This window comes from Streptomyces sp. JK94, from assembly GCF_053613315.1.
On record NZ_JBSICH010000014.1, the window covers coordinates 169,365 to 225,200 of the forward strand.

The following is a 55,836-nucleotide window of genomic DNA, read 5'->3' on the forward strand; positions in this document are numbered from 1 at the left end:
GACGTCCGGGGCGACACGCCCGGGTTTTAGGCGTCGGGCTGTAGGCCTCCGGGTGTCGGCGTCGGGCTGTTGGCGGGTGGGCTCCAGACCGTGGGACACCAGACGGTGGGACTCCAGGCCGTAGGGCTCTGGGCGGCCGGGCGGTCAACGGCCGACGGCCGGGTCGGTGGTGTTCGGGCCGTGCCGTGGAGGGCACGGGGTGGCGGGTCCTGCGGCCGGGGAGGACGCGGGATGGGGGCGGGCCCGGCGGCCGGGGGCGGGGCCGGCCGGCGCGCGGGATCGGGCGGGGCGGCGGGCCCGGCGCGCGGGCCCGCGGACCGCGTGTGCCCGGCGGACCACGGCCGACCGCGTGCTTCCCGCACCTCGCACGGCAGGCGGCCCGGCTGCAGGTGGGCCGCGGGCGCCTGGGCGGCCCTACGCCGAGGGCCGGCCCGTCGTGACCGCGTAGAAGGCGACCGCTGCCGCCGCACCGACGTTCAGGGAGTCGACGCCGTGGGACATGGGGATGCGGACCCACGCGTCGGACGCCGCCAGGGCCCGCCGGGAGAGTCCGTCGCCCTCGGCCCCCAGCATGAGCGCCACCCGGTCCATCCGGTGCGGGGCGACCTCGTCGAGGGCCTCGGCCCGCTCGTCGGGGGTGAGGGCGAGGAGCGCGAAGCCCGCCTCGCGCACCGCTTCCAGGCCGGCCGGCCAGGTGTCCAGGCGGGCGTAGGGGACCGAGAAGACCGCGCCCATGGAGACCTTCACGCTGCGCCGGTACAGGGGGTCGGCGCAGTCCGGCGAGAGCAGGACCGCGTCCAGGCCGAGAGCGGCGGCGGAACGGAAGATCGCGCCGATGTTGGTGTGGTCGTTGACCGACTCCATGACGACGACGCGGCGCGCGGCCGTCAGGAGGTCGGCCGCCGCCGGCAGCGGCTCGCGTCGCATCGAGGCGAGCGCGCCGCGGTGCACGTGGTAGCCGGTGACCTGCTCGGCGAGGGCCGGGTCGACGACGTACACCGGGGCGGGTGCCTCGTCGATGACGTCGCGCAGGGCGTCGACCCACTTGGCGGAGAGCAGCATCGACCGCATCGCGTAGCCCGCTTCGGCGGCCCGCCGGATGACCTTCTCGCCCTCGGCGATGAACAGGCCCTCGGCGGGTTCGCGGCGGCGGCGCAGTTCGACGTCGGTCAGACCGGTGTAGTCGTGCAGACGCGGGTCGTCGGGCGCGTCGATCGTGATGAGTTCGCCCATGTCACGCCACCCCGTGGGGGCCGACGCCGACGACCTCGCCGACCACGATGACGGCGGGCGGCTTGACGTTTTGCGCGACGACCGTCTCGGCGACCGTCGCGAGGGTCGCGTCGACCCGGCGCTGCGCGGCCGTCGTGCCCTCCTGGACGAGGGCGACCGGCGTCTGGGGGGACTTGCCGTGCGCGACGAGCGTCTCGGCGATCCGGCCGATCTTGTCGACGCCCATCAGGATCACGAGCGTGCCGGTGAGCTTGGCGAGGGATGCCCAGTCCACCAGGGAGCGCTCGTCGTCGGGGGCGACATGGCCGCTGACCACGGTGAACTCGTGGGCGACGCCCCGGTGGGTGACCGGGATACCGGCCGCGCCGGGGACCGAGACCGAGCTGGAGATGCCGGGGACGACGGTGCAGGGGATGCCCGCTTCGGCCAGCGCCTGCGCCTCCTCCATGCCCCGCCCGAAGACGAACGGGTCGCCGCCCTTCAGCCGTACGACCGCCTTGCCCTGCTGGGCGTGCTCGATCAGCGCGTTGTTGATGGCCTCCTGGGCCATGAAGCGGCCGTAGGGGATCTTCGCGGCGTCGATGACCTCGACGTGCGGCGGCAGCTCGGCGAGCAGGTCGCGCGGGCCGAGCCGGTCGGCGATGACGACGTCGGCCTCGGCGAGCAGACGGCGGCCGCGGACGGTGATCAGGTCCGGGTCGCCCGGGCCGCCGCCGACCAGGGCGACGCCGGCGGTGCGGGTGCGGTGGTGCGGGGCGACGAGGGTGCCGTCGCGCAGCCCCTCGACGACCGCGTCGCGGATGGCGGCGGTGTGGCGGGGGTCGCGGCCGCGCGCGTTCATGGTGAGCACGGCGACGGTGACGCCCTCGCTGTGGCCGGTCGCCGGGGTCCAGGCCGTGGCCCGGTCGGCGTCGTCGGAGCGGACGCACCAGACGCGGCGCCGCTCGGCCTCGGCGGAGGCTGCGGCGTTGGCCTCGGTGTCGCTGGTGGCGATCAGGGCATACCAGGCGTCCGCCAGGTCGCCTGCCGCGTACGGGCGCCGCTCCCAGGCGATCTCACCCGCGTCCGCCATGGCCTCGACCGAGGGGGTCGCCGCGGGAGAGACGAGACGGATGTCCGCGCCCGCCGCGATGAGGGCGGGCAGCCGGCGCTGGGCGACCTGGCCGCCGCCGAGGACGACCACGCGACGGCCGGTGAGGCGGAGGCCTACGGGGTAGGCGGGGTGTTCGGCCATGAGGGTGGGCTCCTCGTCCTGGCGGTGCGGTGGGCGCTGCGGCGATGGAGCGGCCCTGACGTGGGGATACGTGCGGATTCTAGGAGACGCCCGGGGGCGGCACGAGGTCGGTCCGGCGTACGGCGGGGGGAGGGGCGGCGGCCGGTGGCCGGCCGTGCCCTTCCTCCCCGCCGCGGGGCTACTTCTCGGTGACGCCCGCCGAGTCGAACGTCGCCACCTCGTGCATCGCCCGCGCGGTGCTCTGCACCATCGGCAGGGCGAGCAGCGCGCCGGTGCCCTCGCCGAGGCGGAGGTCGAGGTCGACCAGCGGGCGCAGGCCCAGCTTGTTCAGCGCGGCGACATGGCCGGGCTCGGCGCTGCGGTGGCCCGCGATGCAGGCCGCGAGGACCTCGGGGGCGATGGCGCGGGCCACCAGGGCGGCGGCGCCGGCGCTGACGCCGTCCAGGAGCACCGGGGTGCGCAGGGAGGCGCCGCCGAGCAGCAGGCCGACCATGGCCGCGTGCTCGAAGCCGCCCACCGCGGCGAGGACGCCGACGGGATCGGCCGGGTCGGGCCGGTGCAGCTCCAGGGCGCGGCGGACGACCTCGGTCTTGCGGGCCAGCGTCTCGTCGTTGATGCCGGTGCCGCGGCCGGTGACGTCGGCCGGGTCCGCTCCGGTGAAGACGGAGATGAGCGCGGCGGACGCGGTGGTGTTGGCGATGCCCATCTCGCCGGTGAGCAGCGCCTTGTTGCCTGCCGCCACCAGGTCGCGGGCGGTCTCGATGCCGACCTCGATGGCCTTCTTGGCCTCCTCGCGGGTCATCGCGGGACCGGTGGTCATGTCGGAGGTGCCCGCGCGGACCTTGCGGGGCAGCAGGCCGGGGGTGGCCGGCAGATCGGTGGCGACGCCCACGTCCACGACGCACACCTCGGCACCGACCTGGGTGGCGAAGGCGTTGCAGACCGCTCCCCCGCCCAGGAAGTTGGCCACCATCTGGGCGGTGACCTCCTGCGGCCAGGGGGTGACGCCCTGGGCGTGCACCCCGTGGTCGCCGGCGAAGACGGCGACGGCCGCGGGCTCCGGGATCGGCGGCGGGCACTGGCGGGACAGGCCGGACAGCTGGGCGGAGATGATCTCCAGCATGCCGAGGGCGCCGGCCGGCTTGGTCATCCGCTTCTGCCGCTCCCAGGCCTCGCCGAGGGCCTTGGCGTCCAGCGGGCGGATCTGCGCGACGGTCTCGGCGAGCAGGTCGTGCGGTGCCTCGCCGGGCAGGGCGCGGCGGCCGTACGTCTCCTCGTGGACCACCCACGACAGCGGGCGGCGCTTGGACCAGCCGGCCTGCATCAGCTCGGGCTCGTCCGGGAACTCGTCGACGTACCCGACGCACAGGTAGGCGACGACGTCCAGGTGCTCCGGCAGGCCGAGGGCGCGGACCATCTCGCGCTCGTCGAAGAAGCTGACCCAGCCGACGCCGAGGCCCTCGGCGCGGGCGGCGAGCCAGAGGTTCTCGACGGCGAGCGCGGAGGAGTACGGCGCCATCTGGGGCTGGGTGTGCCGGCCCAGGGTGTGGCGGCCACCGCGGGTCGGGTCGGCGGTCACGACGATGTTGACCGGGGTGTCGAGGATGGCCTCGATCTTCAGTTCCTTGAACTGCTTGGCCCGGCCCTTGGGCAGCGACTTGGCGTACGCGTCGCGCTGACGCGTCGCCAGTTCGTGCATCGCGCGACGGGTGTCGGCGGAGCGGATGACGACGAAGTCCCAGGGCTGCGAGTGGCCGACGGAGGGCGCGGTGTGCGCGGCCTCCAGGACGCGGAGCAGCACCTCGTGCGGGATGGGGTCGCTGCGGAAGCCGTTGCGGATGTCGCGGCGTTCGCGCATGACCCTGAGGACGGCCTCACGCTCGGCGTCGTCGTAGGCGGGGGCCGGCGGGCCGGCGGACTGTGGTACTTCCGCCTCGGCGACCGTGCTCACGTCGTGCGGGTCCTTCTGGTCGTCGCGGGCGTCCTGGTGCGTCTGCCCGGCCTGTTCCGGGTGGTCCGCGCCGTCCTCCGGCTCGGCGGCACGGGTGTCGAGGTCGTCGGCGTTCTGGGCGGCTTCGGGGCCGGCGTCGCGCGGGGCGGGGACCGCGGCCTCCTGTCCCGGGGCCCGGGCCTCCGGCGGGAGGACGAAGGCCTCGGGCGCCGTGGGCGCGAGACCCGGGGAGGGGTGCGCCTGACCGCCGTCGACGGGCACGAAACGGCCCACGGTCTGGCCGGGGGGGCCGACCGGCGCGGTCGCGGGCGCCTCGGGGTGCCCGGCGGGCGCGGCTGCGGGCTCGTCGGCGTACTCGGCGGGCGCTGCTGCGGGCTGCTGAGCGTGGGGCTCGGGCTCGGCGGCAGCCACCGGCGCCGTCTCCTTCTCCGCGGGCTCGGGCACGCTCCGGAGGGCGACCGCTTCTCGGGGCACGTCGGCTTCCAGCAGGGACTGCGGGCCCTGAGCGGGCTGCGGGTCGCCCGGGCCGGGCTGGGCGGTCGGCTGGGCTTCGGCGGCGGGCACGGGGGGCTGCTGGGCTTCGGTGACGGGCTGGGCGTCCGGCGTGACTTCGGAAGCGGGCTGGGCGTCCGGCGTGACTTCGGAGACGGGCTGGGTGTCCGGCGTGACTTCGGAGACGGGCTCGGCGTCCGGCTGCGGTGCGGCGTCCGGCGCTGCGGGCTGGGCGTGCGGCTGCGGGTGAGTCACGGCGGGCTGGGTGTCCGGTTGCGGCTGCACGGAAGCCTCGGGCTGCTGGGGCGTCTCCTGTACCGGGTCCGGCTGCCCGGGCACGGTCGGCTCTTCCGTGGCCTGCTGCCCCTCCTGGGACGGTCCGGCCTCCGCGGGGCTCGGCACGTTCACCTCGGCCACCTGGCCGGCCTCGTGGGTCTCGGCCTCCGCAGCCACCGGTACCTGTGCTTCCGGAGCCACGGGTACCTCGGCGAGCGGGGCGTCCTGGGGCTCGGGGGCATCGGCCGGCTCGGGGGCGTCGGCCGTCGGCCGGGCCGCCGGGGCGGGCTCGAAGGCGGGTGCCTCGGAGGCCTCGGCCACCGGGGACTCCTCCGGCGCCGGCTGCTCGGCGACGGGCAGGGCGGGCCGGTCGGCCTCGACGTGCGAGGCCGGCTGGGCGGGCAGGACGCTCTGGTCGGGCTCGGAGCCGGTCGTCTCCGCGGCAGGCTCGCCCGCCTCGGCCAGGGCGGGCGCCACGTCCTGGGCGGGCGCCACGTCCTGGGCGGGCGCCACGTCCTGGGCGGGCGCCACGTCCTGGGCGGGCGCCGCATCCGCGGCGGGAACCTCATCCGCGGCGGGAACCGCGTCCGGCTGGACGGCCTGCTCCGCCTCGCCCTCCGGGGCGAGGGCCCCGGAGGCGGTCCGGTCGGCCTCGGCCGCCGTCGCCGCGTCGGCCGCCACCTCGGCCGCCGCCTCCTGGGCGTCGGCCCCCGCGACCGGCGTCCGCGGGCCGTACGACGCCTCGTCACCCGGTGCGGCGTCGCCACCGCCGGCATGGCCGGGTACGGCGTCGGCCCCGGCGTCGCCGGAGGAGCCCCCGGCCGGCGCGGCGGCCTCGCCCGGGGCGCCCGACGCGTCCGGCTCCGCGGCCGCCCCGCCCGTCGCCGCCACGGCCTCCGTGGCCACGCGGGTCACGAGTGCCTGGGCGGCGCCCACCGGCTCGTGCTCCTCCTCCGATACCGGAACAACCGTTTCCGCATGCACCGCCCCGGCACCCCCCGGAGCCTCCGGCGCGGGCGGAGCCGTCTGTGTGCCCCAGGGCGCCGCCCCCTGCGGAGGCATCGCGGCGGCCTGGGCGGCGTCGAGGTACTCGGGGCCGGCGGCCGGCGGGCCGGAGTGCCGCACCGGTACGTCGGCGGGCCCGCGGTCGGCGAGGGAGCGGACCGGGCTCGCGGAGGTGTCGGGGATCGGCGGACCGAGGTGCAGGGGCCTGCGCGGTGGGGCCGGGGCGGTCGCGGACTGCTGTGCCGGGTCGGGCAGGCGGACGCCACGGAGGTCGACCGAACCGCTGTCGCGGCCGGACATCTCGTGCGGGCCCGGCTGGTGCACGGTCTCGACGACCGGCTCCGGCGCGGGCGGCGCGACCTCGTTGCCCCAGGCGCTCTGCGCTCCCGGCAGCAACAACAGGTCCTCGTCCTCGGCGGTGGTCTCGGAGAGGTAGGTGTACGCGCCGGGAGCGGGGACGCCCGGCTGCTCCACCATGCCTGCGTTCTCCGGCAGCCCCTCGCCCGGGATCTGGCCGGTGTCGGTCATGCGTAACCCCTCGCCCATCGGTTAGTGCTTCTGCGACCAGCTCGCCCGGGACGGCGCACCGACCGCCCCGCAGTGGAGAACGAGCGTGCGTGCCCAGCGGCACGAACGACCCGCCGGAAAAGACGACAAAGCCACTGAGTGGCATTGTCGCGGTCGTTCCCCCGTCACGACAGCTTGATCCGCGACGGCCCGCTGTGGACTGCGCCACGTTGCGCGTCCCCCGGTTGTGCCGTACCACACCCGGCCCGGAACGGGCGGGTTTCTGGGGACATTGACCGACGAAGTGCCGGGTGTCCCAGTGCGGTACAACAATCCGCCAGCCTACCCCGCGAGGTATGACAACCCGATCACGGGGCGCGGTCCGGCAGCCCGGTCCGTCGCCCCCGGCCACCGCCGCTCAGCGGGGCGATTCGCGCCGCTGGATCTCACCGGTGAGCAGGAACGCCACGCTCCGCTCGGTCTCCGTCCAGGCCCGGGTGTCGAGGCCGACGGACTGCAGGAGGGCGCACTCGACCCGGTAGCCGTGCTCCGTCAGGTCCCTGCCGACGAGTTCGGCCGCGTCGCGGGTCGCGGCGTGCGCGACGATGCGCTGCGGTCGTCGGTCGGCGACCGCGGAGACCACGGCCACTCCCCCGCCGCCGACGCGGACGACGTCCGGTTCGGGGAGGTTCTCCAGGACGTGCGGGGCGATGCCGTGCACGACCTGGAGCTGGACGCCGAAGTGACGTGCCGTGGCCTCGGTCCGGGCACAGGCCTCCGGGTCGCGGTCGACGGCGATGACGGCGGCGCCGGCGCGGGTGGCCTCCGTGGCGAAGGCGCCGGCGCCGCACCCGATGTCCCACACGAGGTCGCCGAGGCGTGGTCCGAGACGGGCGAGTTGGGCGGTGCGGAGCAGGTCGCCCTCGCCCTCGCCGAGTTCACCGCCGTACGTCCCGGCGGGCAGCGACCAGCCGCGCGGCCCGGTGGCGGGGTCGCGTCCGGCGAGCCAGCCGGCGCCGTCGGCCGCGGCGCCCGGGCCGAGGGCTCCGCCGGCGACGATGACGACGTTCGGGTCGCGCCAGGTGTGGTCGGCGGCCTTCTCGGAGGTGACGACGGTGACCTGTTCGCGTGCGGTGCCGAGTTCCTCGCAGATGACGAAGGTGCGGTGGATGCCCTCCATCAGCAGGCCGAGTTCGGCCGGTCCCGCGCCCGGGGAGGTGAGGACGGCGACCTTGGTGTGAGCCCGGCACACGTTCACCGCGCGCCGGAGGGTGCGGGGGTGGGCGACGACCACGTGGGCGTCGTCCCAGGGCATGCCGGCACGGGCGAAGGCGGCGGCCACGGAGGAGACCGCCGGGACGACTTCGACCTCGAGGCCGAACTCGGGGGCGCGCAGGGTCCGTACGACACCGAAGAAGCCCGGGTCCCCGTCGGCGAGGACGACCGCCGTGCCCCGGTGGGCGGCGATGCGGCGGGCGGCGAGGGCGACGCTGCCGAGGCGGACGCGTTCGGCGGCGGGCGGTACCTCGGGAAGTGTCAGGTGGTGGGGTGCGCCGGCCACCAGTGTGGCGGCACCCAGTGCGGAGCGTGCCGCGGCGGTCAGCGGCGAACCGTCCCAGCCGATCACCGTGACCCGGTCGGCCATCGTCGTCAGTCTCCAGGGTTTTCGCAGGTCGTGTCGTGGAACCGTTCGCGGGCGCGCCCCGCGAGGTTACCCGGTGCGGCCCCGGGGCGGGGTCGTGCCGGGGCCGTGGGTTCCTGTGGATCAGTTCCAGTCGGTGAAGGTGGTGAAACCGTCGTTGTCGGTCAGTTGCCCGGCCGCGCCCTCGATGTCCTCCGGCAGCAGACTCCACACGATGAAATCCGTGCGCACGTCCGTCCAGACGCCCGCGTCGGTACGGGCCCGGGCTATGCAGGCGTTGCGCAGCACGCCCTCGCTGACGCAGCCGACCTTCTGGGCGACCTGCTGGGAGGCGGTGTTGCCGGCCGCGGTGCGCAGCTCGACGCGTTCGAACTTCTGGTCGCCGAAGAGCCACTGGGCGGTGGCGAGCGCCGCCTCCGAGGCGTAGCCCTCGCCCCGGGCCCAGGGGGCGACGATGTACGACAGTTCGGTGGCCCGTACGTGCCAGTCCGTGCGGGTCAGCCGGACGGTGCCGACCAGGCGCTGGGTGAGGAACTCGGTGACGGCGAGGTCGAGTCCCCGGCCGGCCGCGCGGCCGGCCGGGACGTGCTCGCCGATCCAGGTGCGGGCGGTCTGCTCGGTGTAGGGCTGGGGCACGTGGGTCCAGGCGGCGACCTGCTCGTCGTTCATCATGGCCGTGAGGGCGGGGACGTCGTCCTCGTCGAGGGGGCGCAGCACCAACCGCTCCGTGCTGATGGAGATGTTGGGGAAGGTGCTCGTCATGCGCCGCTCCGTAACCTGTGAACCGTCGGGGCCTACTCGAACTGCCCAGCATGCAGCATGTAAGCACTCAACCACACCACGGGGTCCGCTCCGGTGGAGCGGACCCCGTGCGTGCCGTGGGCGGGTCAGAAAGAGGGGAGCACGGACCCGGCGTAGTTGTCCTCGATGAACGTCCGGACCTCGGGCGAGGTGAGGAGTTTCGCGAGCTTCTTCACCCGCGGGTCGTCCTCCTGGCCCTCCTTGACGACGAGGAGGTTGACGTTCGGGTTGTCCTCGGCGGACTCCAGGACGAGGGCGTCCTCCGCCGGCTTGAGGTCGGCCTCCAGGGCGTAGTTGCCGTTGATGACCGCCGCGTCGACGTCGCTCAGGGAGCGCGGGGTCTGGGCCGCCTCCAGCTCCTTGAACTCGAGGTTCTTCGGGTTCTCGGTGATGTCGGCGACGGTGGCCGAGTTGCCCGCGCCCTCCTTGAGGGTGACCAGGCCCTCCGAGGCGAGCAGCTGGAGGGCGCGGGCCTCGGTGACGGTGTCGTTGGGGAGGGCGATGGTCGCGCCGTTCTTCAGGTCACCGGCCTTGTCGGCCTTCTCGGAGTAGAGACCGAGCGGTTCCAGGTGCACCGAGGCGAGGGACTTGAGGTGGGTGCCGTTCTTCTTGTTGAAGTCCGCGAGGTAGGGCTCTGTCTGGAAGTAGTTGGCGCCCACCGAGCCGTCCTCCGTCGCCGTGTTCGGCGTGACGTAGTCGGTGAACTCCTTGACCTCCAGGTCGAGGCCCTCCTTCTCCGCCAGGTTGTCCTTGACGTAGGTGAGGATCTCGGCGTGCGGCACGGGCGTCGCGGCGACGACCAGCGGGCCGGAAGTGTCGGAGGCGGAGTCCTTGTCCGAGCCGCAGGCGGTGAGGCCGAGGGTGAGGGCTCCGGCGGCGAGGACGGCGGTGGTGATCTTGGCGGTGTTACGCACGAAAAGTGCCTTTCCTGAGGTGGTGCGGCCCCGTCACGGGTGGAACGGGGAGTCCTGGAATCGGAAGGGGGCGGGCCGGCGGGTTACGCGGCCTTGCTCACGTCGGCCGCCGCGGGCTCCTTGGCCTTGAACAGCCGGAGCCTGGGCGCGGCACCCCCGCGTCCGCCGCGGCGGTGCAGGGCACGGGCCGCGGCGTCGCCGGCGAACTGGATGAGCGAGATGGCGACGGCGAGGAGCCCGACGGTGATCCACATCAGGCCGGTCTCGAAGCGCTGGTAGCCGTAGCGGACGGCGAGGTCGCCGAGGCCTCCGCCGCCGACGGTGCCGGCCATGGCGGAGTAGCCGATGAGGGCGATGACCGTGGTCGTGGTGCTCGCGATCAGCGACGGGAGCGCCTCGGGGACCAGGACCTTGCGGACGACGGTCCAGGTGTCGCCGCCCATGGCCTGGACGGCTTCGACGAGACCGCCGTCGACCTCGCGCACGGCCGTCTCGACCAGGCGCGCGAAGAAGGGGATGCCGCCGATGGCCAGCGGCACGATCGCGGCCTCGCTGCCGATGGTCGTGCCGGTGATCCAGCGGGTGAAGTTCATCAGGGCGACCATGAGGATGATGAACGGCAGCGAGCGGCCGATGTTCACGATCTGGCCGATGACCTTGTTCACCACGGTGTTCTGCAGCAGGCCGCCCTTGTCGGTCAGCACCAGCAGGATGCCCAGCGGGAGTCCGCCGACGACGGCGATCAGGGTCGACCAGCCGACCATGACCAGGGTCTCCCGACAGGCCTGTTCCAGCAGGGGCTGCATCTCGGACCAGGTCACTTGGCACCTTCCTTCACCAGCAGCGGCTGGTCCTCGTTCACCGTGTCGCCGTTCACCACGTCGATCTGGAGTCCCTGTTCGCGCAGGAAGCCGACGGGTACGACGTTGTCCTCGTAGCGGCCGGGCAGTTCGATGCGCATCCGGCCGACCTGGAGGCCGCCGACGGTGTCGATGGCGGCGCCGAGGATCGATATGTCGATGTTGTAGGTACGGGAGAGCTGGGAGATGACGGGCTGGGTGGCCGCCTCGCCGTGGAAGGTGACGTCGAGGACGGTGCGGTCGTCCCCGGAGGCCTCGCCGCCGACCGGGAAGAGCGCGGCGGCCAGTTCGGAACCCGGGGTGGCGAGCAGGCCGCCGACGGTGCCGGACTCGACGACGCGCCCCTTGTCCATGAGGGCGGCCGAGTCGCAGATGCTCTTGACGACGTCCATCTCGTGGGTGATGAGCAGGACGGTCAGGCCGAGCTGCCGGTTGAGGTCGCGCAGCAGCTGGAGGATGGAGCGGGTGGTCTCCGGGTCGAGGGCGCTGGTCGCCTCGTCGGAGAGCAGGACCTTGGGGTCGCCGGCCAGGGCGCGGGCGATGCCGACGCGCTGCTTCTGACCGCCGGAGAGCTGGGCCGGGTAGGCCCTGGCCTGGTCGGCGAGTCCGACGAGGTCGAGCAGCCCCAGCGCCTTGCGGGAACGTTCCTTCCCGGACATGCCGAGGATCTCCAGCGGAAGTTCGACGTTGTCCTGCACGGTCCGCGTGGAGAGGAGGTTGAAGTGCTGGAAGACCATGCCGATCCGGCTGCGGGCCTGCCGCAGCTCCCTGCCCGCGCGGGGGCCGCGGCCGGCGAGCGCGGTGAGGTCCTGGCCGGCGACGGTGACCGTGCCGGCGGTGGGGCGCTCCAGGAGGTTGACGCAGCGGATGAGCGAGGACTTGCCGGCGCCGGACTGGCCGATGACGCCGTACACCTCTCCCTCGCGGACGTGCAGGTCGACGCCGTCCAGGGCGGTGACCTCCCGGCCGCGGGAGCGATAGACCTTCGTGAGGCCCTGGGTGGTGATCACGTGGGTTTCCGTCACTGTCGAGTGCGCGGCGCGGTGGTGGGCGCCGGGCACGGGGCGTTGTTCTTCGGGGTTCCGGGGTCCTTCGGAACGCGGCACGGTTCTCGCGGTGGCGATGCGCGATGGCGGTGGAACCGGGGAGAAACGTGTGCGCGGGGCGTGGCTCGGCCGCGTTGCGCGGGGCGCGGTGGCGGACGTGAGCGGGCACTCGCTTCGGGGCGCGAGGCTCAGGTGGTGCAGGGGCCCTCTAGGAGGCGCACATTCGGCACATACAACGAGCACCGGGCGTCATCGTCGCCTCGGTCGCAGGGGTGCGGTCGCTCGTCGTGCTCATACGATGAGTAAAGCAGACGTACGGTCCTGACCGGACACCGCTGTCCGGATACTGGACAGCGGTGGACGGTGACCGGACGTGCGGCAGTGCATCAGCTCCGTACCGGGATCTCGTTCCCCGTCCCGGTGACCAGTACCGACAGGGCCCGCAGGGCCGGCGGGCCGGGAGCCACCAGATCCGCGCCGAGTGCGCCGGCCCGGTGGGTTGTGGCCAACGCCACGGCGGTCATGCCGGCGGCGCGGCCGGCCGCCCGTGCGGCTCGACCCGTCCGAACGCCTCCGCCGTGATCGCCTACTCGGCGGCCCACCGCGTCCAGCCACGGCGCACGGACGCGAGCGAGGAGACGAGGGTGCCGTCGTGGTCGCACAGGAGGGCCCGGGCGTGGACGTGCATGCCCTCGACCCTACGGGCGACACCGGGGTGAGGCCCCACCTCCGCCCGGCGTCGGGGCGGGGCCGGGGGCGGCGGGGCTTTTGGGGCGTAATAGGGTCGCTGCCATGCTTGACGTCCTGACACTGGTGACCGGCGTCGCCGCGCTGCTGCTCGCCGCCTGGTGCGGCTGGGCCGCCCACCGTGACCAGCCGACGAAGGACTGGCACTTCATCGGCATGGCCGTGGTCACCGTGCTGGCGCTGGTCCAGCTGGTGGTCGGGATCGTGCGGCTGGCGCGGGGCGAGGAACCGGAGCAGGGCACGACGATCTTCGTGGCGTATCTGCTGGGTGCCTTCGCGTGTGTTCCGGCGGCGGGGTTCATGTCGCTGGCCGAGCGCACCCGCTGGGGCTCGGTGACGGTCGCCGCCGGCGGTGTCGTCCTCGCCGTCCTCCAGGTGCGGCTGTACGACATCTGGGGAGGCTGAGATGGCGGCGACGGAGCAGCGGCAGGACGGGAAGCGGCTGATCGCCGGGCCCGGCATCCTGCTGGTGTGGCTGTACGGGGTGATGGTCGTCAGCGCCGTGTCGCGGTCCGCGTACCAGATCTCGACCGAGTTCGACCGGGCGCCGCTGGCCTACACGCTGTCGGCGATCGCGGGTGTCGTCTACGGCTTCATCACGTACACCCTGGTGCGCGGCGGCGAGACGGCCCGCCGGGCGGCGCTGGTGTGCTGCGCCGCCGAACTCGTGGGGGTGCTCGCCGTCGGCACCTGGACACTGGTGGAGCCGTCCGCCTTCCCCGACACGACGGTGTGGTCGGACTTCGGGATGGGATACCTGTTCATCCCGGTGCTCCTGCCGCTCTCGGCCCTGTACTGGCTGCGCCGGGCCCGCACCGCCCAGGACCGGTGACGGCCGGCGGCTCAGGCCGTCGTCACGTACGTCCCGGCCGGCTTCTCCAGGACGATCATGGGTACGCCGTCCGCGCCCTGCGCGGTCCCGACCGCCTCGTAGCCGACCCGCCGGTACAGCCGCAGGACGGTCTCGCTGCGGTGCCCGGTGTGCAGGCGGAAGCGCTTGGCGCCCCGCTCCCCGGCGAGCGCCGACTCGGCGGCCCGCAGCAGCCGGGCGCCGATGCCGTGCCCCTGGAGCCGGGGGTGGACGCAGAGCTTGCCGATGGCCGCCGCCCCGTCCTCCGTCACCCGGCCGCGCACCGAGCCGACGACCTCGTCGCCGAGCCGCGCCACGAAGACGCAGTCGGCGGCGACCTCCTCGCGCACGGAGTCGAGGCTCTGGACGAGCGGGTCGATGCGGTAGTTGCCGTACAGCGCCGCCTCGCTCTGGAAGCAGAGGTACTGCAGCCGGAAGATCTGCTCGGCATCCTGCTCGGACGCCGCCGAGATGGTCACGCTCATGCCCATGTGCGCATGCCTCCCGCTCACCTGATCAGCTGTGGTCCCCCACTCCTATCCCCGTCCTCAGTGAGCCGCAACCTCCGGCGCCAGCAATCGACGCAGACATCCAAGACATCGGGAACGTTCCGGGCCAAGACTGCCCTGTGAGATACCCAACTCCCCCGCGATCTCCCGGTAGGTGAGGTCCTTCGGCGACAGCAGTGCCTCCAGCAGCCGGGGGCAGCGGCCGGGCAGCCTGCGCACGGCCTCGCGCAGGGCACGGTGGCGCGCCGCGGTGAGCGCGAGCTGCTCCGGCTCGTCCTCGGCGGCACCGGCCGGTTCGCTGTCGTACGGCCGCTCGTTGCGGTTCGCGCGACGGGTGCGGCGGGCCTCGGTGCGGACGGCGCTGCGCAGCCAGCGGTGCGGGTCGTGGGGCGGTCCGTCGGCCTCCAGGCGCTCCAGCAGGCGCAGCCAGACCGCCTGTTCGAGGTCGCATGGCTCGGCTCCGGAGGCATGCGCCTCGGCGGAGGCCTCGGCGGTGAGCAGGGGCCGCAGGGAGGTGACCAGGTCGTGCGTCATGTGCGGATCGACGCGGCCGCCCGGGCGGCGGGTTGCCCGGGCGGCCGAAGCTCACCCCATCCGGGGTGTCGCGCTCAGCTGTTGACGAAGTCCTCGCGGGCCAGCACAGCCGTGTCCGGGTGGTCGGTGAAGACGCCGTCGATGCCGGTCGCGAAGTAGGTCCGGAGCGCGGCGAAGACGTCGCCGTAGGCGTCGGGGTCGGTACCCCTGCGGAACTCCGCGGGCAGGAAGGGGTTCTCGTTGCGCAGCGTGTACGGGTGCAGGATCAGGCCCGCGCGGTGCGCGTCGCGGACGAGCGTGGTCGGCTCGGTGAGCCGGCCGGCGGAGTCCCTCGGGATGATCAGGTCCAGGGTCGGGCCGATGCCCTGCGCGTAGGAGGCGATCTCCTTGAGACCCTTAGGCGTGACGAGGTCGGCGGTCGTGCGCGGGTCGCCGGTCTCGACGAAGTCCCAGGGGCGGCTGTTCGCGCCGGACAGCAGGACGGCGAGAGGGTTGCCGACGAGCCGGTTCATCCGCTGGATGCTGGTGGGCTCGAAGGACTGGATGATGACGGGCGAGTTCTTCCCGTCCTTGCCGTGCCTGCGCAGCAGCCGTGCGAGGCGCTCCTCCGTGCCGAGGCCCAGCTTGCGGAAGTAGGTGGGGTGCTTGAGCTCGGGGTAGATCCAGACCTGCTTGCCGCGCCTGCGGGTCTGCTCGTCCTGCCAGCGCAGCACCTCTTCGAAGGTGGGGATCTCCCAGCGGCCGTCGTAGAGGGTGTTGTGCGGGCGGTTGGCCGGGATGCGTTCGCTCGCGCGGAGCGTCTTGAGTTCGGCGAGCGTGAAGTCCTCGGTGAACCAGCCGGTGGTGGAGACGCCGTCGAGCAGTTTGGTGCGCTTGCGGTCGGCGAACTCGGGGTGGTCGGCGACGTCCGTGGTGCCGCCGATCTCCGGCTCGTGCCGGCAGACGAGGTGACCGTCCCTGGTCGGGACCAGGTCGCCGGCCTCGACGATGTCGGCGCCCAGGTCGAGGGCCAGTTCGTAGGCGCCGAAGGTGTGCTCGGGGCGGTAGCCGCTGGCTCCGCGATGGCCGATGACCGTCGGGACGGGCAGGCCCTTCACGCCTCCCCGTCCGCCGCCGTGCCGGGCGTCGGCGGCTGACGCCGTGCCGGACAGACCGAGTACGGCTCCGCCCGCGCCGAGCACCGCCGCTCCGAGGAGCGCCCGCCGTCCGGTGCCGCCCGCCTGCTCGTCCGACTCCTGCGTTCCCATCAGGGCCCTCCTGCCGTTGACCGTCGGTGCGGGCCGATCGTAGGGGCGCGTACATGACCAGTGGGAGACCGCGCGCGGAACATGCGGGTGCGTGGGCATGTCGTGTGTGCGGGAGGGGCCGGCGGGATGCGATGCCTGACGTTTCGTCGGCTTTGAGGCGACGGGGCGGAGGGGGACCGGTGAGGCGCGATGTCTGACGTGTCGTCGGCTTCGGGGCGGGAAGGGACCGGCGAGGCGCAATACCTGACATGTCGTCGGCTTTGGGGCGACGGGGCGGGGTACCCGGCCGGTGGTCGCGGTCGTCCCGGCGGCGCCGGACGCGTCCCGCGGCCGCGGAGGAGGGGGCCGACGGCTCGGTTCCGGCGGCGCGCCTCGCGCCATGTGCGCGTGGCGTGTGTTTCGATCCGGGCCGTGTGGTCCCCCGGACCAACGACGCCGGTCCCTGCGGACCAGGACGGTGACGGCGACGGCCATGACGACGCGGAGCACGACGCGAGTGACGAGGACCGGCACGCGGTTGCCTCCCCCGGGAACGCGACCTGCCTCACATCCGCGGGCCGGCGCCGCGCCCCCGCGACACCGCCGCACCGCAGGTGAACGCACGTCAACAACGGGTAAGACCCGCATGACCCGACGTGCGCGACCCCCTCGGCCGCGAGTAATGTCCTCACCTGCACAGACTCATACCGCATTCCCGACACCGGAGGACCCGTTGTCCCGCTTCGCGCTCATCAAGGCAGTGCTCGGGCCGATCATGCGCCTGATGTTCCGCCCCCAGGTGGAGGGCGTGGAGAACATCCCGGGCGACGGCCCGGTGATCCTGGCCGGCAACCACCTCACCTTCATCGACTCGGTGATCATGCCCCTGAAGTGCGACCGGCAGGTCTTCTTCATCGGCAAGGACGAGTACGTCACCGGCAAGGGCCTCAAGGGCCGGCTGATGGCCTGGTTCTTCACCGGCGTCGGCATGATCCCGGTCGACCGGGACGGCGGCCGGGGCGGGGTCGCGGCGCTGATGACCGGCCGCCGCGTCCTGGACGAGGGCAAGGTCTTCGCCATCTACCCGGAGGGCACCCGCTCCCCCGACGGCCGCCTCTACCGGGGCCGTACCGGTATCGCCCGGCTCACCCTGATGACCGGCGCCCCCGTCGTGCCGTTCGCCGTGATCGGCACCGACAAGCTCCAGCCCGGCGGTGCGGGCCTGCCCCGGCCGGGCAAGGTCACGGTGCGCTTCGGCGAGGCGATGGAGTTCTCCCGCTACGAGGGCATGGACCGCGACCGCTACGTCCTGCGGGCCGTGACCGACTCCGTGATGACCGAGGTCATGCGGCTGTCCGGCCAGGAGTACGTGGACATGTACGCGAGCAAGGCCAAGGCGGCGTAGGGCCGCACGGGACGAGGACCGCGGACGGCACCGGCTTGTGCATGGCTCGGCGGCCCGTCACGTCGTATGACCTGGGGCTTTGCGTGGCGGAAGTGGGGCGTCCGGGGAGGGCGTGCGCGTGACCGGTTGCCCCCAGAGGCGGGCCAGGTGCGTGTGGAGGACGTCGAGTGCTTCGTGCGGGGCGAGGTGGCCGATGAGGACGTGCGCGGTGAGGCCGTCCGCGAGGGCGAGGAGGGTGCGGGCCTCGAGTCGCGGATCGAGGCGCACGGCGCCGTCGGCGTCCTCGCCGGCTTCCGAGATGAGGCGGGTGAACGTCTCCTGCAGGGGGGCGTGGTTCGCCGTCAGCGTCCTGGCGAGCGCCTTGCTCACAGCCGCCTGAGCGACGAAGGCGAGCCAGACCCTGGCCTCGGCGCGGTGCTCTTCCCGGAGCAGTGACATCTCGGTGACCGCGTGGCCCAGAGCGGTGCCGGCCGACTGGGCCGGGCTCCTGAGGAGGCGGGCCTGCACGCGCTCGCTGATCCGCTCGCTGATGTGCCCGAGAGCGAACACGAGCATCTCTTCCTTGGTGCGGAAGCACCGCTGAACTGCGCCCATCGACACCTGCGCGCGGGCGGCGACATCGCGAAGGGTCACCCCCTCCAGTCCGCGTTCGTCGGCGAGACGGCACACGGCCTCGGCGATGAGACGCCGTCGGCTCACGTGATCCACCTGCCTGGGCATGTCCGATCACCTCTCGATCTCTCGGCGCTCCGCTTCGCGGCGCAGTTTATTCGATGCGCACGTATCGATTCCCCGGTACGGTTCCGATGCAAACGCATTGGTACGTGGACGAGGAAGGTAAAGCCGTGCAGGACGTCCTGTGGAACATGCCGGCCGCCGCGCAGGCGGAGGCTGTGCGCAGCGCAGAGGTTTCGGCCGTCGAACTGGTCGACAGTCACCTGGACCGCATCGCCGAGGTCAACCCGCAGGTGAACGCGGTCACGCAGCTCCTGGCGGAGGGGGCACGCGCGGCCGCCGCACAGACGGACCGTCGGCGGGCCGCAGGTGAGACGCTGGGGCCCCTCGCGGGGGTGCCCTTCACGGTGAAGGAGAGCACCGCCGTCGAAGGCGTGCCGACTACGTTCGGCACGGAACGCTTCCGTGATCTGGTGGCGTCGGCCGACGCACCCCCGGTGGCACGGCTGCGCGCAGCCGGAGCCATCCCCATCGGACACAGCAACATCCCCACCCTGATCCTGGCGGGGATGCACACGCGCAGCGAGCTGTTCGGCGACACGGTCAACCCGTGGGACAGCAGCCGGACTCCGGGCGGCTCCAGCGGAGGCGACGCGGTGGCCGTTGCCACGGGCATGGCAGCCCTCGGACTCGGCAACGACTCCGGCGGGTCGGTGCGCATCCCGGCCCAGTTCTGCGGTGTGGCCGGGCTGAAGCCGTCCACGGGCCGGTTCCCCGCCGACCACCGCGTACTCGGCCCGGACGACCCGGGCCCGGCGTCCCAGATGCTGGTCACCGACGGTCCGCTGGCTCGGAGCGTGGGCGACCTGCGCCTGGCTTTCGAGGCGCTGGCTGGGACCGATCCGCGAGACCCGCGGACCGTGCCGGTGCCCGCCTACGGCGAACCGCTTCCGGGACCGGTGAAGGTAGCGGTCGTGGCGGACCCTGGCGGGCACGGTGTCCACCCTGCGATTCGCGGAGCCATCGCGTCCGCGGCCGACGCGCTCCGCGACGCTGGATACGACGTGCGCGAGGAGCAGGACGTACCGCGGATGGACGAGGCACTTGAGGTGTACGGCCGGATCACTGTGACCGAGTTCGCCCCGACCTGGCCGGTGGTGCGCGGACTGCTCGGCAAGGGCGGGGACCGCTATATCGGGATGGCGATGGAGCAGACCCCGCCCGTGAGCGCGGAGGAGTTCATGAAGTTGATGGGCACCTGGATGAACATCCGCCGTTCATGGGCCGAATTCCTCAACGAGTACCCGCTGTTGCTCGGCCCGGTTTTCACCGAACCACCGGTCGAGCCGGGGCTGGAGTCGCGTGACAGGTCAGGTAGGGACCGTGTCGGGTCGGGAATGCGCCTGTGCTCCGTGACCAGCTTCGTGGGCGTGCCCGGTGTGGCCCTACCGACCGGGATGGTCGACGGGCTCCCCTGCGGGGTACAGATCGTCGGGCGCGCGTTCCGGGAGGACCTGTGCCTGGATGCGGCCCAGGCGATCGAGGACCGGCTCGGAGTGCTCACACCGGTCGACCCGCGAGGGGGCGGCCGGGCTCATTGAGCCCTCGTAGCAGCCGGGTCGCCCAGCTGTGCCGCAGCACGTGCGGGGAGAAGTGCCGGTCCGTCCGTTCGCGCCGCCGGGCCGCCAGGTCTTCGATCGCGCTGCGGGTCACGGGCGCCCCCAGCGGCGGCCGGAACAGGTTCACCGACACGTGGTCGCACCCCCAGCATCCCGTACTGATCCGCAGCCCCGTCTCCGGGAGCGACACGATCAGGACAGGAATGCGGCTCCGGCCCGCAGTGCCGGGTGCGCACGAGCATCCGCGGGTACCGGCCACCGGCCGCGGCCGGCCAACTCCCCCGGCAGGGGCGGCGCGCGGGGCGGTCGCCGTCGATCCGTCCCCTCCGGACCCCTCCCCGCAGGGGGTGCGTACGGCCGCCGCGGCTTCCCGGCCGATGCCTTCCGGGCCGGCGCGTCGGTTCCTACGGGTGCTCCGCCCCGCCCTCCAGACGCTGGCCGCGCAGCAGGAGCCAGGAGACCGCCGCGGCGGCCAGGAGGACGGCCGCGCCGACGCCCGCCGCGAGGCTCAGGCCGTCGACGAAGGCCTGGCGGGCGGCGTTCAGCAGGGCCTCGGCCGAGGGTGCGGGGAGGCCGGCGGCGGCCTCCACCGCGCCGCCCAGCGACTCGTGGGCCGCGGCCGGGGTGCCGGCCGGGCCGGTGAAGTCGCGGTAGACGCCGGTCACGATGGAGCCGAGCACCGCGATGCCGAGTGCGGCGCCGAGTTCGTAGGCCGTCTCGGAGACCGCGGAGGCGGAGCCCGCCTGTTCCTGGGGCACGCTGGAGAGGATCACGTCGGCGGTGACGGTGAACGAGAGTCCCGCGCCGACGCCGACCACCAGCAGGACCGCGCCCAGCAGAGGGTAGCCGGTGTGCTGGCCGACGACGGTCAGCGCGGCGAGCGCGAGACCGACGGCGGCGAGACCGCCGCAGACCACGGCGCGCACCGAGAAGCGCCGGGCCGCGCGGCCGGCGAGCAGTCCCGCGGCCACCGCCCCGACGGCGGCGGGCAGTTCGGCCAGGCCCGCCTCGAACGGCCGCCTGCCCTGTACGAGTTGCAGGTACTGGGAGAGGAAGAACACCAGCCCGGACAGGCCGAGGATGGTCAGCAGGTCGGCCAGCACCGCACCGCTGAAACCGCGGCTGCGGAACAGCCGCATGTCGAGCAGCGGGACCGGCATGGTCAGCTGCCGGCGTACGAAGCCGTGGAGCGCGGCGGCGCCCAGCAGGCCCGCGGCGAGCGTGGCCCACGCGAACCCGTGCGCGGCGGCCTCCTTCACGGCGTACACGACACCGACCATGCCGACCAGGGAGAGGACGACGCTGAGCAGGTCCCACGGGCCCGGGGCCGGGTTGCGGGACTCGGGCAGCAGTCTGACGCCGACGACGACCAGGACGGCCATCACGGGCAGGTTGATCAGGAAGACCGAGCCCCACCAGAAGTGCTCCAGCAGGAAGCCGCCGACGACCGGGCCGACCGCCGCGCCGGCCGAGGCGGCGGCGCCCCAGATGCCGACGGCGAGGCTGCGTTCGCGCGGGTCGTGGAAGAGGTTGCGGATCAGGGCGAGGGTGGCGGGCATCAGGGTGGCGCCCGCGACACCGAGCAGGGCCCGGGCGACGATCATCAGCTCGGGCGTCGACGCGTAGGCGTTCAGCACGGACACCGCGCCGAACGCCGTGGCGCCGATGAGCAGGATGCGCTTGCGTCCGACGCGGTCGCCGAGGCTGCCCATGCTGACGAGGAGACCGGCGATGACGAAGGAGTAGACGTCACCGATCCAGAGCAACTGGGTGCCGGACGGGGCGAGGTCCTCACTGATGTAGGGGGTCGCGAGGCCGAGGACGGTCGCGTCGACGGCCACCAGCAGTACGGCCAGCACGAGGACGGACAGCGCGAGCCAGCGGGCGGGGCGCTTCACCGCCTCGGTGGTCTGCGCCGACTGCGGGGTGCGGATCATCGTTCACTCTCTCCGAAGTGCGCCGCCGAGCAGCAGCTCGACGATCATGTGGGTGAAGTCGTTGCGGGCCACGCGGCCCTCGGCGACGGCCCAGGCGGCGGCGCCCAGCAGGCCGTAGAGGGCCTCGGTGAGCCAGACCGGGGCCAGGTCGATGCGGAACTCGCCGTTGTCCTGGCCGCGGCGGAACACCGCCGCCATCCGGGAGTCGATGCGGGCCCAGCCCTCGTGCTGCTCCTCGCCCTCGAACAGCTGGTTCTCGGTGTAGAGGAAGGCGAGCAGTCCGGCTGCGGGCTCGATCTCGCGCACGAGCCGGCGCACCGCGTCGGCCGCGGGGCCGTCGTCCAGCCGGGCGGCGTCCAGGGCCGCCTCGCACTCGGCGATGCCGAGCGCCTCCAGCGCCCGGACGAGGGCGTCGCGCCCCGCGAAATGCCGGTGCAGCGTGGCCCGGCTGATCCCGGCGGCTCGGGCGACCTCGTCCATGGTCGCGGTGGCTTTTCTGGTCAGCAGGGCGGCGGCGCTGCGCAATACCCGATCTCGGTCAACGGCCATGAGACAACGATAACCCACATGAGACAACTTCGTCTCACATTGAGCATGCGTGACTCCCGTGACGGCCCCGTCCCGGTGTCCGTCACCGTCCCGCCGCGGTGTCCGTCACCGTCCCGCCGCGGTGTCCGTCACGGTCCCGCCGCGGTGTCCGTCACGGTCCCGCCGCGGTGGCTCGGTCCGGCGCGCCGGCCGGCCGTGGCTGTGCGCCTCAGTGCCAGGGCAGCCGCGCGCGCCGCTCCCAGTAGGCGTCAGGCGCCTCGACCAGTGCGTCCAGGCGCGCCACCTGGTCGTCGTCGAGGTCGACCACGGCGGCGTGCAGGTTCGAGCCGAGCTGGTTCACGGTCGCGGCGCCGGAGAGGACGACACCGGCCCAGGGCTGCCGCAGGACCAGCGCGAGGGCGACCGCGTCGCAGCCCAGGCCCGTCTCCTGCGCCACGGCCTTCAGCGCGTCGGGCGCGTGGGGTTCCGCGAGGCGGCCGTTGGCCATGCCCTCCTTGACGATCACGGTGAGCCCGGCCTCGTGGGCTTCGGCCAGCGCGGGCCCGGCGGAGGTCTCCAGCCCGTTGTACGTCGACTGCACGGTACGGAAGAGGGGCTCGCCGTCGACGGTGACGGCGAGCGCGGCGCGGATGACCTCGGCCTGGGCGGGGCCGCTGGTGGAGAATCCGACGGTGACGCCCCGGGCGGCGGCCTCGGCCAGCCTCGCGTGCAGGTCCTTGTCGGTGAGCGCGGGACTCCGGGGGGTCAGCGAGTGGATCTGGTAGAGGTCGAGCCGGTCGCCGAGCAGGGCGTCGGTCTCCGCGCGCTGGCGTTCGTAGGTCGCGACGCCGTGGTCCTTGACCTCGTGCCGCTCGGCCTCGGCCGACCAGCCGGCGGTGTAGGTGTAGCCCCACTTGCTACCGACGACCACGTCGTCGGTGCCGGGACGGTCCCGGAGCCAGTCGGCGAGGAACTCCTCCGAGCGCCCGTAGGAGCGGGCCACGTCGACGTACCGGACGCCCTGCGCGTAGGCCGCGTCGAGGAGGTCGTGGGTACGCTCGCGCAGCGCCTCGACGCTGCGGTCGGGCGGCAGGTCCCGGGCCCGTCCGAGAGTGAGGTAGCCGGGGCGACCGACGGCGGCGAGCCCCAGGCCGATGTGGCAGGTGGGGGTCGTCGCGGCGGTGAGGCGGGCGAAGGGCATCGCGGGCTCCGTTCGGTCGGCTGCCGGCAGCTGACGACCAACGTAACCGCGATACCCTCCGGACACACGGGCGGGCTAGCGCTTCGCGTCCGCCCACGCGTGCTGCGCCGCCACGTCCGCCTTCACCTCGGCGAGCTGGACGGCGACCGCGCTGGGCGCCGTACCGCCGCGGCCGTCGCGGGAGGCGAGGGCACCGGGGACGTCGAGGACCGAGCGGACCTCGGGGGTGAGATGGGCGGAGATCTTCGCGAACTGCTCGTCGGTCAGTTCGTCCAGTTCCTTGCCCTCGGCCTCGGCGGCCTTCACGCACTCACCGGCCACCTCGTGCGCGACGCGGAACGGCACGCCCCGCCGGACCAGCCACTCGGCGATGTCCGTGGCGAGCGAGAACCCGGCCGGGGCCAGCTCCTCCATCCGCTCGCGGTGCACGGTGAGGGTGGCCATCATGCCGGTGAAGGCGGGGAGCAGGATCTCCAGCTGGTCGATGGAGTCGAAGACCGGCTCCTTGTCCTCCTGGAGGTCGCGGTTGTAGGCGAGCGGGAGGGCCTTGAGCGTGGCCATCAGGCCGGTGAGGTTGCCGATGAGGCGGCCGGACTTGCCGCGGGCCAGCTCGGCGATGTCCGGGTTCTTCTTCTGCGGCATGATCGAGGAGCCGGTGGAGAAGGCGTCGTGCAGGGTCACGAAGGAGAACTCCTTCGTGTTCCAGATGATGATCTCCTCGGCGATCCGGGAGACGTTCACGCCGATCATCGCGGTGATGAAGGCGAACTCGGCGACGAAGTCGCGGGAGGCCGTGCCGTCGATGGAGTTGCCGACGCTGCCGTGCTCGAACCCGAGGTCCGCGGCGACCGCCTCGGGGTCCAGGCCGAGGCTGCTGCCCGCGAGCGCTCCGGAGCCGTACGGCGACACGGCCGTGCGCTCGTCCCACTGCCGCAGCCGCTCCGCGTCCCGGCCGAGGGCCTGGACGTGGGCGAGGACGTGGTGGGCGAAGAGCACCGGCTGGGCGTGCTGGAGGTGGGTGCGGCCGGGCATCGCCACGTCGGGGTGGGCCTCGGCGAGGCCGACCAGCGCGTCCTGGAGGCCGGCGATCAGACCGCCGACGATCCGGGCGTGGTCGCGCAGGTACATGCGGAAGAGGGTGGCCACCTGGTCGTTGCGGGACCGGCCGGCGCGCAGCTTGCCGCCGAGGTCGGGGCCGAGACGCTCCAGCAGGCCGCGCTCCAGGGCGGTGTGCACGTCCTCGTCGGCGAGGGTGCCGACGAAGGAGCCGTCGGCGACATCCGCTTCGAGCCGGTCGAGCCCCGCGATCATCCGGGTCAGCTCGTCCTCGGTGAGCAGCCCCGCCGAGTGCAGCACGCGCGCGTGGGCCCGCGAGCCGGCGATGTCGTAGGGCGCGAGCCGCCAGTCGAAGTGGACGGACGCGGACAGCTTCGCGAGGGCCTCGGCGGGTCCGTCGGCGAAACGGCCGCCCCAGAGCCGGACGTCACCGCTGTTGCTGCTCACTTGGGTCGCTCCTCAAGGCCGTCGATGTGCCACCGCCTCCGCACGGTACCTCCGGTGGCATGCATGAGTATGCAGAGTTATGCATGAATCGTCAATCCGGCGGGCGGGGCCGGACGCGTGTCCGACATACTTCGGACGTGCGGGCGTCCCGCACCCATACTCGTCAGTCATGGGAAAGACTTATGAGCGCATAGACGGCAGACTCCGCGCCTTCATCGAGGCCCAGCCCCTTTTCTTCACCGCCACCGCTCCCCTGGCCGGCGACGGCACGGTCAACCTCTCCCCCAAGGGCCTCACGGGCAGCTTCGCGGTGCTCGACGAACTCACCGTGGCCTACCTCGACTTCGCCGGCTCCACCGCGGAGACCATCGCCCACCTGCGGGAGAACGGGCGGATCACCCTGATGTGGTGCGCCTTCCAGGGCCCGCCGAACATCGTCCGGGTGCACGGCCGCGGCGAGCCGGTCTTCCGTGACGACCCCCGCTTCCCGGATCTCCTCGGCCGCTTCCCCGGCATCGACCCCACCGCGCACGGGCTGCGTGCGATCGTCGTCGTGACCGCCGAACTCGTCCGCGACAGCTGCGGGTACGCCGTCCCCTTCATGGCGTACGAGTCGGACCGGGACCTGCACGGCAAGCGGTTCGCCCGTGAGGACGACGCCTCGCTCAGCGCGTACTTCACCGGGAAGGAGCACATCGCCACGAGCCTGGACGGTCTTCCCGGGCTGCCGTTGCCGCTGCCCCCCTCTACCGTCTGAGCCATGCGCCCCGGTGTCGTCGCCGCCCTCCTGTCCGCCTCCCTCCTCGTGCTCGGTGCCGCGCCCGCCGGCGGGCCTCCTCCCGGGCCGCTGCCGGCCCGGATGGCGGACACCGGCGGCGGCACCCAGCTGATCACCGCGGTCGCGCCGCGGACCGGCTCGACCGAGGGCCGGGTCACCTGGTGGGACCGCCGGGGCGGCCGGCACGGCCGGTGGGTGGCGGCGGGTTCCGCCCCCGCCCGCTTCGGAGCCAACGGCCTGGCCGACGGTGTGACGCGCGTCCAGGGCACGAACACCACCCCGACCGGCCTGTACGACCTGCCGTACGCCTTCGGCATCCGGGCCGCGCCGCGCGGGACGGCGTACCGGTACCGCGAGGTGCGCCAGGACTCCTGGTGGTGCCAGGACAACGAATCCCGCGCCTACAACCGCTGGACCGAACCGCGTCCCGCCGACTGCCGCGCCACCGAGGCCGAGCATCTGATCACCTACCCGGCACAGTACGCGCATGCCCTGGTCGTCGGCTTCAACTACCACCGCCCGGTGCGCGGGCGCGGGGCGGGCATCTTCCTGCACGTCGACGGGCGCGGGGCGACGGCCGGCTGCGTGTCGGTGCCGGCCGAGGCGATGCGGCGCATCCTGCGGTGGGCCGATCCCGCCGCCGCACCGCACCTCGCGATCGGCACCGCGGACGGGGCGACGGCGATCACGCGCTACTGAGCGGCGGCAGCAGTACCGGCATGGCCTGAACGCTGCGGTGGCGCGGCGCGTATGGGTGGGCCAAGGGCCGAGTCCCACGGAGGAACCGTGACCACCACGCTCGCCGGCGGCCGTGCCGCCCGCCGTCAGACGATGCGGCGCATCCGTCCGCGCCGCTCCCCCGCCGTCCCCCTGCTGCTCGCCGTGTGGGCGGGCGCGGCGGGCGTGTTGTGGCTGTGGTGGCGCAACACGCCCGCCATCTCCGACGACACCGGCATGATCCTGAACGCCGGCCGGATCACCGGACTGCTCGCCGGATACCTGATGGCGCTGGTGGTGCTCCAGACGGCCCGGGTGCCGGCCCTGGAGCGACGGGTGGGCTCCGACCGGGTCGCCCGCTGGCACGCCATGACCGGCCGCTACACGCTCTGCCTGGTCCTCGCCCACGTCTTCCTGATCATGTGGGGGTACGCCGCCCAGGCCGGCCTGGGCCTGGGCGGCATCGTCCAGCAGACGGTCGACTCCGTGAGCGTGCTCCCGGACCTGGGCAAGGCGGCCGTCGGCACCGGCCTGCTGGTCCTCATCGGGCTGCTGTCCGCCGGCCCGGTCCGCCGCCGCGTCCCGTACGACGCGTGGTACCACGTGCACCTGCTGACCTACGTGGCCGTGTTCCTGGTCTTCTGGCACCAGCTGGCCACCGGCAACGACTTCGCCGTCGAACCGGTCGCGAAGACCGTCTGGTACGCGCTGTACGGGACGGTGACCGCGCTCGTGCTCTGGTACCGCGTCCTGACCCCCCTGCGTCTCAACCTGCGGCACCGGATGCGGGTCGAGGCGGTCATCGAGGAGACGCCCGGCATCGTGTCGGTGCTGATCGGCGGGCGCCGGCTGCACCGGATGGGCGCGGAGGCCGGGCAGTTCTTCCGCTGGCGGTTCCGGGCGCCGGGGATGCGGTTCAGCTCGCACCCGTACTCGCTGTCGGCGGCGCCACGCCCGGACATGCTGCGGATCACCGTCAAGGCGATCGGCGACCACAGTGCCCGGCTGCGGGAGCTGAAGCCCGGGACCCGGGTGTGGGCTGAGGGCCCGTACGGCGCCCTGACCGCCCAGCGCCGCAGCCGCGGCAAGGTGCTGCTGGTGGCGGGCGGGGTGGGGATCACGCCGATGCGGGCGCTCTTCGAGACGCTGCCCGGCGCGTCCGGTGACATCACCCTGCTCTACCGGGCCAACAGCACCCGGGACCTGGCGCTCTGGGACGAGCTGGCCGGGATCGCCGAGGAGCGCGGGGCCCGGCTGATGTACGCGGTCAACAGTCCGGACGGGGAGCGCCCGGACATCTCCGCGCAGACGCTGAGCCGCAAGATCCCGGATGTCGACCGCCACGACGTCTTCCTGTGCGGGCCGCCCGGCTTCGCCCAGTCGGTGTACGAGGCACTGCGCGGCGCGGGGGTCCCCGCCCGCCGCATCCACCACGAGTCGTTCGAGATGTGAGCGACGGACATCAGGAGTCCAGGACAGATGAGGAAAAGCCACCCCGTTCGGCGTGCCGTGCTCGCCGGTGCCGCGACCGCGTCCGGGATCGTGCTGCTGCTGGCGTTGAAACCGGCGTCCGACCCGGGCTCCGCCTCGGCGGTGGGCGGCGCGGCCCCGCCGGCGGCCGTCCAGTCGCCGCAGGGCGGCCGGGGAGCGGGCACGGTCACGGGTGACGCCGCCCGTACCCAGTACGGGCCCGTGCAGGTCCGGCTCACGGTGGAGGGCGGGAGGATCACCGCCGCGGAGGCCGTACAGGCGCCGAAGGGCGGTCGGAGCGACCAGGTCACCGCCGACGCCGTCCCCCAGCTCAACCGAGCCGCGATCGCCGCCGGCACCGCCGACATCGACGCCGTGTCCGGCGCCACCTACACCAGCGCCGGATACAAGCAGTCCCTCCAGTCGGCACTGGACCGGGCCGGTGACTGACACCGTGACCGGGTCCGCACGGACTCCCGCCGCGGTGCGTCACGTGGAGGAGACGATGGGGACCGTCTTCTCCTTCGACGTCCGCGGCGGGGAACCCGCGGCCGTACGGGCGGCGGTGGACGAGGCGGTCGCGGGGCTGCGCCGGGTCGACGAGGTGTTCAGCACCTACCGGGCCGCGAGCCAGGTCTCGCGGCTGGCGCGCGGTGAGCTGAGCGTGGGGGCGTGCGCGCCCGAGGTCGCCGAGGTGCTGGGGCTGGCGACGGAGGCCGAGCGGGTGAGCGACGGCTGGTTCAGCACGACGTACCAGGGCCGTCTCGACCCCACCGGGATCGTCAAGGGCTGGGCCGTGGAGCGTGCCGCGCGGCGGATCGCGGCGGCCGGTGCGAGTGGCGTCAGCGTCAACGGGGGCGGGGACGTGCAGGTACTCGGGACGCCGGGGGCGGGACGGCCCTGGCGGATCGGCGTGTCGGACCCGCTGCGTCCGGGTGGGCTGGCGGCCGTCGTCTCCGCCGCGGGGGCGGCCGGGCTGGCCGTGGCGACGTCCGGCTCGGCGGAGCGGGGCGCGCACGTCGTCGACCCGCGCACCGGGCGCTCCGCGGTGACCGACCTGGTGGCGGTGACGGTGGTCGCGCCCCGGCTGACCTGGGCGGACTGCTGGGCCACGGCCGCCTTCGCAAGAGGTTCGCGGGAAGGGCTGCGGTGGCTGGAGTCCCTCGACGGGGTCGAGGCCCTGCTGATCACGGCGGGGGACGAGGTCCGGTGCACCCGGGGGCTGGCGGGGTGGCTGGGGTGAGAGTCCCCGGGAGGAGGACGACCGGGACACGGCCCCAGGACTGCGACCAGGATGAGGCCCCAGAAGGACGACCGGTGAGACATTCCAGAAGGACGACCGGAGGGACACCTCAGAGGGGCGACCGGAGGGACCCCCAGGAGGGCTGCCGGGGAGAGGCCCCCAGGAGGACGATCAGGCCGGGCGGAGAGGGGCGTGACGGCAACGCCCTCGGGGGCGCGGGGAACTGCGCGACCAGCCACGGACGGCCCGCACCGCACGTCCAACAGCCACCCCCACGGCACTGAGACACCACCGCACGTCCAACAGCCACCCCCACGGCGCCGGGACACCACCGCGTCACCCACCCGCCCCGGCGGGAGGCCACCGCGTCACCCACCCCCACCGCACCACCGGCCCGCGCGGCACCCCGGCCCAGCCGCGCAGCGCTCAGTGACCGTTCTGAGCCAGCCGCAGCAGATGGTCCGCCAGCGCCTGTCCGCCCGTGGGCTCCCTGCTGATCAGCATCAGCGTGTCGTCCCCCGCGATCGTGCCCAGGATGTCGTGCAGCTCCGCCTGGTCGATCGCGGAGGCGAGGAACTGCGCCGCCCCCGGAGGGGTCCGCAGGACCACGAGGTTCGCCGACGCCTCCGCGGAGATCAGCAGCTCCGCGGAGAGCCGCCGCATCCGCTCCTCCTTCGCCGACTCCCCGAGCGGGGCCCGCGGGGTGCGGAAACCGCCCTCGCTGGGCACCGCGTAGATGAGGTCGCCGTCGGTGTTGCGGATCTTCACCGCGTTCAGCTCGTCCAGGTCCCGGGAGAGCGTCGCCTGCGTGACGGTCAGCCCGTCGTCGGCGAGCAGTTTCGCGAGCTGGCTCTGCGAGCGCACCGCCTGCCGGTTGAGGATGTCCACGATCCGGCGGTGGCGTGCGGTGCGGGTCTGCGGTACGGCGGCCCCACCGTTCTGCTCGTGCTCCTGCGCGTGGCTCATCGTCGTCTCATTCTCCGGATCGTCCGTCCCCGTCGGCCGCCCGGGCGGCCTGGTCAAGGATGCCGGGCAGCGCCCCGAGGAACGCGTCCACCATGTCGTCGCCGAGGTTCAGCGGCGGCATCAGCCGTACGACATCGGGTGCGGGCGCGTTCACCAGGATTCCGGCGTCCTGAGCCGCCTGCTGCACCTGGGCCGCGAGCGGTTCGGTGAGCACGATACCCAGGAGGAGCCCGGCGCCCCGGACGTGGCCGATCAAGGGGTGGCCCAGAGCCTCGACGCCGCCGCGGATCGTCTCGCCCTGCCGCTTGACGTTGTCCAGCAGACCCTCGTCGGCGATGGTGTCGACGACGGCGAGTCCGGCGGCGCAGGCGACCGGGTTGCCGCCGAAGGTGGTGCCGTGCTGGCCGGGCCGGAGGAGGTCGGCGGCACGGCCGAAGGCGACCGTGGCGCCCAGCGGCAGTCCGCCGCCGAGGCCCTTGGCGAGCGTGACGACGTCCGGCAGGACGCCCTCGTGCGCCTGGTACTCGAACCAGTGCCCGGTCCGGCCGATCCCGGTCTGCACCTCGTCCAGGACGAGCAGCGCGCCGGTGGCGGCGGTGATGGCCCGGGCCGCCTTCAGGTAGCCGGGAGGCGGGACGACGACGCCGTTCTCGCCCTGGATCGGCTCGATGACGACGAGGGCGGTCTCCTCGGTGACCGCGGCCGCCAGCGCCTGCGGGTCGCCGTACGGCACGTGCGTGACGTCACCGGGCAGCGGCAGGAACGGCTCCCGTTTGCCGGGCTGGCCGGTCAGCGCCAGGGCGCCCATGGTGCGGCCGTGGAAACCGCCGTGGGTGGCGACCATGTGCGGCCGGCCGGTCAGCCGGCCGATCTTGAAGGCGCCCTCGTTGGCCTCGGCACCGGAGTTGCAGAAGTAGACCTTGCCGTCGCGGCCGAAGCGCTGGAGCAGCCGTTCGGCGAGCAGGACGGGCGGCTCGGCGATGAAGAGGTTGGAGACGTGGCCGAGGGAGGCGATCTGCCGGCTGACCGCCTCGACCACCGCGGGGTGCGCGTGGCCGAGCGCGTTGACCGCGATGCCGCCGACGAAGTCCAGGTACTCCTTGCCGTCGGCGTCCCAGAGCCGGGCGCCCTCGCCGCGGACCAGGGGCAGGCGCGGCGTGCCGTAGTTGTTCATGAGCGCGGACTGCCACCGCCCGGTCAGTTCCTCGTTGCTCACGACTCCCCCTGTTCGTCCGGCACGACCATCGTGCCGATGCCCTCGTCGGTGAAGATCTCCAGCAGGATCGAGTGCTGGACCCGGCCGTCGATGACGCGGGCGGTGGTGACGCCGCCCCGCACGGCGTGCAGGCAGCCCTCCATCTTCGGCACCATGCCCGAGGACAGGTCCGGGAGCAGTCTCTCCAGCTGGGAGGCGGTGAGGCGGCTGATCACCTCGTCCGAGTTCGGCCAGTCCTCGTAGAGGCCCTCGACGTCGGTGAGGACCATGAGAGTCTCGGCGCCGAGCGCCGCAGCGAGTGCCGCAGCCGCCGTATCAGCATTGACGTTGTAGACATGTCCGTCGTCCTGGGAGCGGGCGATCGACGAGACGACCGGGATGCGGCCGTCGGCGAGCAGCGCCTCGATGGCGCCGGTGTCGATCTCGGTGATCTCACCGACCCGCCCGATGTCGACGGACTCGCCGTCGATCCGGGGCCGGTGCCTGGTGGCGGTGATGGTGTGCGCGTCCTCGCCGGTGAGGCCGACGGCGAACGGCCCGTACTGGTTGAGCAGCCCGACCAGCTCGCGCTGCACCTGCCCGGCCAGCACCATCCGTACGACGTCCATGGCGTCCTCGGTGGTGACGCGCAGGCCGGCCTTGAACTCGCTGACGATGCCGTGCTTGTCGAGGGCGGCGCTGATCTGCGGGCCGCCACCGTGCACGACGACGGGCTTGAGGCCGGCGTGGCGCAGGAAGACGACGTCCTGGGCGAAGGCGGCCTTCAGGTCCTCGTCGATCATGGCGTTGCCGCCGAACTTGATGACGACGATCCTGCCGTGGTGCCGGGTCAGCCAGGGCAGCGCCTCGATGAGGATCTGGGCCTTGGGGAGCGCGGTGTGCTTCCTCGTCGTACTCATGAGCTGTAGGCGCTGTTCTCGTGGACGTAGTCGGCGGTGAGGTCGTTGGTCCAGATGGTGGCGGTGGCGTCGCCGGCGGCGAGGTCGGCCACGATGTGGACCTCGCGGTAGCGCATGTCGACCAGTTCGCGGTCCTCGCCGACCCCGCCGTTCCTGCAGACCCAGACGCCGTTGATGGCGACGTTCAGGCGGTCGGGCTCGAAGGCGGCGGAGGTGGTGCCGATGGCGGAGAGCACTCGGCCCCAGTTGGGGTCCTCGCCGTGGACGGCGCACTTGAGGAGGTTGTTGCGGGCGATGGTGCGGCCGACCTGGACGGCGTCGTCCTCGCTCGCGGCGTTCACGACCTCGACCTTGATGTCCTTGCTGGCGCCCTCGGCGTCCCGGATGAGCTGCTGCCCGAGGTCGTCGCAGACGGTGCGGACGGCCTCGGCGAACTCGGCGTACTCCGGGGCGACGCCGGCGGCACCGGAGGCGAGCAGCAGCACGGTGTCGTTGGTGGACATGCAGCCGTCGGAGTCGACCCGGTCGAAGGTGACCCGGGTGGCGTCGCGCAGGGCGCGGTCGAGCACGCCGGCATCCAGGTCGGCGTCGGTGGTGAGCACGACGAGCATGGTGGCGAGGCCGGGGGCGAGCATGCCGGCGCCCTTGGCCATGCCGCCGACGGTCCAGCCGTCCCTGGTCACGACGGACGTCTTGTGCACGGTGTCGGTGGTCTTGATGGCGATGGCGGCCTTCTCACCGCCGTGCTCGGAGAGCCGGTCGGCGGCGGTCTCCACGCCCGGGAGCAGCTTGTCCATGGGCAGCGGTACGCCGATCAGTCCCGTGGAGCAGACGGCGACCTCGCCGGCGCCCGTACCGAGCACCTCGGCGGCCTTCTCGGCGGTGGCGTGGGTGTCCTGGAAGCCCTTGGGGCCGGTGCACGCGTTGGCGCCGCCGGAGTTGAGGACCACGGCGGACACCCGCCCGCCCTTCAGCACCTGCTCGGACCAGAGCACCGGTGCGGCCTTGACGCGGTTGGACGTGAAGACGCCCGCGGCGGTACGGCGGGGGCCGGTGTTGACCACGAGGGCCAGGTCGGGATTGCCGCTCTCCTTGATCCCGGCGGCCACACCGGCCGCCGTGAACCCCTTGGCTGCCGTCACACTCACGGCGCGACTCCGATCGTCGTCAGTCCGGTGGTCTCGTCGAGACCGAGGGCGATGTTCATGCTCTGGACGGCACCGCCGGCGGTGCCCTTGGCCAGGTTGTCGATGGCGCTGATGGCGATGATGCGGCCTGCGGCGGCGTCGTACGCGACCTGGATCTGAACGGCGTTGGAACCGTAGACGGACGCGGTGGCGGGCCACCGGCCCTCGGGCAGCAGGTGCACGAAGGGCTCGTCGGCGAGGGCCTTCTCGTAGGCGGCGCGGAGGGACTCGGCCGTCACCCCCGGGCGGGCCTTGGCGGTGCAGGTGGCGAGAATGCCCCGGGGCATCGGCGCGAGGGTCGGGGTGAAGGAGACGGAGACCGGCTCGCCGGCGACCGCGCCGAGGTTCTGGATCATCTCGGGGGTGTGGCGGTGACCGCCGCCGACGCCGTACGGCGACATGGAGCCCATGACCTCGCTGCCCAGCAGGTGCGGCTTGGCCGCCTTGCCGGCGCCGGAGGTGCCGGAGGCGGCGACGACGACGGCCTCGGGCTCGGCCAGCGCGGCGGCGTACGCGGGGAAGAGCGCCAGCGACACGGCCGTCGGGTAGCAGCCGGGCACCGCGACGCGCTTGGACCCCTCCAGCGCGGCGCGGGCGCCCGGCAGTTCGGGCAGGCCGTAGGGCCAGGTGCCGGCGTGCGGGGAACCGTAGAAGCTCTCCCAGTCGGCGGCGTCCTTCAGCCGGAAGTCGGCGCCCATGTCCACGACCAGCACGTCCGGTCCGAGCCGCTCGGCGACGGCGGCGGACTGCCCGTGCGGCAGCGCGAGGAACACGACGTCGTGTCCGGCGAGGACCTCGGGCGTCGTCGCCTCCAGGACCCGGTCGGCCAGCGGCAGCAGGTGCGGCTGCAGCGCGCCGAGCCTGTGCCCCGCGTTGGAGCTCCCGGTCAGGGCGCCGATCTCGACCCCGGGGTGCGCGAGGAGCAGGCGCAGCAGCTCACCGCCCGCATACCCGCTCGCTCCGGCCACCGCCGCACGTACCGCCATGACGTCCTCCATCCTTGATGGCATGACTATACGTTTCTACGCACGTTTATGCAATCCACTTCCGGGGCCGCGGTGACGCCCCCTGCGGTCGGGGTGCGTGACATGGATACTCCGCGGCTCTCACCAGGTTGTTCGAGATGTCGGACATTGGTCAGCACTTCGAACGGCAAGATAGGGAGGGGGTGGAGGCGCGTCAATGGGTCGCGCGGCGACCAGGGGACCGGAGGCGGAAAGCGGTTGGTAATGGGCGAGTTGTGGCCGGTGCCGGACGTGTTGGCGTACCTCGCGGGCCGGTGGCGCACCGAGCGGTCGGTGCGGGATCTGGCGAGCGGGGCGGAGGGCCGCTTCGAGGGAGCCACGGTGTTCGACGCGCTCCCGGGAGGAGGGCTGCTGAGCCGGGAGTCCGGCGCCTTCACCTGGCAGGGCGTGACCCGCCCCGCCGAGCGGACACTGCGCTACGAGCCGGGAGCCGCTCCGGGCACCGCCGACGTGCGCTTCGCGGACGGCCGGCCCTTCCATGTCCTGGACCTGGGCACGGGACACCATGTGGCGGACCATCCGTGCGCCGCCGACCTCTACCGGGGCGAGTTCACCGTCCGGGACCGGGACCGCTGGCGGACCGTGTGGCGGGTCGGCGGCCCGGCCAAGGACCTGCTGCTCACGACGGACCACGTCCGCGAGACGCCGGGTTCCTAGGCCCCGGTGGCGCGGCTGCGGGGAGGGGGCGCGGGAGGGCCGGCGGCGCGACTGCCGGGCGCGGGAGGCCCGGTGGCACGACCGCAGGGCGCGGGTGCCGGTGGCACGACCGCGCCGGGTGCGTTCCCCGAGGGAGCGGGAGAGCAGGTGCACGGCAGGTCGCCCGCGGCGCGCGGCGCCTCGTCCCGGCTGGCGCCGGGCCGGTGTCCGGACCCGGTCAGCCCCACACCTCGGCGCAGGCCGTGCGCAGCCGCCGTACCCCTTCCGCGATCTCCCCGGTGCCCGCGACCGCCGCGAAGCTCAGCCGGAGATGGGCGGCGGGGGGCTCGGCGCTGAAGTACGGGCGGCCCGGGGTCACCGCGACGCCCGCGCGCAGGGCCGCCGCGGTGAGGGCGGCCTCGTCCGTGCCCTCGGGCAGCCGCGGCCACAGGTGGTAGCCCCCGGAGGGAACGTGGGGCAGGGCCAGCTCGGGCAGGTGCAGGCGCAGCGCGGACGTCATCGTGTCCCGGCGGGCCCTCAGCTCCGCCGAGATGGCCCGCAGATGGCGCGGCCAGGCAGGGCAGCCTACGAGTTCCAGCGCCGCCTCCTGGAGCGGGCGGGGCACGAAGAAGGTGTCGACGACCTGGATGGCCCGCAGCCGCTCCAGCACCGGCCCGCGCGCGGCCAGGGCGGACACCCGGAAGCTGGGCGAGGTCGCCTTGGTCAGCGAGCAGACGTGGACGACGACGCCGTCCGGGTCGTCGGCGGCGAGCGGGGCGGGGAGCGGGCCCGCGTCCTCGTGCACCAGCCGCCGTACGAAGTCGTCCTCGACGACGAAGGCGCCTGCCGCGCGGGCGATGCGCAGGACCTCGCCGCGCCGGTCGGGGCCGAGTACGGCGCCGGTCGGGTTCTGGAACAGGGGCTGGCAGACGAAGACGCGGGCGCCCGTTGCCCGGAACGCGTCGGCCAGCAGGGCCGGCCGCACACCGTCCGCGTCCACGGGAACCGGCACCGGGCGCAGGCCGGCCGCCCGCGCGATGGCCAGCATGCCGGGGTAGGTCGGGGACTCGACGAGGACGGGGGCACCGGGCGGGGCGAGTGCGCGCAGGGCGGTGGTCAGCGCGGACTGACCGCCCGCCGTGACCAGCACCTCCGCCGCGGTGATGGCCCCGCCGATGCTGCGCGCGAACCACTCCCGCAGCTCCGGCAGCCCCTCCATCGGCGGCCTGCCCCACGCGCCGGGTCGTCGCCCCGCCCGGGACAGCGCCGCCGCCATCGCCCGCTCCGGCTGGAGCGACGGGTGCAGATAGCCGCCGTTGAACTCCACCACGCCGGGGGGCGGCGCGGCCAGCGAGACCAGGACTCCGGAGGCGTCCACCGAGCGCGGTACGAGGTCGGCGGCGCCGTCGGCGCTGAGCGCGACCTCCTGCCAGGAGGTGTCCCCGGCGGGTACGGCCGAGGGGCGCGGGCGGGCCCGGAACGCGCCGGCGCCGGGACGAGTGACCACCAGCCCCTCGGCGGCCAGTTGCGCCAGCGCCCGGGAGACGGTCACCGGGCTCACCCGGAACCGGTCGACCAGGGCCCGGCTGGACGGGAGCTTTCCACCGGGTGAGTAGCGGTCGAGCTCCCGCCGGAGCTGGTTCGCCAGTTCGGAGACGCTGCTACGCTCTTGCATGAGAGCACAGAGTAGCGCTACCACACCGTCCCGGATAGCAGTCGGCGACGCGGGCACGGCAGCCGGCGGCACGTCCCTCGGCACCCTTCAGGCCGCCCTCGGCGTGGTGGCCTTCTCCCTCACCTTCCCCGCCACCGCCTGGGGCCTGGAGGGCTTCGGCCCCTGGTCGCTGATCGCCGTGCGCAGCCTCCTCGCCGCGGTGATCGCCGGCGGCTGCCTGCTGGCGCTGCGGGTGCCGCTGCCCGAGCGGCGGCACTGGTCCGGGCTCGCGGTGGTGGCCGCGGGGGTCGTCCTCGGCTTCCCCCTGCTGACCACGCTCGCCCTGCAGACCTCGACCACCGCGCACGCCGCCGTCGTGGTCGGCCTGCTTCCGCTGACCACCGCGCTGCTGTCCGCCCTGCGCGTGGGCAGCCGCCCCTCGCGCGGCTTCTGGATCGCCGCGCTGGCCGGTGCGGCGGCCGTGGCCGCCTTCACCGTGCAGCAGAGCGGTGGCGCCCTGACCACGGCGGACGCCTATCTGTTCGCGGCACTGCTGGTGTGCGCGGCCGGATACACGGAGGGCGGCCGGCTGGCCCGGGTGATGCCGGGGTGGCAGGTCATCGGCTGGGCGCTGGTGCTGTGCGTGCCGCTGACCGCGCCCATGGCGGCCGTGGCCCTGTCGTTCGAGCCGGTGCACCTGACGGCGCACAGCGTGACCGGACTGCTGTGGGTGGCGGTGGGCTCGCAGTTCCTCGGCCTGGTCGTCTGGTACCGGGGCATGGCGGCCATCGGCATCCCGAAGGCCAGTCAGTTGCAGCTGGCCCAGCCGCTGCTCACACTGGTGTGGTCGGTACTTCTCCTGGGCGAGCACCTGACGGTGGCCGCTCCGCTGACGGCCGCGGCGGTACTGGTGTGCATCGCGGCCACCCAGCGGGCCCGGGGCTGAGCGGCACACAGGTGAGGAGGCCTCGCAGATGCACGCAACCAAGGGCGACCAGCTCATCCAGCACGGCCGGGTGGTCGGTGAGCACGACAAGGTCGCGGAGATCGTCGAAGTCATGGGCGACGAGGGCGCTCCCCCGTACCGGGTCCGGTTCGAGGACGGGCACGAGGCGGTGTGCTCACCCGGCCCCGACTCCGAGATCCGGCACAGGGAGACTCAGCTCTAGGACGGGCCGGCCGGCCGGGTCCGGGAGAGACCGGCCGGCACCGGCCCGTGTCCGCGCCGGTGCGAGGCACCGGCCGGCTTCCCGTAATGGTCGGCACTCACCCGGGCCATCGCCCCGATCCGGTCCTCGGCCACTTCCTTCGCAGAGAAGAAGACGTGCCCGCGCACCTCGGGATACCGGCCCGCCAGCGTGAGGTGCCGGGAGAGTTCGGCCGGGTCCTGCCAGGCCGCGGGCTGCGCCGGGTCGCCGGCCTTGTACAGCGCCTCGCCCACGTACAACTGCGTCCGGCTGTCCTTGGCCACCTCCGCCCACCAGGGGATCAGCTTCGCGTAGTCGGCGGCCTCCAGGCCGACGTTCCAGTACAGCTGCGGAACGATGTAGTCGATCCACCCCTCGCGCACCCACTTGCGGGTGTCCGCGTGCAGGTCGTCGTACGTCTGCACACCCGCCCTGGTGTCCGAACCCTGCGCGTCGGTGGCCGCGTTGCGCCACACCCCGAACGGGCTGATCCCGAAGCGGGCGGACGGCCGGACCGTTCTGACACGGGCGGCCGTCTCGCGCACCAGCAGGTCGATGTTGTCCCGGCGCCAGGCGGCCAGGGTGGAGAAGCCGCCACCGAAGGTGCTGTAGGTGCCGCCGTCGTCGAAGCTCTGGCCCGCCACCGGGTAGGGGTAGAAGTAGTCGTCGAAGTGGACGCCGTCCACTTCGTACTTCTGCACCGCGTCCATCATCGCGTCCTGGACGAAGGCCCGGACCTCGGGCAGCCCCGGGTTGTAGTAGAGCTTCCCCCCGTACGGCACCACCCAGCCGGGGTTCCTGCGCACGGGGTGGGTGGGGACCAGGCGGCCCGGGTCGTCGTGGGTGGCGACGCGGTACGGGTTGAACCAGGCGTGCAGCTCCAGGCCGCGGGCGTGCGCCTCCCGCACGGCAGTGCCCAGCGGGTCCCAGCCCGGGTCACGGCCCTGACTCCCGGACAGGTACTCCGACCACGGCTCGTGCGCCGACGGCCACAGCGCGTCGGCCGTCGGCCGCACCTGGAAGATCACCGTGTTGAGACCGTGCCGGACCGCCGCGTCGAGCAGCCCGACCAGCTCGGCGCGCTGCTCTCCCGCGCGCAGCCCCGCGCGGGAGGGCCAGTCGCGGTTGGCCACCGTGGCCAGCCACATGCCCCGCATCCCGGTGACGGCACCGCGTGCGGACGGCTCCGCGGCCGGGCCCGGCGCCGGGAGCGGGGCGGCCGACGGGTCCGGTGCCGCCGACGCGCGGGGCGCCATCGTGAACGCCGACAACGCCGCCACCGCGAAGGCACGACGCGAGACACCGCCCATGGGGGGACCTCCTGAACGCTGCGGATCCGTACGGTCACGGATCGTGTACGGGCCCTCAGCATGCCCGACCCGGGAGACGGATCCGTGACCATTCGGGGGTAACGTGCTCGATCGGAGCAGGCACCGGGGACCCCGGTACGTCTGCTGTCACGGCCGTGAAGTCAGCGAAAGGGACGATGTGACCGGCATCTCGGGAGATATCGCACGCGTCGGCGTGGTGGGCTGCGGTCAGATGGGGGCGGGCATCGCCGAGGTGTGCGCCCGCTCCGGTCTGGAGGTGATGGTCGCCGAGACCACCGGCGAGGCCCTGGAGATCGGCCGGACCCGGTTGTACAACTCGCTCACCAAGGCCGCCGAGCGCGGCAAGATCACCGAGGAGGAGCTCGACGCGACGCAGGCGCGCCTCAGCTTCACCACCGACCTCGGCGAGTTCGCCGACCGTGACCTGGTGATCGAGGCCGTCGTCGAGAACGAGCAGGTCAAGACCGAGATCTTCCAGGTGCTCGACCAGGTCGTGATCCGGCCGGACGCGATCCTGGCCTCCAACACCTCCTCGATCCCGCTGGTCAAGCTGGCGGTCGCCACCTCGCGGCCCGACCACGTCATCGGCATCCACTTCTTCAACCCGGCCCCGGTGCAGCAGCTCGTCGAACTGATCCCGGCGCTCACCACCTCCGAGGGCACGCTCAGCCGGGCGCAGCTCTTCACGGAGAAGGTGCTCGGCAAACACGCCATCCGCGCCCAGGACCGCTCCGGCTTCGTGGTCAACGCGCTGCTGATCCCCTACCTGCTCTCCGCGATCCGCATGTTCGAGTCGGGCATCGCCAGCCGCGAGGACATCGACAACGGCATGGAGATGGGCTGCGCCCACCCGATGGGCCCGCTGAAGCTGGCGGACCTGATCGGCCTGGACACGGTCGCGTCGGTCGCGTACTCCATGTACGAGGAGTACAAGGAGCCCCTGTACGCCGCTCCCCCGCTGCTCCAGCGGATGGTCGACGCCGGACGGCTGGGCCGCAAGACCGGCTCGGGGTTCTACACCTACGGCTGACACCGCGGAGGTCGGCCCGGCCCGGTGCGGTCGGGCCGGGCCCCGGCCGGCATCCGGCAGCTCCCTTCCGCCGGAGACCGGAGGACCGGGCCGATCCTCGACGGACCCGCGCGGGCAGGCCGCCGGACGGTCTGCGAACACCGTCAGCCTGGTCATCCGCCCGGGGGTTCGGAACCGGCGGCCGGAGGGTGGCCGTTCGTCGGTCCGGCGCGGGATCGGTGCGGAGCGGCGCGGGTCACGTAGGGCCGGCACGGGGAGTGAGGTGGTGCGGGCCCGGTACCCGACGCTGACAAGGTGCCGGGCCCGTGGCGTTCACACGGTGTGTGCGGGCCGGGTCCGCATATGCCCTTCGCACACTCTCCCCGGAGCTCCACCGGGCGAGTTGACTCAGCATGCACATGCAAGGGACGTGAGACGACTACGGAAAGGAGCGGTCTCGTGACCGCCGATCCCGAGCATTTCGTCGCCCAGGGAGAACTCGCGGAGTTACGACGCCGGCTGGACGTGGCCTACGCCCGCGTCGAGGGCGGACTGGCCCTGCTCTCCCACCGTACCGAGGAGACCACCAAGGAGCTGGACGAGCTGAACACGCGGCTGACCGCCCTGGAGCACGCCCGCTGGCCGCTTCCCTCGCTCGCGGTGGTCACCGCCGTGGGCGCCCTGGTCGTGGCGGTCTGGCAGGCCATCGGGCGTTAGCCCCTAGGACGTCAGGCCATGCCGCCCGGGCCGGGCGGGCCGTCCTGCCCGAGCCTGAGGTGGTGCAGCAGGAGTAACGCGGCCGCCATGTTCGCGGCCGGGACCTCCCCCCGGGCGACCAGGTCGGGAACGACCTTGAGCGGGACCCATTCCCGGCGGTCCGACTCGAAGGCGTCCACGGGGTGTCCGACGTACGTACCCTCGTCGGCCCAGTAGATGTGGTGCCGGGCGTCGGTGAGCCCGTTGGACGGCTCCACGCTCATGAGGTGGTGCAGCGGTCCCGGCCGCCAGCCGGTCTCCTCCTCCAGTTCCCTGGCCGCCGCCACCGCGACGTCCTCGCCGTCCTCGACGACGCCGGCCGCGAGTTCCCAGCCCCAGCTGTCGGTGATGAAACGGTGCCGCCACAGCAGGAGGACCTCGCCCGCGGCGTTCACGACCGTGGCCACGGCCACCGGGCGCATCCGTATGAGGAAGTGGTCGAGGTGCCGGCCGTCCGGGAGCGCGACATCAGCGAGGTGCACGCTGAACCAGCGATTCGAGTACACATTTTGTTCGTTCTGTTTCGTCCACTGCACGGTTCTGCCACCTTTCCTTGAGTAGGTGGCAATATCGCAGCAGCGACGGACCAGCAGCAGGCGCACGGCGGCCGCTCACGGCGCAGTGGTGGCGCGGCGGGTTCCGGGCGGGGACGTCAGAGCGGTACGCGCAGGGCCCCGTCGATGAGTTCGGCGGCCTCGGCCGTGCCCGCGCCGCCGCTGCGCACCAGGTGCTCGCGGACCGCGCGGAGTCTGTCGCGCAGGCGCTGGGACTCCATGCCGCGGGCCTGTTCGGCCATCTGCACCGCGGTGGCCACGGCCTTGTCGGCGTTGCCCCGGCGCAGCTCGATCGTGCTGAGCATGGCGAGCCGGTGCACCCGGCCCCGGTCGTGCGCGGGGATGTCGACGGCCGCCGCCGCGTGCTCCCCGGCCGCCGCGAGTTCGCCGAGGCTGAGCAGGGCCTCGGCGACCTGGACGTTGACCAGGCCGGGCTGGACGTAACCGGTCTCGTCGGGTTCGTATCCGCGCCGGATGCGCTCGGCCGCCTGCTCGGCCCGCCGGATGCAGGACAGGGCGCTCGTGCCGTCGCCGAGGTGGGCGTACGCCTTCGCCTGCATCGCGTAGAGGTCGGAGGCGAGTGCCGGGGTGATGTGCCGGCCGGCGGCGCGCAGCGCGGCCTCGGAGAAGGCGACGGCCTGGCGGTACTCCCGCAGGAACAGCGCCTGGTTGACCAGCAGCGCGATGACGTAGGCACCGAGGCCGCGGTCGCCGCTGGCCTTGGCGAGCCGCAGGGCCTGGTGGAAGTAGCGCTGGGCGAGTCCGTGGGCGTCGGAGTCGTACGCGCAGATGCCGGCGACCGCGACCAGTCCGCCGGTGGCCCGGTGGAGCTGGCGGCCGGTGGCGTCGGTGTAGCCGCCGCGCAGCAGCGGGGCGGCCTCGGAGTTGAGGAAGCCGACGATGCGGGCGCGGGTCGCGACGCCGCCGGCCTTGCGGTACATCTGCTCGTAGTGGGCGCGGGCCGAGCGCAGCGTCTGGAGGTCGGCCGCGGTGACCCGGTGCGGGCCGCCGCGGGAGACGTCCACGTCCTCGGGCGGGTTCTCCCACTCCCACACGGGCATCACGGCGGGCGTGCCGGTGAGCGCCGGGGCGCCGAGGACGTGGGGGCGCTGCTGCTGGTCGGAGCGCCACAGGGCGGTCGCGCGGTCCACGAAGCCGGACAGTGAGCCGGTGTGCGGGACGGCCGGCTCACCGGGCGCGCCGAGGCCGATGTCGTCGAGGGTGACCGGGCGCCTGAGCCGGGACGCGAGGACCTCGCAGATCAGGTCGGGCACCTGGCCGCGCGGGCGCTGCCCCTTCAGCCACCGCGCCACGGCGGTGTGTTCGTATCTCAGCGCGAGCCCGCGCGTCCGGCCGGCCTGGTTGACGTGCGCGGCCAGTCCGGCGTGCGAGATCCCGGCCTCGTCCAGGATCGCGTCGAGCAGGGTGTTGGGCTGCATGGGTGCCCCCGGTGACTCGGTGCCCGACAGCGTAGTGCGTCGGTCTTCACACGGGGTGTGAACGGAGTACGCGCGTCCGCGCCGTGTGCGCGCTGTCGCGGCACGTTCCGGGACCGGTTGACTGAGCTGCCTCGAAAGAGGCCGGCCGGGCCGCCGGCTCCCCCCTCGTCCAGTGCGGCGGCCCGTTTCACGCCGTCCGCCCGGCCGCCTGCCCGACACTCCGTGGCGGGGCGGACGGCCGGCCGGCTCGGCAGGCTCCGCGGAGCGGCTGGACGCCGTTCGGTGCGGGTGCGTTCCCTGCCGCAGGCGTGTGAGCGCTCGTCGCACCCCTCCAGGGACGGTGCGCCGACGCAGCCGAGGGGCGCGGGGAGCCGTGCGGGCAATCGCCGACTGCCACGCTGCCGCCGGCCGGCGGCTGCCCCGCGCCCCTCGGGCGAACCGCTAACTGCGCAGCACCGCTCCAAGACGCTCGCCCGCGAGGGCGACGGCCGCGTCCCGGGCGGCCGACGCCTCGTCGACCGTCAGCGTCCGGTCCCCCGCACGGAAGCGCAGCGCGTACGCCAGGGACTTGCGCCCCTCGCCGAGCTGCTCCGCGTTGTCGTAGACGTCGAAGAGACGGATGGACTCCAGCAGTTCACCCGCACCGTCGCGCAGCGCCGCCTCGACCTCGGCCGCCGGCACGAACGCGTCGACGACCAGGGCGACGTCCTGCGTGGCGACCGGGAACGTGGAGATGCCCGGGGCCTGCGGGGAGTCGTCGCCGACCCGCTCCAGGGCGTCGAGGTCCAGCTCCATCGCGCAGCTGCGCGCGGGCAGACCCAGCGTCTTCAGGACGCGCGGGTGCAGCTCACCGGCGTGTCCGACGACCCGCTCCGTGCCGTCGACGGTGATCGTCAGCTCGGCGCAGCGGCCCGGGTGCCAGGGGCCGTACTGGCCCTTGCGGGTGCCCAGGTTGGCGCCGGCCTCGCGGGCGACGGTCCGGGCGGCCTCGACGGCGTCGGCCCAGTCCGCCGGACGGCCCTTGCCCCACCAGCCGCCCTGCTCGCGGGCACCGGCCAGGACGACGGCGACGTGCCGCGGCTGGTCGGGCAGCGCGGCGTCCAGCGCGGCGAGGTCCTCCTCGCCGGGGCGCCGGTCGACGGGCAGGCCGGCGGCGACGCGCTGCTCGTCGCGCGGGTGGAAGACCAAACCGGTCTCGAACAGCGCGAGGTCGTGCGAGCCCCGGCCGTCGTTGCGGCGCAGCGCGCCGAGCAGACCCGGCAGCAGCGAGGTCCGCAGCGCGGGCTCCTCGTCGCTGAGCGGGTTGACCAGCCTGACGACGCGGCGGGCCGGGTCGTCGGCGTCCAGCCCGAGCTGGTCGAAGACCTTCTCGCCGACGAACGGGTAGTTCGGCGCCTCGACGTACCCGGCACCGGCCAGGGCGCGCCCGACGCGGCGGTGCAGCCGCTGGCGGGCGGTCAGGCCGCGGCCCGCCGGGGGCCTCGGCAGCGTGGAGGGCAGGTTCTCGTAGCCCTCCAGGCGGATGACCTCTTCGGCCAGGTCGTTCGGGTCGGTGAGGTCGGGCCGCCAGGACGGGACGGTGACGATCAGCTCGTCCTGGCCGTACACGTCGCAGCCGACCTGCTGGAGGCGGCGTACGACGGTCTCGCGGCCGTACTGCACGCCCGCCACCTTGTCCGGGTGGTCGGCCGGGAGGCTGATGGTGTGCGGCACGGGCGGGGCGCTGAGCTCCGTGACGCCGGACTCGGCGGTGCCGCCGGCGAGCAGCACCAGCAGGTCGACGGTGCGCTGCGCGGCAGCGGCGGCGGCCTGCGGGTCGACGCCGCGCTCGAAGCGGCGGGAGGCCTCGGAGGACAGCTTGTGCCGGCGGGCGGTGCGCGCGATGGCGACCTGGTCGAAGTGGGCGGCCTCGACGACCACGTCACTCGTCGCGTTCCCGCCGGTCCCGGAGGCGTCGTGGTCGGCGATCTCCGTGTGGGCGCCGCCCATGACGCCCGCGAGGCCGATCGGTCCGCGCTCGTCGGTGACGACCAGGTCCTCGGCGTGCAGCTTCCGCTCGACACCGTCGAGGGTGACGATCTTCTCGCCCTCCGCGGCCCGGCGCACGCCGATGGTGCCCTGGACCAGGGAGCGGTCATAGGCGTGCAGCGGCTGGCCCAGCTCCATCATCACGTAGTTGGTGACGTCGACGGCGAGGGAGATCGGGCGCATGCCGACCTTCTGCAGGCGCCGCTGGAGCCAGATCGGGGAGCGTGCCTCGGCGCTGAGGCCGGTGACGGTGCGGGCGGTGAAGCGGTCGCAGCCGGTCGGGTCGGCGATCTTCACCGGGTAGCCGTAGGCGTTCGGGGCGGGCACGTCGAGCAGGGCCGGGTCACGCAGCGGCAGGCCGTAGGCGATGGCGGTCTCGCGGGCGACGCCGCGGATGGACAGGCAGTCGCCGCGGTTGGCGGTGACGGCGATGTCCAGGACCTCGTCGACCAGTTCCAGCAGTTCGACGGCGTCCTTGCCGACCTCGGTCTCCGGCGGCAGCACGATGATGCCGTGCGTGCCGTCGTCGCCCATGCCCAGCTCGTCGCCGGAGCAGATCATGCCGTGGGACGTCCTGCCGTAGGTCTTGCGGGCGCTGATCGAGAAGCCGCCGGGCAGGGTGGCGCCGGGGAGGACCACGACGACCTTGTCGCCGACGGCGAAGTTCCGGGCGCCGCAGACGATCTCCTGGGGCTCTCCGGTGCCGTTGGCCTGTCCGACGTCGACGGTGCAGAAGCGGATCGGCTTCTTGAAGCCCTCCAGTTCCTCGATGGTGAGGACCTGACCGACGACCAGGGGGCCCTTGAGGTCGGCACCCAGGTGTTCGACGGTCTCGACCTCCAGCCCGGCCGAGATGAGCTTGGCCTGGACGTCACGGCCGGTCTGCGTGGCCGGCAGGTCGACGTACTCCCGCAGCCAAGAAAGCGGGACCCGCATCAGATCTCCATCCCGAACGGCCGGGTGAAGCGCACGTCACCCTCGACCATGTCTCGCATGTCCTCGACGTTGTGGCGGAACATCAGCATCCGCTCGATGCCGAACCCGAAGGCGAAGCCGCTGTACTTCTCCGGGTCGACGCCGCAGGCGGTGAGCACCCGCGGGTTGACCATGCCGCAGCCGCCCAGCTCGATCCAGCCCTCGCTGGAGCAGGTGCGGCAGGGCCGGTCGGGGTTGCCGACGGACGCGCCCCTGCAGACGTAGCAGAGCATGTCCATCTCGGCGGACGGCTCGGTGAAGGGGAAGAAGTTCGGCCGCAGCCGGGTCTTCATCTCCGCGCCGAACAGCGACCGGACCATGTGGTCCAGGGTGCCCTTGAGGTCCGCCATCGTCAGGCCCTCGTCGACGGCGAGCAGCTCGACCTGGTGGAAGACGGGGGTGTGCGTGGCGTCCAGCTCGTCGGTGCGGTACACACGGCCGGGGCAGATCACGTAGACCGGCAGCTCGCGGTCGAGCAGTGAGCGGACCTGCACGGGCGAGGTGTGGGTGCGCAGCACGACGCCGGCCTCGGTGCCGCCCTCGGGGCCCTGCACGAAGAACGTGTCGGCCTCGCCGCGGGCCGGGTGGTCCGGGCCGATGTTCAGGGCGTCGAAGTTGAACCACTCGGCCTCGGCCTCGGGCCCCTCGGCGACCTCGTAGCCCATGGCCACGAAGACGTCCTCGATGCGCTCCGAGAGCGTGGTGAGCGGGTGGCGGGCGCCGGCCGGTACGCGGTCGTAGGACAGCGTGACGTCCACGGCCTCCTCGACCAGGACCCGGGAGTCTCGCTCGGCCTCCAGCTCCTCCTGGCGGGCCGCAAGGGCCTTGTTCACGGCGCCGCGGGCCATGCCGACGCGCTTGCCGGCCTCGGCCTTGGCCTGCGGGGGCAGGGCGCCGATCTCGCGGTTGGCCAGCGCCAGCGGCGAGGTGCCGCCGGTGTGGGCGACCTTGGCCTCCTGGAGCGCGTCGAGCGAGTCCGCAGCGGCGAAGGCGGCGAGCGCCTCGTCCCGCATGCGCTCGATCTCTTCCGGTTTCAACGCCTCGACCTCGACAGGGTCGTACGACTTATTCGGTGCCGACATCTCTTCCCGTGCTTCCGATTGGCTGGCTGATGGTCCCCGTCACCGGCTCGTGGACGAAGCTTTCGCGGCTGAGCGTCTCCGTCTGCGGGACACAAAGGTGCCAAAGGCCGAGTCTAACGGGGTGGTGGAAGGCGTATGCGCCCGCGGTGCTCAGGCCAGGTAGGCCGGGGCCGCCACGGGCAGCGTGAATCGGAACTCGGCGCCGCCGCCGGGGGCGCGGCCGACGGTGATGGTGCCGCCGTGGGCCTCGACGATGCCCTTGACGATGTACAGCCCGAGGCCGGTGCCACCGCGCTTGCTGCCCCGCCAGAAGCGGGTGAAGACGCGGTTCATGGACTCCTCCGGGATGCCGGCCCCTTCGTCGCTCACCGTGACCGATGTGCCGATGTCCTCCCCTTCGCGGGGGGACGCCGTGGGCGTGACGTCAATGGTGACGGTTCCCTCGCCGTGCCGCACGGCGTTTTCCAGCAGGTTGCCCAGCACCTGGTCGACCTTGTCCGGGTCGGCCCACAGGTCGGGCAGCGGCCGGGAGACGCGCAGCAGGAAGCGTCCGGCCTCCTGGCCTGCGGCGACGTACGCCTGGATGTGGCGGCCGACGGCGGCTCCGATGTCGACGGGCTGGCGGCGGACCTCCAGTCGGCCCGAGTCGATGCGGGAGATGTCCAGCAGCTCGGCGATGAGCCGGGTGACCCGGTCCGCGTCGGCGTCCACGGTCTCCAGCATCAGCCGCTTCTGGTCGTCGGTGAACCGCTCCCACTTGGCCAGCAGGGTCGCGGTGAAGCCCTTGACGGAGGTGAGCGGGGAGCGCAGTTCGTGGGCGACGGTGGCGATCAGCTCGGCGTGGCTGCGCTCGGTGCGGCGGCGGGCCTCGGTGTCGCGCAGGGTGACGACGACGCGGTGGACGGGGCCGGTGGGTCCGGTGCGGACGTAGCGGGCGGCGACGAGGACTTCCCGGCCGCCGGGCAGCAGGAGGTTGCGCTCGGGCTGACGAACGCGGATGGCCAGCCCGCCGTACGGGTCGGTCAGCTGCCACCAGCGCCGGCCCTCCAGGTCCTCCAGCGGGAGGGCCTTCTCCAGCCGCTGTCCGAGGGCTTCGGCGGCGGGGACCGCGGTGATGCGCGCGGCGGCCGCGCTGAAGCAGATGACACGGCCCCGCTCGTCCGCGACCACGAGGCCGTCGGGCAGCTCGTCGGGGTCGATGCCGAGGCCGGCGGGATCGCGGGGCGCGGGCGGACGCGGCGCCTGGTGTGCTCCCGGTGCGCTGCTCGTGCCGACGCCCATCCCCGTACCCCGCCTCTCAACCGCTCAGGGGCCTTGAGCTGGTCACCCTACTAGGCCTCGGTGACGGAGCGGCACCCTCCGGCGGCACGCTGTGCACGCGCCGATGCGTAGAGACATACGGCCGCGGCGGTGGCGAGGTTCAGGCTCTCGGCCTTTCCGTGGATCGGGACGCGCAGAACGGCGTCGGCGAGTGCACGGGTCTCCTCCGGGAGCCCCCAGGCCTCGTTGCCGAAGACCCAGGCGGTGGGGCCGCCCATGCTGCCCTCGTCCAGCTCGGCGTCGAGGTCGTTCGCGCCCGCGCCGTCGGCGGCCAGGACGCGTACCCCGGCGTCGCGGAGTCCGGCGACGGCGCGCTCGACGGGGACGCCGACGGCGACCGGCAGGTGGAAGAGGGAGCCGACGGAGGCGCGCACGGCCTTGGGGTTGTACAGGTCGACGGAGGCGTCGGTGAGGACGACGGCCTCGGCGCCGGCGGCGTCGGCGCAGCGCAGCACGGTACCGGCGTTGCCGGGGTCGCGGACGTGGGCGAGGACGGCGACGAGTCGGGGACGGGCGGCGAGGATCGCGTCGAAGGGGGTGTCCAGGAACCGGCAGACCCCGACCAGGCCCTGCGGAGTGACGGTGGTGGAGACGTCCTCGATCACCTGCTCGGGGGCGAGGTGGATTCGGGCGCCCGCGTCACGGGCGGCGCCGATGATGTCGGCGTGGCGTTCGGCGGCCTCGACGGTGGCGAAGAGCTCGACCAGGGTGTCCCCGTACACCGCGGCCTCGCGCACGGCCTGCGGTCCCTCGGCCAGGAACAGCCGCTCCTTCCCCCGGAAGTTCCGCTTCCCCAGCCGCCGCGCGGCGGCGACCCGGGGGGAACGGGGGGAGATCAGTTCGGGGACGGCGGGACGCATGCTCTCTTTCACCTTCACAGATTCGTCGACGCGGGCTGCAACGCCGCCAGGGGTGCGGGGAACCGCGCGGCCGGCCACGACGCGCCCGCGGCCGAAACCCGTGCGCCGGACGGCAGTCGAAGGACCCGCAGGCTCGAAGCCTGCGGGTCCTTCGGCGTCGGCTCAGAGCCGGCGCGGCGTCACGCGGCCTTCGGCGCGTTGACGTCGCTGGGCAGCGCCTTCTGGGCGACCTCGACGAGCGCGGCGAACGCGCCCGCGTCGTTGACGGCCAGCTCGGCGAGGATCTTGCGGTCCACCTCGACGTTGGCGGCCTTCAGACCCTGGATGAAGCGGTTGTACGTGATGCCGTTGGCGCGGGCAGCGGCGTTGATGCGCTGGATCCACAGCTGGCGGAAGTCACCCTTGCGCTTCTTGCGGTCGTTGTAGTTGTAGACCAGCGAGTGGGTGACCTGCTCCTTGGCCTTGCGGTACAGGCGCGAACGCTGACCGCGGTAGCCGGAGGCCTGCTCGAGGATCGCCCGGCGCTTCTTGTGGGCGTTGACTGCCCGCTTGACGCGTGCCACTTGTTAACTCCTTGTAGCGGGGCCGCGGTGGTCGTCACGCGGCCCGGTATCGATTGGGTCCCGGTCCTGGCGTACGGCGCTCAGTGCAGGCGCCGTGACGTCACTTGCCGAGAAGCTTCTTGATCTTCGCGGCGTCGCCCGGGGCCATCTCGGCGTTGCCGGTGAGGCGACGCGTCACGCGGGACGACTTGTGCTCGAGCAGGTGGCGCTTGCCGGCGCGCTCACGCAGCACCTTGCCGGAGCCGGTGATCTTGAAGCGCTTGCTGGCACCGCTGTGCGACTTGTTCTTCGGCATAGCGCCGTTCTCTCCTCGTCGGTGGCGCTCCGGTGCCCGGTCGTGAAACCGGGCACGGTGGAGCGTCGCTTGTATCGGTTACGTCCTGGGGACCGGGTCCCCCGGAGTCACGCCTCGGCGGGAGCCTCGGCCGGAGCCTCGGCGTCCACGGCGTCGCTCTCCGCGGCGTTCTGCGACTTGCCGGGGTTGGCTTTCGCGTCGGCCTTGCGGGCTTCCTGCGCCTGGCGAGCCTCGGCCATCGCCTCGGTCTTCTTCTTGTGCGGACCGAGGACCATGATCATGTTTCGGCCGTCCTGCTTCGGGTTCGACTCCACGAACCCGAGGTCGGCCACGTCCTCCGCCAGACGCTGCAGCAGTCGGTAGCCGAGTTCCGGCCGGGACTGCTCGCGACCACGGAACATGATCGTGATCTTGACCTTGTCGCCCTGCTTGAGGAACCGAACGACGTGACCCTTCTTGGTGTCATAGTCGTGCGGGTCGATCTTCGGCCGGAGCTTCATCTCCTTGATGACCGTGTGCGCCTGGTTCTTGCGCGCCTCACGGGCCTTCATGGCCGACTCGTACTTGAACTTCCCGTAGTCCATGAGCTTGCACACGGGCGGACGGGCGTTCGCCGCGACCTCGACGAGATCGAGGTCGTACTCCTGCGCAAGCTCCAGGGCCTTGGCAAGCGGGACAATCCCGACCTGCTCGCCGCTGGGACCGACAAGTCGCACCTCGGGAACGCGAATCCGGTCGTTGATGCGGGGCTCGGCGCTGATGGATCCTCCTCGGTAGCACCACGCGACGGTCTGGCGGACAGCCGCGTAACGTCTGTGTTCGATAGACCTGATCGCGCCGGCGCAACAAAAATGCCCCGGACGATCACAGGCGGGGCTCCTCGAACTACTACCGGAGCACCGCCGCGATGGCCGCGGGGCGCGATTTCGGGCCGGTCGCCGCCGCTGGGACGGGACCGCCTGACCGGTGACCCGCCGTCCTGAGGACGGCCAGGTGGGAGTTCGAAGCCTCCACTTGTGGGCCGGACCCGCTGCCGTGGGCGTGCGTGTCCGACCGGTCGTTACACAAGGTTAGCAGCTCGGCAGGGGAAGGGCTAACCGAGACCGGGTGGGGCCGGGTCCCCCGCTGCGCCTATCGTGTGCGGCATGAGTGAGACCCCTCCTGAGACGCCCGACTTCGACGCCATGACCCGCGACATCGCCGAGGTCCCCGCGGTCGAGGTGATCGTGACGGTCGCCGTCAACCTGATGAGCGCCGCCGCCGTGAAACTGGGGCTGACCGAGGAGGGCGACGCGCACAAGGACCTGGACGAGGCCCGGAAGCTGGTGCACGCGCTGGCCGGTCTGCTGGACGCCACGGCGACCGAGATCAGCTCGTTCCACGCGGCCCCGCTGCGCGACGGGCTGAAGTCGCTCCAGCTCGCCTTCCGCGAGGCCTCGCTCGTCGTCGACGAGCCGGGCCAGGGTCCGGGCGAGAAGTACACCGGCCCGGTCTACGGCTGAGCTACCCCCGCACGTACAAGGGCTCGCCCGGCGGCGTCGCCCCGGCCGGCAGCAGTGCCAGGTCGAGGCCGCGCACCAGGCGGGCCCTCAGTGTCTCGTCGGCGGCCAGGCGCTCGGCGACGGCCCGGGCGGCCACGGCCGGGTCGGCCCCGGGGTCCAGGAGCAGCGCCAGCGTGCCGTCGGCCGGTCCCGGCCCGAGGTGGGCCCGCAGCACGGCGGGCTCGGCGGCCATGGCGGCGCGTACCGCCTCGGCGACGGCCGGGTCGGCCAGCGGATCGGTGGTCGTACGCCCCTCGGCCAGCGCCAGCAGCACCGCGCCGGTCACCTCGAACGGCACCGGTCCGGCCAGGTCCAGGACCACCGTGTCCGCCTTCTCGTGCGCGGCGGCCCGCAGCGCCTGGTGCACGGGTACGGCGACGGGCCGGGCGGCGGGGTCCCAGCGGGCGAGCGACTCGGTGGACGTGAACGCGGGCAGGGCGGTGCGGTCGCCGGCCTTCAGCGTCGGTACGGCCATGTCGCTGGTCTTCTCGCGGCGCAGCCCGTCCGCGTCCTCCTCGACCTCGCCGAGCACGGCCACGACGGGCACCAGCAGCCGGGCGCCCTTGAGGGCCTCCAGCACGGGTGCCAGGGCGGTGCGGTCCTCGGCCCAGGCGGCGAGCGCCGCGCTCAGCCGGGGGTCGGCGGAGCCGTCGTCGTCGGAGAACGCGGAGTCGGGGATGTTCTTGTTCGCCACGGTCCCCGACCCTATCCGGGCACGGACGGCGGTTCTCACCCGCCTCTCAGGGATCTCTCACCGGCGTTTGACGTCCGTCCCACGGGGCGCACAGGCACCGCCCGGAGCATCGCGGGCATGCATTCCTCCAGAACCCGGCGGGCCCGCCGGGCCGGGCGGCGTCGCGCACCCGTGTACGCCGCTCTGGTCGCGTTCGTCGTCGTGGGCGGTACGGCAGCCGGGGCGGTGTACCGGCAGGGGCACGCGCATCCCGGCGCGGGCGGCGCCGTATCGTCGTCGGCTCCGGCGTCCGGGGGCGGGGAGGCAGCGATGGAGACGGTGGAGCCGGTCGTGGACCGTGACGCGCTGCTGGCCGGGGCCATGGCGTCGGTGACCGTACCGGACGGCGCCGAGGTGTCGGTGGCGGTGCTCGACCCGGGCTCCGGCGAGGGCGCCGGGTACGGCACGGGTGTCTTCGACACGGCGAGCATCGTCAAGGTGGACATCCTGGCGGCGCTGCTGCTCCAGGCGCAGGACGCGGGGCGCTCGCTGACCACCGCCGAGGAGGCGTACGCCGGCGCGATGATCGAGAACAGCGACAACGACTCGGCGTCGGCCCTGTGGCGGACGATCGGGGCGGCGGAGGGGCTGGACGCGGCGAACGAGCGTTTCGGGCTCACCCGCACCGCGGGCGGCGAGGGCGCTCTGTGGGGGCTGACCCAGACCACGGCCGCCGATCAGGTCGCGTTGCTGCGGCAGCTGTTCGTGGCGGACGGCTCGGAACTGGACGCGTCGTCCCGGGAGTACGCGCAGGGGCTCATGGGGCGGATCGCCGACGGGCAGCGGTGGGGTGTGTCGGCGGCGGCCGACGGCGCCGGCGGGTGGGCGCTGAAGAACGGCTGGCTGCGGCGCAGTACCACCGGGCTGTGGGTGGTCAACAGCATCGGCCGGGTCACCTCGGGCGGGGACGACCGGCTGGTGGCGGTGGTGACGCGGGGCAGCGCGACGCAGGCGGAGGGGATCGCGCTGACCGAGGCGGCGGCGCGGGCGGCGGTGTCCGTGTTCACCGGGGAGGACGGTGCCGTTCCCGCTCAGAAGTCCTCGTAGCGTGTGCGGCGGCCCCGCCACAGGACGACGGCCGCGACGATCAGGACGCCGCCCGCGCCGCCCGCCAGGGGTGCGGCCCAGGCCGAGGCGCCGTCGCCGGAACCGGCGGTGTCCGGGCCGGGGCCGAAGTACTTCTCGCCGTACGCCGCCGGCTTCAGTCCCTCCGGCTCCAGCCGTCCGGCCGCCTCGATGGCGGCGGCGGGGTCGACGAACCCGTAGCCGCGGGAGTCGTCGCGGCCCTCGGCGGGGGCGTTGCGGGCGGTGTCCTCCAGGAGGCCCTTGATCTGGGCCGGGGTGAGGTCCGGGTGGGCCGACTTGACCAGGGCGGCGGCTCCGGAGACGAACGCGGAGGCGGCGCTGGTGCCCCAGCCCTCGTAGTAGCGGTGGTCGGGGTCGGCGATGATCACGTCGACGCCGGGTGCGCTGACCGTGGCGTACCAGCGACGGGTGGAGAAGGAGGCGCGGGTGCCGTAGCGGTCGACGGCGGTCGCGGCGATCACGCCCGGGTAGGCGGCCGGGTAGGAGATGTGGTCGCCCTTCTCGCCTCCGTTGCCGGCCGAGGCGACGACGACCACGCCCTGCTTCAGGGCGTACTGGATGGCCTCGTCCTCGGCGGGCTCGGGGTGGGCGGAGGCGGAATCGTCGCCCAGGGAGAGGTTGATGATGTCGGCACCGTGGTCGGCGGCCCAGCGGATGCCCTCGGCGAGGGCGTTGCCGCGGGTCTTGCGGGCCTTGGCGCGGGAGGGGTCGCCGTCCTCCAGGATCACGCGCAGGGGCAGGATCCTCGTCTCCGGGGCGACGCCCATGACGCCCTCGGCGTTGCCGGGCCCGTGGCCGTGACCGGCGATGATCCCGGCCATCGCGGTGCCGTGCCGGGCCCAGGCGCGGTCGCCCTCGCGCGCGCCGAAGCCGACCAGGTCCTTGCCGGCGAGGACGTTGTCCACCAGGTCGGGGTGGTCGGCCTCGACGCCGGTGTCCAGGACGGCGACGGTGACGCCCGCGCCCTTGGTGGTGCGCCACGCCTGCTGGGTGTGCAGGGCGTCCAGGGCCCACTGCTGGGCGCGGATGCCGTCGGCGTGCGCGGCGGGCGCCGGGACGAGGACGAGGGCGGCGGCGAGGAGGAGGCTCAGGGCCCCCGTCCTGCGGATCCCGGCGCTGGTCACCGCGGGGGCGGCGGGGTTCACGGCGGTGCGGGCTCTCTTCACGACGGACGCTCCGTGGCCGGGCCGACGTTCTTGCGCAGGGCGCGTTCGACGCGGTCGGCGAGGCCCTGCGCCTCGTGGCCGAGACCGGCCTGGGCGGGGGCCGAGGTGGCGCCGGACTCCATGGCCTCCTCGGCGGGCTCCGGCTCGTCGACGGCACGGCCGTCGGCCCAGCCGGAGACGGCGTAGACGACGACGGGGCCGTCGGTGAGGACGGACACCGTCCAGGAGGCCCGCTGGGGTGCGCCGAAGCCGGCGGCGACGGTGTCCTTCGCGGCGTACGGCAGCGGCACGAGGTCCCCTCGGCGGCCGAGGTCCTCCTTCTCGAACCGGTCCGCCAGCGAGGTCATGGCGGCGGCGTCGGCCTTGGTGAAGAGCAGGCCGACGGTGGTGACGTGGCTCCGGGTGGCGTCCGTGTAGGTGGCGCGCAGCAGACGCCGGCAGCCGACGGGGTCGAGGGCCTTGGCCAGCAGCGGGTCGAAGGCGCCCGCGCAGTCGCTGTCCGGCGCGACGGCGATCCGCGTCCAGGTCCGGTCGGCTCCGCCCGGTCCGGCGCCCTGCCCCTGCACGGTGGGCGGGAACAGCTGGTCGACCGGCGTGCTGTGCCACAGGTCTCCGGCCTCGGTGAACGCGCTGCGCGCGCCGCCGTCACCGGAGTCCCCGGCGAGCCAGCTGCCGGTGCCGGCACCGGTGACCAGCCCCAGCCCCAGCACGAGGCAGACGACGGCGGCCACGGCCCGGGCCCGCCCGCGCCCGCCGAGCGGTCGCGGCCGGGCGTGCTCGTCGTAGCCCTCGGGGTCCCCGAACGAGACCCGCGGGCGACCGCCACCGGTCGTCATCGGGGCGCTCCAGGACAGTGCGGGGTCGGGGGCAGCAGCGCGGTCCGCCGGGCGGGAGGCGGGGCGCGGTGGTGACGCGGGGTCGGCGTCCGGTTCCGCCGGGATCGGGCGCAGGCGCCGGGTCGTCTCCGGCGGGGTCCGCGGGGGAGCGACGGGGCGGTGGGGCGGCGCCTGCGGGGGCGTGACCGGGTGGTGGGGCGGCGCCTGCGGGGCGGTGCGGCCGCCTGGGGGCTGCCCTTCCCGGGGCGCGGTGGGACCAAGGGGTGGGGACGGCGACGCGTTGCCGCCGCGCGGGGGCCCCGCCGGGGCGCCGGGGACGCCGGGCACGGGCGCGTCGGTACGACGGGGCGAAGGCGGAACCGGGCGGTGGACGTGCCGCGCGCCGCTCCCTTCCGGAGTCCCGCGGCCGACGGACGGCGGGGTGTCGGGGAAGCGGGCGGAGGCGCGGGGCGGCGGGGGTGCGGGCTCGTCGGCCCGGGAGCCGGCGAGACGGAAGCGCGGGGGGCGGGGCCGGGCACCCGGGTCCGGGGCGTGGGGACCGCCGTCCCGACGCGGTGCGGACGATCCGACGGCGCGGCCGTCGGCGCCC

At 73.5% G+C, this 55,836-nt stretch carries 51 protein-coding genes and 3 pseudogenes (1 of these 54 cut by a window edge); 17 read left to right on the forward strand and 37 right to left on the reverse strand.

Translation table 11 applies throughout. The annotated features are described in order from the left end of the window. Positions 1-30 carry the final stretch of a serine/threonine-protein kinase gene (locus tag ACVV2G_RS13955; RefSeq protein WP_453842992.1) on the forward strand. Its footprint begins 1,416 nt before the window's first position, so the window shows 30 of its 1,446 coding nt (coding positions 1,417-1,446); its start codon lies off the left edge, out of view; its stop codon occupies positions 28-30. Between the two features lie 384 nt (positions 31-414). On the opposite strand, the gene ACVV2G_RS13960 is transcribed toward ACVV2G_RS13955, so the two are convergent. From ACVV2G_RS13960 to ACVV2G_RS14005, 10 genes and pseudogenes are all read right to left on the reverse strand, one after another. Beyond that, positions 415-1,233 carry a TrmH family RNA methyltransferase gene (locus ACVV2G_RS13960; RefSeq protein ID WP_453842993.1) on the reverse strand — a complete coding sequence of 273 codons (819 nt, stop codon included), beginning with the start codon at positions 1,231-1,233 and terminating at the stop codon, positions 415-417. Between the two features lies 1 nt (position 1,234). Beyond that, complete coding sequence (gene cobA, locus ACVV2G_RS13965) at positions 1,235-2,467, reverse strand: uroporphyrinogen-III C-methyltransferase (protein ID WP_453842994.1); 1,233 nt, start codon at positions 2,465-2,467, stop codon at positions 1,235-1,237. A 178-nt stretch (positions 2,468-2,645) separates the two neighbouring features. Then, positions 2,646-6,719 carry a nicotinate-nucleotide--dimethylbenzimidazole phosphoribosyltransferase gene (cobT, locus tag ACVV2G_RS13970; RefSeq protein WP_453842995.1) on the reverse strand — a complete coding sequence of 1,358 codons (4,074 nt, stop codon included), beginning with the start codon at positions 6,717-6,719 and terminating at the stop codon, positions 2,646-2,648. A 397-nt stretch (positions 6,720-7,116) separates the two neighbouring features. Continuing rightward, a complete protein-coding gene (gene cbiE, locus ACVV2G_RS13975) occupies positions 7,117-8,343 on the reverse strand; it encodes a precorrin-6y C5,15-methyltransferase (decarboxylating) subunit CbiE (protein ID WP_453842996.1) in 1,227 nt (408 codons plus the stop codon). A gap of 120 nt (positions 8,344-8,463) precedes the next feature. Continuing rightward, positions 8,464-9,102 (reverse strand): GNAT family N-acetyltransferase, encoded by a 639-nt coding sequence (locus ACVV2G_RS13980; protein ID WP_453842997.1) that lies wholly within the window; start codon positions 9,100-9,102, stop codon positions 8,464-8,466. A gap of 125 nt (positions 9,103-9,227) precedes the next feature. Further along, positions 9,228-10,055, reverse strand: a complete 828-nt coding sequence (locus ACVV2G_RS13985) for a MetQ/NlpA family ABC transporter substrate-binding protein (protein ID WP_453842998.1) — start codon at positions 10,053-10,055, stop codon at positions 9,228-9,230. 83 nt (positions 10,056-10,138) lie between these two features. After that, entirely contained in the window at positions 10,139-10,876 is a 738-nt protein-coding gene (locus ACVV2G_RS13990) for a methionine ABC transporter permease (RefSeq protein ID WP_453842999.1), read from the reverse strand. Further along, positions 10,873-11,925: a methionine ABC transporter ATP-binding protein gene (locus ACVV2G_RS13995; RefSeq protein ID WP_453843000.1), complete on the reverse strand. Its 1,053-nt coding sequence runs from the start codon at positions 11,923-11,925 to the stop codon at positions 10,873-10,875. The genes ACVV2G_RS13990 and ACVV2G_RS13995 overlap by 4 nt, the downstream gene beginning before the upstream one ends. Before the next feature lie 422 nt (positions 11,926-12,347). Further along, entirely contained in the window at positions 12,348-12,476 is a 129-nt protein-coding gene (locus tag ACVV2G_RS14000) for a hypothetical protein (protein WP_453843001.1), read from the reverse strand. Between the two features lie 74 nt (positions 12,477-12,550). Beyond that, positions 12,551-12,649: pseudogene (locus tag ACVV2G_RS14005) on the reverse strand (HAD family hydrolase); the annotation flags it as partial. 104 nt (positions 12,650-12,753) lie between these two features. Between ACVV2G_RS14005 and ACVV2G_RS14010 the strand changes: the two are divergent. Together ACVV2G_RS14010 and ACVV2G_RS14015 are read left to right on the forward strand one after the other, a co-directional pair. Beyond that, positions 12,754-13,113: a hypothetical protein gene (locus ACVV2G_RS14010; protein ID WP_453843002.1), complete on the forward strand. Its 360-nt coding sequence runs from the start codon at positions 12,754-12,756 to the stop codon at positions 13,111-13,113. Position 13,114: 1 nt separating this feature from the next. Beyond that, positions 13,115-13,540 (forward strand): hypothetical protein, encoded by a 426-nt coding sequence (locus tag ACVV2G_RS14015; RefSeq protein WP_453843003.1) that lies wholly within the window; start codon positions 13,115-13,117, stop codon positions 13,538-13,540. Positions 13,541-13,551: 11 nt separating this feature from the next. Here the strand turns inward: ACVV2G_RS14015 and ACVV2G_RS14020 are convergent, their stop codons facing one another. The 3 genes from ACVV2G_RS14020 to ACVV2G_RS14030 all read right to left on the reverse strand — a co-directional run bounded on the left by ACVV2G_RS14020 (position 13,552) and on the right by ACVV2G_RS14030 (position 15,848). Continuing rightward, on the reverse strand, positions 13,552-14,049 hold the full coding sequence (locus ACVV2G_RS14020; protein WP_453843091.1) for a GNAT family N-acetyltransferase: 498 nt from the start codon (positions 14,047-14,049) through the stop codon (positions 13,552-13,554). A gap of 57 nt (positions 14,050-14,106) precedes the next feature. Then, positions 14,107-14,601, reverse strand: coding sequence for a sigma-70 family RNA polymerase sigma factor (locus tag ACVV2G_RS14025; RefSeq protein WP_453843004.1), 495 nt, complete (start codon positions 14,599-14,601; stop codon positions 14,107-14,109). A 74-nt stretch (positions 14,602-14,675) separates the two neighbouring features. Further along, on the reverse strand, positions 14,676-15,848 hold the full coding sequence (locus tag ACVV2G_RS14030) for a glycerophosphodiester phosphodiesterase (RefSeq protein WP_453843005.1): 1,173 nt from the start codon (positions 15,846-15,848) through the stop codon (positions 14,676-14,678). A 654-nt stretch (positions 15,849-16,502) separates the two neighbouring features. Here ACVV2G_RS14030 and ACVV2G_RS14035 point away from each other — a divergent pair. Further along, positions 16,503-17,232 (forward strand): annotated as a pseudogene (locus ACVV2G_RS14035) (lysophospholipid acyltransferase family protein); the annotation flags it as partial. 57 nt (positions 17,233-17,289) lie between these two features. Here the strand turns inward: ACVV2G_RS14035 and ACVV2G_RS14040 are convergent. Beyond that, positions 17,290-17,952: a TetR/AcrR family transcriptional regulator gene (locus tag ACVV2G_RS14040; RefSeq protein WP_453843006.1), complete on the reverse strand. Its 663-nt coding sequence runs from the start codon at positions 17,950-17,952 to the stop codon at positions 17,290-17,292. A 146-nt stretch (positions 17,953-18,098) separates the two neighbouring features. Here ACVV2G_RS14040 and ACVV2G_RS14045 point away from each other — a divergent pair, with 146 nt between their 5' ends. After that, positions 18,099-19,508: an amidase gene (locus ACVV2G_RS14045; RefSeq protein WP_453843092.1), complete on the forward strand. Its 1,410-nt coding sequence runs from the start codon at positions 18,099-18,101 to the stop codon at positions 19,506-19,508. Positions 19,509-19,930: 422 nt separating this feature from the next. Here ACVV2G_RS14045 and ACVV2G_RS14050 read toward each other — a convergent pair whose 3' ends face one another. The 4 genes from ACVV2G_RS14050 to argH all read right to left on the reverse strand — a co-directional run bounded on the left by ACVV2G_RS14050 (position 19,931) and on the right by argH (position 24,695). Beyond that, entirely contained in the window at positions 19,931-21,463 is a 1,533-nt protein-coding gene (locus ACVV2G_RS14050; protein ID WP_453843007.1) for an MFS transporter, read from the reverse strand. Positions 21,464-21,466: 3 nt separating this feature from the next. After that, positions 21,467-22,012, reverse strand: a complete 546-nt coding sequence (locus tag ACVV2G_RS14055; RefSeq protein ID WP_453843008.1) for a TetR/AcrR family transcriptional regulator — start codon at positions 22,010-22,012, stop codon at positions 21,467-21,469. Between the two features lie 208 nt (positions 22,013-22,220). Next, a complete protein-coding gene (locus ACVV2G_RS14060) occupies positions 22,221-23,192 on the reverse strand; it encodes an aldo/keto reductase (protein ID WP_453843009.1) in 972 nt (323 codons plus the stop codon). A 75-nt stretch (positions 23,193-23,267) separates the two neighbouring features. Beyond that, complete coding sequence (gene argH / locus ACVV2G_RS14065; RefSeq protein WP_453843010.1) at positions 23,268-24,695, reverse strand: argininosuccinate lyase; 1,428 nt, start codon at positions 24,693-24,695, stop codon at positions 23,268-23,270. A gap of 169 nt (positions 24,696-24,864) precedes the next feature. On the opposite strand from argH, the gene ACVV2G_RS14070 reads away from it, so the two are divergent. From ACVV2G_RS14070 to ACVV2G_RS14090, 5 genes and pseudogenes are all read left to right on the forward strand, one after another. Continuing rightward, positions 24,865-25,452 carry a pyridoxamine 5'-phosphate oxidase family protein gene (locus tag ACVV2G_RS14070; RefSeq protein WP_453843011.1) on the forward strand — a complete coding sequence of 196 codons (588 nt, stop codon included), beginning with the start codon at positions 24,865-24,867 and terminating at the stop codon, positions 25,450-25,452. A 3-nt stretch (positions 25,453-25,455) separates the two neighbouring features. After that, on the forward strand, positions 25,456-26,172 hold the full coding sequence (locus ACVV2G_RS14075) for a L,D-transpeptidase family protein (protein WP_453843012.1): 717 nt from the start codon (positions 25,456-25,458) through the stop codon (positions 26,170-26,172). Between the two features lie 87 nt (positions 26,173-26,259). Further along, on the forward strand, positions 26,260-27,642 hold the full coding sequence (locus ACVV2G_RS14080; RefSeq protein ID WP_453843013.1) for a ferredoxin reductase family protein: 1,383 nt from the start codon (positions 26,260-26,262) through the stop codon (positions 27,640-27,642). 27 nt (positions 27,643-27,669) lie between these two features. Then, positions 27,670-28,101: pseudogene (locus ACVV2G_RS14085) on the forward strand (FMN-binding protein); the annotation flags it as partial. 64 nt (positions 28,102-28,165) lie between these two features. Then, the gene (locus ACVV2G_RS14090) at positions 28,166-28,903 is read left to right on the forward strand and encodes an FAD:protein FMN transferase (RefSeq protein ID WP_453843093.1); all 738 of its coding nucleotides are present in this window, start codon (positions 28,166-28,168) and stop codon (positions 28,901-28,903) included. 426 nt (positions 28,904-29,329) lie between these two features. Here ACVV2G_RS14090 and ACVV2G_RS14095 read toward each other — a convergent pair whose 3' ends face one another. The 5 genes from ACVV2G_RS14095 to argC are packed head-to-tail and all read right to left on the reverse strand — an operon-like array spanning position 29,330 to position 34,157. After that, positions 29,330-29,869, reverse strand: coding sequence for an arginine repressor (locus tag ACVV2G_RS14095; RefSeq protein WP_453843014.1), 540 nt, complete (start codon positions 29,867-29,869; stop codon positions 29,330-29,332). A gap of 7 nt (positions 29,870-29,876) precedes the next feature. Continuing rightward, positions 29,877-31,085: an acetylornithine transaminase gene (locus ACVV2G_RS14100; protein WP_453843015.1), complete on the reverse strand. Its 1,209-nt coding sequence runs from the start codon at positions 31,083-31,085 to the stop codon at positions 29,877-29,879. Beyond that, positions 31,082-31,984 (reverse strand): acetylglutamate kinase, encoded by a 903-nt coding sequence (gene argB / locus ACVV2G_RS14105; protein ID WP_453843016.1) that lies wholly within the window; start codon positions 31,982-31,984, stop codon positions 31,082-31,084. Before argB ends, ACVV2G_RS14100 begins: the two co-directional genes overlap by 4 nt. After that, positions 31,981-33,132: a bifunctional glutamate N-acetyltransferase/amino-acid acetyltransferase ArgJ gene (gene argJ, locus ACVV2G_RS14110; RefSeq protein WP_453843017.1), complete on the reverse strand. Its 1,152-nt coding sequence runs from the start codon at positions 33,130-33,132 to the stop codon at positions 31,981-31,983. Before argJ ends, argB begins: the two co-directional genes overlap by 4 nt. After that, on the reverse strand, positions 33,129-34,157 hold the full coding sequence (argC, locus tag ACVV2G_RS14115) for an N-acetyl-gamma-glutamyl-phosphate reductase (protein ID WP_453843018.1): 1,029 nt from the start codon (positions 34,155-34,157) through the stop codon (positions 33,129-33,131). The genes argJ and argC overlap by 4 nt, the downstream gene beginning before the upstream one ends. 243 nt (positions 34,158-34,400) lie before the next feature. Here argC and ACVV2G_RS14120 point away from each other — a divergent pair, with 243 nt between their 5' ends. Next, a complete protein-coding gene (locus ACVV2G_RS14120; protein ID WP_453843019.1) occupies positions 34,401-34,853 on the forward strand; it encodes a DUF6314 family protein in 453 nt (150 codons plus the stop codon). A gap of 217 nt (positions 34,854-35,070) precedes the next feature. Here the strand turns inward: ACVV2G_RS14120 and ACVV2G_RS14125 are convergent, their stop codons facing one another. Further along, complete coding sequence (locus ACVV2G_RS14125) at positions 35,071-36,507, reverse strand: aminotransferase-like domain-containing protein (protein ID WP_453843020.1); 1,437 nt, start codon at positions 36,505-36,507, stop codon at positions 35,071-35,073. Here ACVV2G_RS14125 and ACVV2G_RS14130 point away from each other — a divergent pair. Together ACVV2G_RS14130 and ACVV2G_RS14135 are read left to right on the forward strand one after the other, a co-directional pair. Beyond that, positions 36,506-37,432 (forward strand): DMT family transporter, encoded by a 927-nt coding sequence (locus ACVV2G_RS14130; protein WP_453843021.1) that lies wholly within the window; start codon positions 36,506-36,508, stop codon positions 37,430-37,432. The genes ACVV2G_RS14125 and ACVV2G_RS14130 overlap by 2 nt on opposite strands. Positions 37,433-37,460: 28 nt before the next feature. Next, positions 37,461-37,655 carry a DUF1918 domain-containing protein gene (locus ACVV2G_RS14135; protein ID WP_453843022.1) on the forward strand — a complete coding sequence of 65 codons (195 nt, stop codon included), beginning with the start codon at positions 37,461-37,463 and terminating at the stop codon, positions 37,653-37,655. Here ACVV2G_RS14135 and ACVV2G_RS14140 read toward each other — a convergent pair. After that, on the reverse strand, positions 37,652-38,983 hold the full coding sequence (locus tag ACVV2G_RS14140) for a glycoside hydrolase family 10-like protein (RefSeq protein WP_453843023.1): 1,332 nt from the start codon (positions 38,981-38,983) through the stop codon (positions 37,652-37,654). The genes ACVV2G_RS14135 and ACVV2G_RS14140 overlap by 4 nt on opposite strands. 178 nt (positions 38,984-39,161) lie before the next feature. Between ACVV2G_RS14140 and ACVV2G_RS14145 the strand changes: the two genes are divergently transcribed. Together ACVV2G_RS14145 and ACVV2G_RS14150 are read left to right on the forward strand one after the other, a co-directional pair. Further along, positions 39,162-40,034 (forward strand): 3-hydroxybutyryl-CoA dehydrogenase, encoded by an 873-nt coding sequence (locus ACVV2G_RS14145; RefSeq protein WP_453843024.1) that lies wholly within the window; start codon positions 39,162-39,164, stop codon positions 40,032-40,034. A gap of 438 nt (positions 40,035-40,472) precedes the next feature. Beyond that, positions 40,473-40,730, forward strand: coding sequence for a hypothetical protein (locus ACVV2G_RS14150; protein WP_453843025.1), 258 nt, complete (start codon positions 40,473-40,475; stop codon positions 40,728-40,730). 11 nt (positions 40,731-40,741) lie between these two features. Here the strand turns inward: ACVV2G_RS14150 and ACVV2G_RS14155 are convergent, their stop codons facing one another. The 9 genes from ACVV2G_RS14155 to infC form a co-directional block, all read right to left on the reverse strand. Further along, positions 40,742-41,305 carry an NUDIX hydrolase gene (locus ACVV2G_RS14155; RefSeq protein WP_453843026.1) on the reverse strand — a complete coding sequence of 188 codons (564 nt, stop codon included), beginning with the start codon at positions 41,303-41,305 and terminating at the stop codon, positions 40,742-40,744. Between the two features lie 116 nt (positions 41,306-41,421). Next, a complete protein-coding gene (locus ACVV2G_RS14160; protein WP_453843027.1) occupies positions 41,422-42,762 on the reverse strand; it encodes an NsdA family TPR-like regulatory protein in 1,341 nt (446 codons plus the stop codon). Between the two features lie 441 nt (positions 42,763-43,203). Next, positions 43,204-45,726: a phenylalanine--tRNA ligase subunit beta gene (pheT, locus tag ACVV2G_RS14165; RefSeq protein ID WP_453843028.1), complete on the reverse strand. Its 2,523-nt coding sequence runs from the start codon at positions 45,724-45,726 to the stop codon at positions 43,204-43,206. Continuing rightward, a complete protein-coding gene (gene pheS / locus ACVV2G_RS14170) occupies positions 45,726-46,847 on the reverse strand; it encodes a phenylalanine--tRNA ligase subunit alpha (RefSeq protein WP_453843029.1) in 1,122 nt (373 codons plus the stop codon). The genes pheT and pheS overlap by 1 nt, the downstream gene beginning before the upstream one ends. 150 nt (positions 46,848-46,997) lie before the next feature. Continuing rightward, a complete protein-coding gene (locus ACVV2G_RS14175; RefSeq protein WP_453843030.1) occupies positions 46,998-48,128 on the reverse strand; it encodes a sensor histidine kinase in 1,131 nt (376 codons plus the stop codon). 50 nt (positions 48,129-48,178) lie between these two features. Then, positions 48,179-49,027 carry a TrmH family RNA methyltransferase gene (locus ACVV2G_RS14180; protein WP_453843031.1) on the reverse strand — a complete coding sequence of 283 codons (849 nt, stop codon included), beginning with the start codon at positions 49,025-49,027 and terminating at the stop codon, positions 48,179-48,181. 179 nt (positions 49,028-49,206) lie between these two features. Continuing rightward, a complete protein-coding gene (gene rplT, locus ACVV2G_RS14185; protein WP_004002577.1) occupies positions 49,207-49,590 on the reverse strand; it encodes a 50S ribosomal protein L20 in 384 nt (127 codons plus the stop codon). 100 nt (positions 49,591-49,690) lie between these two features. Continuing rightward, on the reverse strand, positions 49,691-49,885 hold the full coding sequence (gene rpmI / locus ACVV2G_RS14190) for a 50S ribosomal protein L35 (protein ID WP_003977225.1): 195 nt from the start codon (positions 49,883-49,885) through the stop codon (positions 49,691-49,693). A gap of 107 nt (positions 49,886-49,992) precedes the next feature. Further along, complete coding sequence (gene infC, locus ACVV2G_RS14195) at positions 49,993-50,646, reverse strand: translation initiation factor IF-3 (protein WP_453843094.1); 654 nt, start codon at positions 50,644-50,646, stop codon at positions 49,993-49,995. Between the two features lie 384 nt (positions 50,647-51,030). Between infC and ACVV2G_RS14200 the strand changes: the two genes are divergently transcribed. Beyond that, positions 51,031-51,387, forward strand: a complete 357-nt coding sequence (locus ACVV2G_RS14200) for a DUF1844 domain-containing protein (RefSeq protein WP_453843033.1) — start codon at positions 51,031-51,033, stop codon at positions 51,385-51,387. Between the two features lies 1 nt (position 51,388). On the opposite strand, the gene ACVV2G_RS14205 is transcribed toward ACVV2G_RS14200, so the two are convergent. Continuing rightward, positions 51,389-52,120 carry an SseB family protein gene (locus tag ACVV2G_RS14205; RefSeq protein WP_453843034.1) on the reverse strand — a complete coding sequence of 244 codons (732 nt, stop codon included), beginning with the start codon at positions 52,118-52,120 and terminating at the stop codon, positions 51,389-51,391. Positions 52,121-52,237: 117 nt separating this feature from the next. Here ACVV2G_RS14205 and ACVV2G_RS14210 point away from each other — a divergent pair, with 117 nt between their 5' ends. After that, positions 52,238-53,206, forward strand: a complete 969-nt coding sequence (locus tag ACVV2G_RS14210; protein WP_453843035.1) for a serine hydrolase — start codon at positions 52,238-52,240, stop codon at positions 53,204-53,206. Here the strand turns inward: ACVV2G_RS14210 and mycP are convergent. Continuing rightward, complete coding sequence (gene mycP, locus ACVV2G_RS14215) at positions 53,191-54,369, reverse strand: type VII secretion-associated serine protease mycosin (protein ID WP_453843095.1); 1,179 nt, start codon at positions 54,367-54,369, stop codon at positions 53,191-53,193. The two genes, ACVV2G_RS14210 and mycP, sit on opposite strands and share 16 nt — an antisense overlap. 38 nt (positions 54,370-54,407) lie before the next feature. Continuing rightward, entirely contained in the window at positions 54,408-55,247 is an 840-nt protein-coding gene (locus ACVV2G_RS14220; protein WP_453843036.1) for a hypothetical protein, read from the reverse strand. Positions 55,248-55,836: the final 589 nt, after the last annotated feature.

Excerpts from the sequence above, each read along its gene's own strand:
- ACVV2G_RS14120 (WP_453843019.1), top strand. The coding sequence starts at position 34,401 with ATGGGCGAGTTGTGGCCGGTGCCGGACGTGTTGGCGTACCTCGCGGGC.
- ACVV2G_RS14220 (WP_453843036.1), bottom strand. The coding sequence starts at position 55,247 with ATGACGACCGGTGGCGGTCGCCCGCGGGTCTCGTTCGGGGACCCCGAG.
- ACVV2G_RS13980 (WP_453842997.1), bottom strand. The coding sequence starts at position 9,102 with ATGACGAGCACCTTCCCCAACATCTCCATCAGCACGGAGCGGTTGGTG.
- pheS (WP_453843029.1), bottom strand. The coding sequence starts at position 46,847 with ATGTCGGCACCGAATAAGTCGTACGACCCTGTCGAGGTCGAGGCGTTG.
- ACVV2G_RS13960 (WP_453842993.1), bottom strand. The coding sequence starts at position 1,233 with ATGGGCGAACTCATCACGATCGACGCGCCCGACGACCCGCGTCTGCAC.
- pheT (WP_453843028.1), bottom strand. The coding sequence starts at position 45,726 with ATGCGGGTCCCGCTTTCTTGGCTGCGGGAGTACGTCGACCTGCCGGCC.
- ACVV2G_RS14180 (WP_453843031.1), bottom strand. The coding sequence starts at position 49,027 with ATGCGTCCCGCCGTCCCCGAACTGATCTCCCCCCGTTCCCCCCGGGTC.
- ACVV2G_RS14025 (WP_453843004.1), bottom strand. The coding sequence starts at position 14,601 with ATGACGCACGACCTGGTCACCTCCCTGCGGCCCCTGCTCACCGCCGAG.
- ACVV2G_RS14095 (WP_453843014.1), bottom strand. The coding sequence starts at position 29,869 with ATGAGCCACGCGCAGGAGCACGAGCAGAACGGTGGGGCCGCCGTACCG.
- ACVV2G_RS14045 (WP_453843092.1), top strand. The coding sequence starts at position 18,099 with ATGCCGGCCGCCGCGCAGGCGGAGGCTGTGCGCAGCGCAGAGGTTTCG.
- cbiE (WP_453842996.1), bottom strand. The coding sequence starts at position 8,343 with ATGGCCGACCGGGTCACGGTGATCGGCTGGGACGGTTCGCCGCTGACC.
- ACVV2G_RS14055 (WP_453843008.1), bottom strand. The coding sequence starts at position 22,012 with ATGGCCGTTGACCGAGATCGGGTATTGCGCAGCGCCGCCGCCCTGCTG.
- ACVV2G_RS14175 (WP_453843030.1), bottom strand. The coding sequence starts at position 48,128 with ATGGGCGTCGGCACGAGCAGCGCACCGGGAGCACACCAGGCGCCGCGT.
- ACVV2G_RS14075 (WP_453843012.1), top strand. The coding sequence starts at position 25,456 with ATGCGCCCCGGTGTCGTCGCCGCCCTCCTGTCCGCCTCCCTCCTCGTG.
- ACVV2G_RS14015 (WP_453843003.1), top strand. The coding sequence starts at position 13,115 with ATGGCGGCGACGGAGCAGCGGCAGGACGGGAAGCGGCTGATCGCCGGG.
- ACVV2G_RS14070 (WP_453843011.1), top strand. The coding sequence starts at position 24,865 with ATGGGAAAGACTTATGAGCGCATAGACGGCAGACTCCGCGCCTTCATC.
- ACVV2G_RS14020 (WP_453843091.1), bottom strand. The coding sequence starts at position 14,049 with ATGGGCATGAGCGTGACCATCTCGGCGGCGTCCGAGCAGGATGCCGAG.
- cobT (WP_453842995.1), bottom strand. The coding sequence starts at position 6,719 with ATGACCGACACCGGCCAGATCCCGGGCGAGGGGCTGCCGGAGAACGCA.
- ACVV2G_RS14050 (WP_453843007.1), bottom strand. The coding sequence starts at position 21,463 with ATGATCCGCACCCCGCAGTCGGCGCAGACCACCGAGGCGGTGAAGCGC.
- ACVV2G_RS14040 (WP_453843006.1), bottom strand. The coding sequence starts at position 17,952 with ATGCCCAGGCAGGTGGATCACGTGAGCCGACGGCGTCTCATCGCCGAG.
- rpmI (WP_003977225.1), bottom strand. The coding sequence starts at position 49,885 with ATGCCGAAGAACAAGTCGCACAGCGGTGCCAGCAAGCGCTTCAAGATC.
- ACVV2G_RS14090 (WP_453843093.1), top strand. The coding sequence starts at position 28,166 with ATGGGGACCGTCTTCTCCTTCGACGTCCGCGGCGGGGAACCCGCGGCC.
- argC (WP_453843018.1), bottom strand. The coding sequence starts at position 34,157 with ATGGCGGTACGTGCGGCGGTGGCCGGAGCGAGCGGGTATGCGGGCGGT.
- ACVV2G_RS14010 (WP_453843002.1), top strand. The coding sequence starts at position 12,754 with ATGCTTGACGTCCTGACACTGGTGACCGGCGTCGCCGCGCTGCTGCTC.
- ACVV2G_RS14140 (WP_453843023.1), bottom strand. The coding sequence starts at position 38,983 with ATGGGCGGTGTCTCGCGTCGTGCCTTCGCGGTGGCGGCGTTGTCGGCG.
- ACVV2G_RS14160 (WP_453843027.1), bottom strand. The coding sequence starts at position 42,762 with ATGCAGCCCAACACCCTGCTCGACGCGATCCTGGACGAGGCCGGGATC.
- ACVV2G_RS14130 (WP_453843021.1), top strand. The coding sequence starts at position 36,506 with ATGAGAGCACAGAGTAGCGCTACCACACCGTCCCGGATAGCAGTCGGC.
- ACVV2G_RS14135 (WP_453843022.1), top strand. The coding sequence starts at position 37,461 with ATGCACGCAACCAAGGGCGACCAGCTCATCCAGCACGGCCGGGTGGTC.
- ACVV2G_RS14060 (WP_453843009.1), bottom strand. The coding sequence starts at position 23,192 with ATGCCCTTCGCCCGCCTCACCGCCGCGACGACCCCCACCTGCCACATC.
- ACVV2G_RS14200 (WP_453843033.1), top strand. The coding sequence starts at position 51,031 with ATGAGTGAGACCCCTCCTGAGACGCCCGACTTCGACGCCATGACCCGC.
- ACVV2G_RS14030 (WP_453843005.1), bottom strand. The coding sequence starts at position 15,848 with ATGGGAACGCAGGAGTCGGACGAGCAGGCGGGCGGCACCGGACGGCGG.
- ACVV2G_RS14210 (WP_453843035.1), top strand. The coding sequence starts at position 52,238 with ATGCATTCCTCCAGAACCCGGCGGGCCCGCCGGGCCGGGCGGCGTCGC.
- argB (WP_453843016.1), bottom strand. The coding sequence starts at position 31,984 with ATGAGTACGACGAGGAAGCACACCGCGCTCCCCAAGGCCCAGATCCTC.
- cobA (WP_453842994.1), bottom strand. The coding sequence starts at position 2,467 with ATGGCCGAACACCCCGCCTACCCCGTAGGCCTCCGCCTCACCGGCCGT.
- ACVV2G_RS14125 (WP_453843020.1), bottom strand. The coding sequence starts at position 36,507 with ATGCAAGAGCGTAGCAGCGTCTCCGAACTGGCGAACCAGCTCCGGCGG.